The sequence below is a fragment of the Nocardia sp. NPDC056952 genome (assembly GCF_042674185.1).
Classification (GTDB): Bacteria; Actinomycetota; Actinomycetes; order Mycobacteriales; family Mycobacteriaceae; genus Nocardia.
Window position 1 is genome coordinate 1 of sequence record NZ_JBHURA010000021.1, and the last position, 42,160, is coordinate 42,160.

Here is a 42,160-nt window from a genome sequence, read left to right on the forward strand (position 1 = left end):
GGCGTTGCGGCGTTGCGCTAGGGGCTCCCGGGGGGGGGGGGGGCCCGGGGGGGGGGGGCGCGGGCCCCCCCCGCGGCGCGGGGAACAGACCTCGCACTTTCACGCATTTGCGACATCAGCGAAGTTCGTCAAGACCACGCGATTTAGGTGTTCCCTGAATAGTTGCTGCGCTACGGTTTTCCGCATGGACGACATCGAGTTGGATTTGCCGAGCGTCGCTACTTCCCACAACGCCGGACGAATTCTGGAAATCGGCGCGGTCGGTCTGCGCAACCCCCTGCCCGTCGACGGAGAACAGACCCACGCCTATGTGTGCTGCGTCGACGGCACCACCCTGCAGCTCCCGGATTCGCTGCAGAACTGGGCCATGCAAACCCTCGCCGCGAACTTCGACCTACGCGCGACCGGCCTACCCTCACTGTTCCCCTGCCGCTTCGAATTCGGCATCCGCGACGGCGCGGCCTACGCCGTACCGGTCACCCAGCGGTCGCTGCGCGAGAAGGCGAACGCGTGACGACCTGAGCAACGCCTATCGTCACACCATGGACCAGGGACTCACCTACACCCCAGCCGGCGCGACCAGCCCCGCCGACGATCTGTGGACCGGCGAATTTCCCGGCTTCCGCCGGTTCGACACCACCGTGGTGATCGGGCACGGTGAGCCTCGATGGACGGCCGCGTCCGAATCCGTGCTGCGGTGGGGTATCAAGCGCCGCAGCGGTTTCAGAGTTGCCCCCGATGCCGCGGTGTCGACGGACGCGGAGTACCGGATCAGCGCGGGATGCGGACCTGTCTCCGTCCACGAACCGGTTCGCGTAGTCGCCGTGATCGACACCGAGAACCGGTGCGGCTTCGCCTACGGCACCCTGCCCGGTCATCCGGTCAGCGGCGAGGAAGCCTTCGTCGTGCACCGGGATTCGACCGGCACCGTCTCGCTGACTCTGCGTTCCCTGACGAGACCGGCACCGGCCGGACCATGGCGCTCCCTCTTCCCGGCACTTCTCGTCGCACAGCGCCTCTACCGTCGGCGATACCTGCGCGCGCTGGTGGACTAGGCGATCGGCGGCAGGTGAACGACCTGGCCCGCGTAGGCCAGACCGGCGCCGAAGCCGAGTAGCAGCGCGGTGTCGCCGGCATCGGCGGCGCCGGAGCGCAGGAGCTGTTCCATGGCCATCGGGATGGAGGCGGCGCTGGTGTTGCCGGTTTCGATGATGTCGCGCGCGACGGCGACGGTGTCGGGCAGGCCGAGGGTGCGGACCAGCGCGTCGGTGATGCGGATATTGGCCTGGTGCGGAACGAACGCGTCGAGGTCGTCGGCCGTGAGACCCGCGTGGTCGAGCGCGTCACGACAGGCCTTCTCCAAGAACGTGACGGCCCAGCGGAAGACCTCGGTGCCGTTCATCCGGATGTAGGGACGTTGCGAAGTGCCGCCGCTGGCCTCTGCCGCGGCCACTTCGGCGAAGTACTCCAGGAAGTCCTTGTCCTGCTTGATCGCCGAGGTGCGCGCACCATCCGACCCCCACGCGACCGGGCCGATGCCCTCCTGCTCGGCCGGCCCGACGACGACCGCACCGGCACCGTCGGCGAAGATGAACGCGCACCCGCGATCGGTGGTGTCGAGCAGATCCGACAAGCGCTCCACGCCGATCACCAGCACCTGCCGCGCCTGACCCGAGCGCACCAGATTCGCCGCATCGGCCAACGCGTAGCAGAAGCCCGCGCAGCCCGCGGAGATATCGAACGCGGCGGTGTCGTGCATACCGAGTTCGGTCGCCACCACCGCGCCCGCCGACGGACCGAGCACCATCTGCGACGACGTCGCCAGCACCACCGCGTCGATCTGCTCGGCGCTCACCCCGGACGCCGTCAGCGCGTCCCGAGCAGCCGCGACACTCATCGAGACGATCGTCTCGTCGGGCTCGGCCCAGTGCCGGGCGGCGATCCCGGAACGTGTCTTGATCCACTCGTCCGAGGACTCGATCGCGTCGACGATCTCGGAGTTGGGCACAACACGGCGCGGGCGGTACACGCCGAGGCCGAGAATTCCCGCGTGGGTGACCGGAACCGCGGTGGCAATGGGGGTGGGCATGACATCCTCTCCATATGAACCGATCGGTTCACGTAGGAATAGGTCTAACATGAACCGATCGGTTCAATCAAGGGGTAGGAGAAGATCGGATGGCCGCCGGACCACGCGCCCGACTCATCGAGCACACGATCAGCACCGTCCAGGAACACGGCGTGCACGCGTCCTCCCTCAGCGAACTACTCGAGCGCAGCAGAACCTCACGCAACTCGCTGTACCAGCACTTCCCTTCCGGGAAGGGCGAATTGGTGCAGACAGCGGCACGGATCGTGGCGCGCCTGGTGTACTCGCATGTGAGCGCCATGGCGGACGCCCTGCAGACCGCGCCGTCGACCCAGCAGTGGCTCACCGATCTGCTCGCCTTCTGGCGCGCCCCGCTGGAGAAGTCCGACTACACCGCGGGCTCGTTCATGATGGCGGCCGCTCTCGACGAACTCGACCCCGCCGTCCAGTCCATCGCGGGCCAGGCGTTCGCCGAATGGACCGCCCGGCTCGCCGACGGGATCGTCGCCACCGGGATCGAGCGGTCGACCGCGGTGTCGCTGGCCGGGTTCCTGCTCACCACCATCGAGGGCACGATCGTGCACAGCCGCGCGCTCAAGTCGGCGCATCCGTTCGACCAGGCGGTCACTCAGCTGACGATCCTGTTCAAAGTGCACCTGACCGAGCGGTGAGCCGTCTCACGAGATGCTGTGTGCCGCATCGAGTTCGGCGCGCAGCGTGGCGATGATCCGGCGGCGGGCGGCCGCCCCTTCGGGACTGGGCGTCAGCGGGTAGACGTGCACGAGTCCGGGTTCTTCCTGATAGTCGAGGTCGACGCCCGCCGCGCGTGCCTTCGCCGCCAGCAGGCGGGCGTCGGGGTTCAGGATGTCGTCGGTGCCGGTGAACACGGTGATCGGGCCCAGCCCGCCGAAGTCGCCGAACAGGGGGCTGACCAGGGGGTCCTTCATCGAGAGTTCGCCGCTCCACATCCGGCCGAACACCAGCCCACCGTCGCGACCCAGCCACGGGTCACGCAGCAGAACCGCGTCGATCTCGGGATTCTCGAGAGTGAGGTCGAGCGCGGGCGAGATCAGCAGCGTGCGGGGCACGATATGGCCCGCGTCGCGCAGGTGCAGCGCGGTGGACAGCGCGATCTGACCGCCCGCGGAGTCGCCGGCGAGGAAGGTCGGACCGTAGCGCTCGGCGGCCGCGGTGACCAGTTCGGCGAAGCGGGGAATCACCTCCGCCGCGGTGCCGAACGGAATCAGCGGATAGATCGGGACCGTCACGACGAGATGCGTCTGGGCGGCGATCCTGGCCGCGAGTTGCCAATGTTGCGAAGCGATCTCGCCCACCCACCCGCCACCGTGCGCGTACACGAGGCCGCCGCGAGAGATCCCGTCCGACGGAGTCAGCGTGTAGATCGGCCAGCCGCGGTCGTGCTCCACCGAGACCTCGACACCACGGAGTTTGCGTGGCGGACCGTAGGCGAGGGGCCGCAGACCGCGCTCGCGCACGTGCGCAGCGGCCAGCTCGGCATCGACGTAATTCCGGTTGCGCCGGGTGACCCGCAGGAATCCCGGAATCACGAACCGACTCATCACACCGGGCACCGCGACCTCCACTCGACGACGAGACCGGTGCGGTCCAAGCGCTCGGGCCGAGCGTCACCGGTGCCAGCCAAGCTACTCCGTGCCGGCCTCAGCCGAGGGGCTGCTCGGTGACATCGGTGCGCAAGCTGGTGCCGTTGAGGTCCAGATAGAGCACGCCCTCGGTGACCGAGAGGGTGGCGGTATTGCGACGGTCCACCAGCCCCGCGGCCTCATCGATGAACGCCCGATCGAAACTGACCAGCGGAATCTGCGCCGCGTTGTGAATCTTCTTGCCCGCGTACTGCGCGAGCACCTTCGCCGGGTCGCGGTGGGTATAGACCACAGCCCGACCAGCGAGTTTGCTCCCGCGGTGAATACGGTCCGCGTCGGGCGCGCCGACCTCGATCCACGCGGTCGTCCGGCCGGTCATGTCCCGAACCTGTACCGCGGGCTCATCGGTGGCCGAGATCCCGCCGTCGCTGAACACGATCCCCTCCTCGTACTGCAAGCAGTAGGCGAGGATCCGGGTGATCATGTACTCGGCTGTCTCCGACGGGTGCCGGGCAACCCGCAACTCGAGATCCTCGTACACCCCCCGATCCACATCGGCGAGCTGAACGGCGAAGTTGTGCAGTGTTGCGCTGAGTGCCATAGGAGCTCCGACCCTACCGGGCCGCGACGTCGCCTAGTCGCGAGCACCCGGTTGCACTGACCGGTCCGGACCGCCAGCATCTCTACATGAGAATCACTCACGTTTCGGCTCTGGCCGCCGTTTTCCTCGCACTCGGCACGGCAACCGTTGCGGCAGAACCGAATGCGGCCGACTCGCCCCGCCAGGCCATCGCCCGCGCCTACCTCGACGCCCTGGTCTCCCACGACGCGAGCGCGGTCCCCTTCGCCCCCGACGCCACCCGCGTCGAGGCCGGCCTCCAAACCGGCTACTCGGGCCCGCAACTGAGCGCCGACTTGGAGAACGGCCTCCAGTACCGCGTGATCCAAGGCATTCGCGACCTCACCATGTCCGAGTCCGGCGACACGGTCACGACCCACTACCTCCTCGACGCCGGGGTGGCCGATATCCGCCTGACCACCGTGGAGATCACCGAGAGCTTCGTCATCCCGGTGGACGCCATCCAGACGATCGAGGCCACGATCACGCCGGTGCTGTAAGAACCTCGCGGCCGACGAGCTGTCTCGCGCTCACTGGTCCGCGTCCAGCAAGGCCCGCGGGGCTGCCTGACGCCACGAGTCGGTGACTATGGCTTCCAGTTCCTCGCGATCGTCGAGTGCCGCCAGTCGGACGCGGACCCAGGGGTTACCGGACTCGTGCGAGGCGATCCAGAATTTGCCGGGTTCGGCGAGGACCAGTTCGTCGCGGTCGAGAATCGGGCAGCGGACCGCCATCGAGGTCTCGTCCTCGGGCAGGGTGAGGAACAGCTTGCCAGCGACCTTGAAAATCGGCATGCCCCAAGCGAAGTGCTCGGCCGTCTGCGGCAATGACAGCACGAAGGCGCGGACGTCCTCCCCGGTGACATTCATGCCCACATCCTGACACCACACACCGACACGATCGGATCCATCGCCGCGGACCGCTAGTCCACAGCACCGAGGGTGGCGACGGTCTTCCGGGCGCGGGAGGCGGAGATCCGGCGGCCGATCACGCCGTGGCGGGGGGCGAAGAGGTAGACGAAGGTGAAGGCGATGCCCTGGGTCACCACGACCATGCCGCCGGCGGCGGTGTCGAGGTGGTAGCTGATGTAGAGGCCGGTGACCGCGCACAGCACCGAGATGGTGGGGGCGATGACGAGCATGCGGGAGAAGCGGTCGGTCAGGAGATAGGCGGTGGCGCCGGGGATGATCAGCATGGCCACCACCAGCACCACGCCGACCGCTTGCAGCGCGACCACCGAGGTCAGGGCCAGCAGGGCCAGCAGGGCGGTGCCGAGGACGCGAGGGTTGAGGCCGATGGCGTGGGCGTGGGTGGCGTCGAAGGCGTAGAGGGTGAAGTCACGGCGTTTGAGGACCAGGGCGACCAGGACGATGGCGGCCAGGATCATGATCTGGATCATCTCGCCGCGGCTCACGCCGAGCAGGTTGCCGAAGACGATGTGGTTCAGGTCGGTCTGGCTCGGCGTCACCGACACCAGCACCAAACCGAACGCGAACAGGGTGGTGAACACGATGCCGATGGCGGCGTCTTCCTTCACCCGGCTCGTATCGCGGACCACGCCGATCAACGCCACCGCGAGGAACCCGAAGATCACCGCGCCGACAGCGAACGGCCAGCCGACGATGTAGGCCAGCACCACACCGGGCAGCACGGCGTGCGACACCGCGTCACCCATCAGCGACCAGCCGATCAGCACCAGCCAGCACGACAGCACCGCACAGACCACGGCGGCGGTGACCGTGGTGGCCAGCGCGCGCACCATGAATTCGTAGCGCAGCGGATCGATGAAGAATTCCTCGAGGCTCATCGGTCTCCGTCCACATCCAGGCCGAAGGCCTTGGCCAGGTTCTCCGGGCGCAACACCACATCGGGGTCGCCGTGCTCGAGCACCCGGCGGTTCAACAGCACTGCCTCGTCAGCCAATTGGGGCAACGCGTGCAGATCATGGGTGGACACCAGGATGGTGGCCCCGTCGGCGGCGAGCTCACGCAACAGCGCGGTGATGGTCGCCTCGGAGCGCTTGTCGACACCGGCGAACGGCTCGTCGAGCAGCAGGATCGTGGCCTCCTGGGCGATGCCCCGCGCCACGAACGTGCGCTTCTTCTGACCACCCGACAGCTGCCCGATCTGCCGGTCGGCCAGGTCGGTGAGCTCGACGCGGGCCAGCGCCGCGTCGACGGCGGCGCGGTCGGCCTTGCTCGCCCGGCGGGTGAACCCCATTTTCCCGTAGCGCCCGGTCATCACCACATCGCGCACCGACAGCGGAAAACTCCAGTCCACATCCTCGGACTGCGGCACGTAACCGAGACTGCCCGCCTTGCGCGCGGCGGCCGGGGGGCGGCCGTTGATCAGCACCCGGCCTCGATCGGGCGTGACCAGTCCCATCACGGTCTTGAACAGCGTCGATTTGCCCGAGCCGTTCATACCGATCAGCCCGCACACCCGGCCCGATTTCAGGGTCAGTTCGACAGTGTCGAGAGCGAGCACATCACCGTAGTGGACTGTCACGTCCTGGATTTCGACAACCGGTGCGGTCATTTCGAGACTCCGGCGAGTGCGGTCGCGATGGTCTTCGCGTCGTGGCGGATCAGGTCCAGGTAGGTCGGGACGGGTCCGTCGGCCTCGGAGAGCGAGTCGACATAGAGCACGCCGCCGAACCGTGAACCGGACGCCTCGACCACGCGTTGCATCGGCGCGTCCGACACCGTCGATTCACAGAACACGGCGGGCACGCCGCGCTGGCGAACGAAGTCGATGGTCGAGCCGATCTGCTGCGGGGTGGCCTGCTGTTCGGCGTTGACCGGCCAGATGTACTTCTCGGTCAGCCCCGCGTCGCGAGCCAGGTAGGAGAACGCGCCCTCGCAGGTGACCAGGGCGCGCTGGCCGGCGGGCAGGGTGTTCACCGCGGCGACGAGATCGTCGCGCACGGCGCCGAGCTGCGTCTTGTAGGCATCACCGTTGGCACGGTAGGCGTCGGCGTGTTCGGGGTCGAGATCGGTGAACGCGCGGACCATGTTGTCGACGTAGATCTGCGCGTTCACCGGCGACATCCAGGCGTGCGGATTGGGCTTGCCCTGGTAGGCGTCCTCGCTGATGTCCATCGGCGCCACCCCTTCGCTGACCACGGCGTGCGGCACATCGAGGTCGGCGACGAACTGGGTGAACCAGGCCTCGAGGTTCAGCCCGTTGTCCAGGATCAGATCAGCCTTGGCGGCCTTCTTGATATCGCCCGGCGTCGGCTCGTACCCATGGATCTCAGCCCCCACCTTGGTAATCGATTCGACCCGCAGATGCTCGCCTGCCACATTCCGCGCCATGTCGGCCAGGACCGTGAAGGTGGTGAGAACCACCTTCTTCCCGTCGTCATCGGAGGTGATCCCACCGCAGGCGGTCAGCGCGAACGCCATGACACTCAGAACACATGCCGCAAGTACCCGGCGGCGCGCCGGCGAACGGTAGAACCCAACCCTCATTCCGGAATTATATTGTTCGGGTACCCGAACTTTCAAGTTCTGGGCTTGAAACAGTCGCGAGGACGGCTCAGGATGCCCAGGGCGGGGTGAAGGTAGAGCCGTCGGGGAGCTCGGCCGCGAAGCCGACCCGCACAGTCACCAGCAGCCTGGCGATCTCGTCGGCCGAGTTCGCGAGGGCGATCATCGAACCGGCGGGCGCGACCGCCGCGTCACCGGGTTTCATCGGCGTGGATTCGCCGTCGATCGTCATCGTCACCTCGCCCGACAGCACAACGAACGCCTCCTCACCCAGGATGCGATGGGGCACGCCGACCGAATCTGCCCGAACCTCGGTCTGCCAGACGCACAGCTCGGCACTGCCGGTGCCGGGTCGGACGAGGGACGTGAAGCGGGCGTTGTGCACCTCGTGCACCTGCGCGTCCGCGGAACGGATCACCGGCATTCGAAACCTCCATAAGGTCAAGCAACTTGTCTATATAGTCAAGTATGTTGACTATTGTGTCAAGTGCCAGAATGACTGCCGTGCCCGCGAACGCAGACCTCCCCCTCCTGTTGCTCGCGGCAGCGGCCGAGGTAACCCAGGCGGTGCACGCCAGGGTCGCCGCGGCGGGATTCACCGACATCCGGCCGACGCACGGCTTCGCGTTCGTCCGCATGGCGCCCGACGGCGCCACGGTCGGGGAGATCGCCGACCACCTCGGCGTCAGCAAACAGGCAGCCAGCCAGCTGGTCGACGAGCTGGTCACCAAGGGCTACGCCGATCGCAATCCACACCCGCGCGATGCGCGCGCCCGCCTGATCACCCTCACCGAGCGCGGCTGGGCGTGCACGCGAGCCGCCGACGCCGCCCTCGCCGAGTTCACTCAGAACTGGTCGGACACCCTCGGCGCGACCACTCTCACCCAGGTCAGCAGGGCGCTGGGTCGTGTCGTCACCCCGGGGCGGGTCCGCCCGAGCTGGTGAACCGCCACCACCGCCGTAACCAAATCTTGCAAACCGACGATGTGCATAACGGGTACCCAACAATCCGAAGAACTGGATTTTCAAAACCTGCGCGGTGTCACGGCGAGCGGCATACTCTCGGATCGAGCGGTGACGCGCCACCGCAGCACCCGGGCCGACGGTCCGGGTAGCGCACTCGTCACGTCACCGTTCGTCTCGATCCCGGAGGGTCAATGTCAGCCCTGGTCACCGTTCCCACAATCGACACCGTCACTCGGCACAAGTACGAGCGGCTGCAGTACACCGGTTCGGCCGGCGTGGTCGCCTCGCTCGAGGACGCCCGCCTCGTGGATCGCTGGCGCGCCGCCTACCCCGACTGGGACGGCGAGCACTGGGCGTTCGACGCGGGCACCGACAGCCCGGGACGGCTGCGCCCGATCAATGTCGCGGCGCGCAACAACTGATCAACGCGGTGACGAGCGCCTGATCAGCGCGGTGCACACCACCCTGATCAGGCAGCACCCGCGGCAGCGGCCCGATCGACGATCCGCGGGAACGGGCTCGCCGCTTCCAGCTGGTAGGCCAGGTCGAGCAGCGTCCGCTCGTCACCACGGCGCGCGGCCAGCTGGACCGATCCGGGCAGGCCGCTGGGCACCAGGCCGTGCGGCAGCGAAATGCCAGGTCCCCCACCGACATTGTTGAGCGGGGTGAAGCCGACGTAGTCGGCGAGCTTGGCGAACAGCGCGTCGAACGGCTGGCCGGGCGCGAGCTCGCCGATGCGCGGCGCGGGATGCGAGAGCACCGGGGTGAGTAGCACGTCGACCTCGGCGAAATGCCGGTCGTAGGCCGCGACTCCCCCGCGCAACCGCCACGTCGACGCGGCCACCGCGAGCGGATTGCGCTTGGCCAGCCCGATCAGACCGGTGGTGAACGGGTCGAGCTTGCGCGCATCGAAGTACCCGCGGTGCCCCAGCCGGAACGACAGCGCCATCGCCGCGGCCATCACCGCCCAGTACTGCTTGAAGTCCTCGACGAAGCGCGGATCCACATCCAGCCGCATCTCGACGATCTCGTGGCCGAGGCCTTCGAGTACCTTCGCCGCCGAGGCCAGGACCGCGCCGTTGTCGGCGTGCACCGGCCGGCCGAGGACATCGGCGGCGATCAGGCCGATCCGCAACCGTCGCGCACTCGGCCCCTCGACCAGACCCACCGGGGGCAGCGCCGGATTCGCACCGAATCGTTCCACGGCGGCCAGGTAGTGCGCGGTGTCGCGGACCGAGCGGGTGACCACACCCTCGGCGACCAGATGCACCGGCAGTTTGCGGGCACCGGGCTGGTCGAGCAGGCGGTTTCGGGTGGTTTTCAGGCCGACGAGACCGTTGGCCGCGGCGGGAATGCGGATCGAGCCGCCACCGTCGTTGGCATGCGCGATCGGCACCACCCCGGCCGCCACGAGCGCCGCCGAACCGCCCGAGGAGGCGCCCGCCGAGTACTCCGGATTCCACGGATTGCGGGTCGGCGCGCGATCGGTGAATTCGGTACTCGCGGTGAGCCCGAATTCCGGCAGCGTCGATTTACCGAGCACGATCACGCCCGAGTGCAGGAACTGCGCGCCGGGACCGCTGGTGACCGTGGCCGGACGCGGCGTGAACGCGGCCGAGCCGTGGCAGCTGGGCAGCCCCGCGATGTCGGTGTTGTCCTTCACGAACGCGGGCACCCCGGCGAACACCCCCGCGGTCTCGGGCGTCGACGCCGCGCGATCGAAACACGTCATCTGCACCGCGTCCAGCCTCGGGTCGACCCGCCGCGTCCTGGCGACAGCGGCCTCGAGAACCTCCGACCGGCTCACCTCCCCCGCGCGCAACGCCGCGGCGACACCGACCGCGTCCAGCGTTCCCAGGGCATCGTCGGTGAATCCGTGCACGGCAGAGCTCATATCCGCAGCGTAATGCGAGGAGTCGGCCCTTTGCAGCGGTAACGAGATTCCGCGGGGGCCGCGATCTACTTGGCGGGAGCCACGAAAGGCTGGTTGATCGTGGCGAGGTACTGGACTACCGCGCCGACCGCCACCGGCGCGGTCACCAGAATCTGCCCGGCCACCGTACCGAGGGCACCGATCGCGAGGACACCACCGAGACAGCCCACCGCGGCGGCCGGGATGAACGGGCCGAACATCCCGACGATCGTGGCCGCGGCGACCGTTGCCCCGGCGATGCCGCCGAGCACACAACCCACCGCGGCGCCCCCGAGGCCGCCGACGAGGGTACCGATGCTGGCGCCCATCCCGATGGTGCTGGTCATCCGCGACCAGGCGGCCTGCTCCCGGTCGTATTCGGACTTCCACGGCGCCTTGTCCTCGAACGGCAGGGCGATCGGGCGGTAGACGGCCTCGGCCATCGTCAGCTCGGGGGTGAGAGTGGCCGCGCGGCCGTCGATGCGGGCCGTGATGGGGAACAGGAAGTCATCGACGGCGAACGTGAGTGGCGTCGCGGCGACCAGCGTGCCCGCGGTATCGCGTATCTCGAACACACCGTTGTTCACCGTCAGCGACCCACGGTCGATCTCGATGATCGACGCGTGGTCGGTGGCGTGCGCGGTGAAGGAGACCGGCTGGTCGACAGCGCCGGGCTGCGCCTGCGCAGTCCCCGCCGAGACAGTCAGCGCGGCGATCGACAGCGCAAGGGGCACAACGAATTTACTCGAGAACACAGGTGTTTCCTCATCGGATTCCAGTCGAGCGAAGTGCTCGACTATCGCAATCCTAACGAAAATGGTTATCATTAGCATCTTGCTCGAGGGTTGGAGGACATGTGGGACACCTGTTGATGGTGGAGAGCTGGGTCGGTTCGATGAGCACCCTGCTCCCGGCGGGAATCAAGGACAGTGGCCACGAATTCAGCTTTCTGACCCGGGATCTCGGGCATTACCTGCGGGCGGGAACACCTCTGCCGCACCCCCTGCTCGGGGCGGCCAACGTGTTCACCGCCGAGACCAACGACGAGTCGGCACTGCTGCCCCACGTGCGAAAACTGCAGGCGGCATTCGGTTTCGACGGTGTGCTCACCTCGTGCGACTACTACCTGCCGACCGTCGCCGCGATCGCCGCCGACCTCGGCTTGCCCGGGCCCGGCCGGACCGCGGTGGCCGACGCCTGCGACAAGCACCGGACCCGGCTGATCTGCCGTGCCGCCGGTGTCGCCGGTCCCGCCTTCGCGGTCGCGCGGGAGTGGGATGGGATCGTGCGCGCCGCAGCCGAACTCGGCTATCCACTGGTGGTCAAGCCGGTCGACCTCTGCGGCGGGATGTTCGTGCGCCGGGTCTGCGACGAGGCCGAGTTGCGCGTCGCGGTGGACGCCATCGCCGGATTCCCGATCAACGCCCGAGGACAGCACCGCTCACCGAGCATCCTGCTCGAAGAGTGTGTGGACGGGCCGGAATTCAGCGTGGAAACCGTCACCGTCGCCGGGCAGACGACGGTGATCGGAGTGACCGACAAACGGATCACCGGCTCCCCCGCCTTCATCGAGTCGGGCCACATGTTCCCCGCGGCCCTCGAGCCCGGCGATACCACCGCGGTGGCCGAGCTGGCAGTCGCGGCGATCACCGCCCTCGGGCTCGACGCGACCGTCGCCCACACCGAGGTCAAACTCGGCGCGCAAGGCCCCCGCCTGATCGAGGTGAACCCCCGCCCCGCCGGGAATCGCATCACCGAACTGGTGCGACGGGTCACCGGAATCGACCTCACCGCCGTGCACGCCGACGCTGTCGCGGGTGGCAAGCCCGACGTCACACCCCGGGAGACCGGTATCGCCAGCGCGGCCGTCGCATTCGCGGTTCCGACGGATACCGGCCTGCTGACCACGGTGGACGGAGCACAGAACTGGGCGGCGGACCCCAGAATCGTGGAGCGGAAACTGGCGGACCCCGGCACCGAGGTGCGTCCCGCGACCGACAACAACACCTATCTCGGTCACGTCATGGTGGTGGACGACACGCACCGCACCACCGGCGATCTCGCACAGCGGTTGATCGCCGATCTCCGTTTCGACCTCGACGGTGCGCGATGATCGAGTCCGCCGTGCGCCCCGACTCCGTCGCCGAGCTCATCACGTGGGCGCGCCGGGGCACGCTCGGACCCGAACCGGCAACCCTGCACGCGTCCACGGCGTTTCGCACCGCCTACGGCACCCGGCACGCGGGCCGCTCTCGCGGATACCGCAACGAGGTGCTGAGCCTGCGGGTCGGCGCGGCGGTGGGCTCGTGCGGTCTCGAACCCGGCACTGCCACCGACGATCTGGTCGACAGCTGTGTCGCGGCGACGATCGACGAGCTGCTCGAGCATCCCGTACCCGCGGTCCGCATCGCCGCGCTCGATGCCTATCTGATGCACGTGCGTCCGCATCCACACGCGGGCGGCGTGCGGGGCGAGCAGGTGGTGATCGAGGGGCCGACCTCGCTCACGAAGTCACGCCGCCGGGCGAGCACCGTCGTCGACCTGCTGCCCGCCGGGGTGTCGCGGGTGCTGGTGGTGGGCGTTGTCGGTTCGCTGCTCGCCGAATTGCGGGCGCGTGCCATCTCGTATCTACCGTGCGACCTCGCCGGTGGCGTCACCGAATGGGGTGAGCCGGTCTTCGAATCGGTCGCCGACGCTCCGTCGGACTACGACGCGCTGCTGGTCACCGGAATGTCGCTGGGCAACGAGACATTCGACGAATTCCGGGCCGTGGCGAACCGGCGCGGCCTGCCGCTGGTCCTGTTCGCCCAGACCGGCAGCGCGGTGCTGCCCTGGTTCCTCGGCGCGGGCGTGCACGCGGTCTCGGCCGAGCCCTACCCGTTCTTCTCCCTCGACGGCGGGCCGAGCGCCGTCGTCACCTATCGAGAGCTGTCATGACGTCCCCACAACCCGCGCTTCTGCAATTGATCGGCGGCACGCCCGCCGTGCCCATTCCGTCCGGAAACAGCTGGTACACAGCGAAGCTCGAGGCAGCGAGCGTGGCGGGCATGAAAGCCCGTGCGGCAGTGTCGATGTTGCGCGCCGCTGCGGCGAGAGGCGAGCTCGCGCCGGGCGCGACGATCATCGAATCCACCAGCGGCACTCTGGGACTCGGCCTGGCGCTGGCCTGCAAGGCACTGGGCCATCCGGTGCTGCTGGTGGTCGACGACGAGCTGGAACCCGATCTCCGCGCGTTGTTCTCGGCGTTTCAGATCCCGCTCGACGTGGTCACCGCACCGCACCCCACCGGTGGCTGGCAGCAGGCCCGGCTGGATCGGCTGGCCGCGTTGCTCGCCGCCACACCGGGCGCGTACTGGCCCGACCAGTACGACAACCCCGACAACGCGGGCGGCTATCAGGCGATGGGCGAGGAAATCCTCGCCCAGGTCGACGGCGTCGATGTGCTGGTCGCCTCGATCGGTTCCGGCGGGCACTGCGCCGGGCTCGCCCGGGTCCTGCGCACACGGTGGCCCCGGCTGCGGGTGATCGGGGTCGACGCCGTCGGCTCCCGGATCTTCGGCCAACCAGATCGCCGCCGGCTCATGCGCGGTCTAGGCAGCAGCATCCTGCCCCGCAATGTCGCCTACGCCGACTTCGACGAGGTGCACTGGGTCGACGCCGCCGAGGCGGTCGCGTCGTGTCGCCGGGTCGCGGCGGCCACCGGCATCGCGGGCGGCTGGAGCACCGGCGCCGCCGCCCTGGTCGCGGGCTGGTTCGCCGAGCGCGAACCCGGCGCCCGCGTGCTGACCGTGTTCCCCGACGGGCCACACCGCTACCTGGGCACCATCTACAACGACGACTGGTGCCGGACCAACGGCCTTTTCCGCGCGCCCGCCCTCGAACCCACCACGATCGCCACCCCGGACAGCGCCGAGGTGCTCGGCTGGGGCCGATGTTCGATCGTCCGCGACCCTGCCGCCGAGGTGAGCGCGTGAGCACCGCAACGGCTTTCCGGCCCGGAACCGGCAGATGAACGGCATCGACACCTTCCGCGCGCTACCGGGGGCCGTACGGCTACTGCTCGTGAATCATCTTGTGGGCCATATCGGTTTCTATCTCCTCGTACCGTTTCTGGCCGACTACCTCCTCGACGACCTCGCGCTGTCGGCGGCCGTGGTCGGAATCGTGCTCGGGGTGCGCAATCTCAGCCAGCAGGGTCTGTTCCTCGTCGGCGGCTCGGCGGCCGACCGGCTCGGCGCCCGCGGCGTGATCATGGTCGGCCTGGCGATCAGGGCACTCGGCTTCGCGCTGTTCGCCGTCGGTGGTTCGCTGCCGGTGGTGCTGGCGGCCTCGGTGCTCACCGGTTTCGCGGGGGCACTGTTCAATCCGGCGGTCCGCGCGTTCATCGCCAGGGACAGCGGTGCGCATTCGGCGCAGGCCTTCGCGCTGTTCAACGTCTTCGGCAATGCGGGCTCCGCGATCGGACCGGTACTCGGCACCGTGTTGATAGCGGCGGGATTCCGGATATCGGCCCTGGTCGCGGCCGCGATCTTCGCGGTGCTGGCCGTGGTGCAATGGCTACTGCTGCCCGCGCGACCGGTGCCCGCGCACGAGGGTGGGGTCGGTGCCGACTTCGCGACGGTGTTCACCGATCGCCGATTCTGGGCGTTCACCATCGCGCTGATGCCGATGTTCGCTTTGCAGAGCCAGATCTACTTCCTGTTCACCCTCCAAGCGCAGGACAGTGCCGGGCCCGGTCACGGTCCGGCGGCGGTGGCGGCGCTGTTCGTGGTCGAGACGATCGCCGTGGTGGCGCTCCAGGTTCGGGTCACCACGGTGCTGGCGCGCAGACCACAGCGCGGGCCCGCGATGGCGCTCGGGATGGCTGTCATGGGCACCGCGTTCCTGCTGCCTCCCGCCATCGCGGGGGTTGTGCCGGTCGAGGGAAACAGCGTGGCGGGCACAGCGATCCGGATTGCCCCGGTGGTCGCGGCCGCGGTGCTGCTCGCGATCGGCGTGACCGCGGTGCAACCCTTCGTCAACGAGGCGATCGGCCGATTCGCCGGAACTCGGCTGACCGGAACCTATTTCGGCGCGTTCTATCTGGCGTCCGGCCTCTTCACGGTCGTCGCCACCTCGATCACCGGCGCGGTCCTCGACCACACCGGCGGCCCCCTGAGCTGGCCGCCCTCGCTGCTGTGCGCCGCGGCCGGATTGCTGTCGGCCCTCGCGCTGCTGCGGCTACACCGCCGGAACCTGCTGCCCGGCCCCGCAGCGCTCCAGCCCGAACCCGCACCGGTCACCGACGACCACACCCCCAGCGAAAGGCGATGACTCCGATGACCATTGACCTCGCCACGCCGGGAATCGGTGTCGGCCGCGCCTACGGAAGCTGCGGCGAATTGCTGCAGGGCGTCACCGAACAGAATCGGCATTTCCTGGTCACGCTCCCCATTCGGCGCGGCACGGTGGCCGTCTTCGAGCCGGGCGGCGACCGCATAGACGTGGTGCCCGAGGGCAAGTCGAAGGCGGCGCGACTCGCGAGCGGGATGGTCGGCAGATCGAGTGTGCTGCGCGGCGGGCGACTCACCCTGCACAGCGAACTTCCCGAAGGCAAGGGGCTGGCCAGCTCCACCGCCGACCTCGTCGCCACCGCCCGCGCGGTCGCCGACGCCGAGGGCCGCTCGGTGCCCGTCGCGGAACTCGAAGCCGACCTGCGCGCCATCGAACCGTCCGACGGCGTCATGTACCCGGGCACCGTCGCCTATTTCCATCGCGAGGTGCGGTTACTCGCCCGCCTCGGCACCCTCCCGGCACTGACGATCGTCACCGGCGACGAGGGCGGGTCGGTCGACACCGTCGAATTCAACCGGGGCGAACCCGGTTTCAGCGCCGCCGACAAGCGCGAATTCGACAGGCTGCTCGGCGAACTCGGCCCGGCGATCACCCACGGTGACATCGCCGCGATCGGCGCGGTGTCCACCCGCAGCGCCGTACTGAGCGCCGTATCGCGTGACCGTCCGCATCTGGACGCGACCATCCGGGCAGCGCGCGCCATCGGCGCGGCCGGAGTCGTCGTCGCCCACAGCGGCACGACCACCGGAATCCTGCTCGCCGACAACGATCCACGTCTGCGCGAGCAAGTCCTCGCCGCGCACGAGATCTGCGCCGCCTTCGCCTGCTCGGTGGCGGTGCATCACTCGTGGCGACCCGGCGTACAGCGCGCTCCCACCGTCGATCACCCACACCTGACGACGATTCCCCGAACAGAGAGCTCTCCGCGATGATCACCGTCGACCAGATCCGCTTCACCTACGACGGCCGAATCACCCTCGACGACATCAGCTTCCGGGTCGAACCCGGCAGCACGCTCGGACTGATCGGCCCCAACGGTTCGGGCAAGTCCACGCTGCTGCGGCTGATGTATCGGGCGCTGCGCCCGGCCGGCGGATCCGTTGTCATCGATACGGTGCCGGTGGAGCGGCTGCGCGGGCGCGAGCTCGCGAGTCGCCTCGCCGTCGTCGCACAGGAAGCGCCGCCGGATACGCCGGTCACCGTGGCCGAGACCGTGCTGCTCGGCAGGTCGCCGTGGGTCGGTGCGTTCCAGGGGTATTCGCGCGCCGACCGGATCGCCGCCGCGGCCGCGCTCGAACACGTGGGGGCGCGGGCGCTGGCCGACCGCCGTTTCGCGACGCTCTCCGGCGGCGAACGCCAGCGCGTCCTGATCGCCAGAGCACTCGCCCAGCAGGCCGACCACCTGCTCCTCGACGAACCGACCAACCACCTCGACGTCCGCTACCAGCACGAATTGCTCACCCTGGTCCGCGATCTCACCACGACCACCACGATCGTGGTGCTGCACGAGCTGAACCTGGCCGCCCGCTACTGCGACCGCCTCGTCCTGCTCGACCAGGGGCGCGTCGCCGCCGCAGGCACTGTCGCCGAGGTCCTGACCCCGCGGATCCTCGAACCCGTCTACAAGATCCCCGTCCGCCGAACGTCGGCCTTCGGCGCTGTCCAGCTCCTCTTCGGCCCGGCTACCGAACCGCCCGCCACAACATCTCCGTCCGAGACCCGAGAGGCGGCCACGACATGACCGCGACCCTGGTGGCCGATCCGGCCATCGACGACCTCGACCACGCCCGCCACCGCGGCCGCGCACTGCTGCTGACGACCGCGCTGACCATCGCGCTCGCCTGCACGCTGGTGGTCGCGGCCGGGCTCGGGCCGGTCGCCGTCCCGCCGGGCACCGTGGCGCGGATCATCGGCCACCATGTCTTCGGTCACCCGGTATCCGTCGATTGGAGCGCCGCCCAGGACTCCATCGTCTGGCTGGTGCGGGTACCGCGCGTGCTGCTCGGCGCACTAGTGGGCGCCGCCCTGGCGATCACCGGCGCCGTCTTGCAGACCATCGTGCGCAACGTGCTCGCCGACCCCCACATCCTCGGCGTCACCTCGGGCGCGTCGACCGGCGCCGCGGTGTATCTGTTGTTCGGGGTCGCCGCGGCGACCACTGCCACCGCCCTCGCGGCGAGCGCGTTCATCGGCGCGCTGGTCGCCACCGCGCTGCTGTTCGTGATCTCGCGGATCAACGGCCGGCTCACCTCGCTGCGGCTGCTGCTCGGCGGGGTCACCATCGGCTACATCTTCTCGGCCGCGACCAGCTTCCTGATCTTCGCCTCCGACCGGCCCGAAGGCGCGCGCACCGTGCTGTTCTGGCTGCTCGGCTCGCTCGCGCCTGCCGCCTGGTCCTCGGTGGCGACCACCGTCGCCGTGGTCGCGGTGGCACTGGTCGCGGTGCTGTTGATGGCACCCCGGCTGGACGCACTGGCCGCCGGTGACGACACCGCGCGCACGCTCGGCATCGCACCGAACCGAATTCGGCTGTGGGCGTTGCTGATCGTCGCACTCGCGGTCGGCGCGGTGGTCGCCGTCGCCGGGGCGATCGGCTTCGTCGGGCTGATCGTGCCGCACGTGGCCCGGCTGTGTACCGGTGGCACACACCGGAACCTACTGGTGGTCAGTGCGCTGATCGGCGCGCTCTTCCTGGTGATCGCGGATGTGGCCGCGCGCACCGTCTTCGCACCACGCGAACTGCCGATCGGCATCGTCACCGCCGCGGTCGGCGCCCCGCTGCTACTCGTCCTGATCCGCCGCTTCCGTGCGACCGGCGAGTCCTGAATCCCGCACTCCACCCCTGTGCCCCGGTCACAACGACCGGTCGATCCCCGCCACCGATTGATGAGGACCCACACCGTGTTCACCCGTGTCATCTCCGCCCGCCGCTCCGCCGTTCCCGTACTCGCCCTACTCACCAGTGCGATCGTTACCGGTTGCGGCACAACAGCTCCCGCCACCGCACCCTCGGCAAGCGGTTTCCCGCTGACGATCTCGAGCTGCGGTCGCGACGTCACCTTTTCCTCGCCCCCACAGCGCGTCGTCACGGTCGGTTCCATCGCCGCACCGCTGATCGCCGCCGCGGGCGCCGCGGACCGCATCGTCACCCGCACCTTCGAAGCCGCTGCCTTCCCCGGCCAGTACGGCGAGGCATTGCAGGGCATCGAAATCACCGCGCCCACCGCCGAACTCGCCCGCGAGGAGATCATCAGCCGGTCCCCCGACCTGGTCGTGAGCGTCGAAGGGCTCTCGGTGACCCCCGACGACCTCGCCCAGGTGAACATCCCGCTGATCGTGACCCGCGGCTACTGCCGCGACGCGGCGGGCACCTTCGACGACGTCTTCGCCGACATCACCCTCTACGGAAAGCTCTTCGGCACCGAGAACGCGGCCGACGCCGAAGTCACCACACTGAAGCGGCGAGTACAGGCGGTGACCGAACGGCACAGTGGCACACCGACTCCCCGTCCCGCCGCCGCGCTGATCCTGTCGCGCGACGGCGCCCAGCTCAAGGCCTACGGTGCCAAGAGCACCGTCCACGAACAGCTGAAGATCCTCGGTCTCGGCAATATCTACGGCCAGATCGACAAGCGCAACTTCGAAGCCAACACCGAAACACTCATCGCCGCCGACCCCGACGTGATCATCCTGCTCACCCAGGGCGACCAGACACCCGACTCGGTGCGCGCCGCCCTGCGCCAACGTCCCGAACTGGCCGGGCTGCGCGCGATCCGCGAGAACCGGATCATCGTGGCGCCCTTCGGTTACACCGGCCCGGGGCCGGTAGCCGTCGAGGGTCTGGAAGTACTCGACCGCGAATTGGCGCAGCTGCGATGACCGCCACCACCACCGGCTACCTCGTCCGTGAGGCAGGCACCGCTGATCTCGCGGGTGCGCGCAGCGTCATGCTCGACACCTTCTACCAGGTGTTCGGCATCGGCTATCTGCCCGAATACCACCAGGATGTGATCGACCCGGACACCGCGTATCTGCGGCATCCGCGCCACCGGCTGTGGGTCGCCGAGCACGAGGGCGTCATCGTCGGTACCACCGCGATCCGGGCACAGGGGCCCGCGCATCCCCCACATCCGGCCGAGCTCACGCGCCGATACCCCGACGAGACCACCGCGCAGCTGTTCCGGGTCTATGTGCGGCCCGAGCACCATCGACGCGGACTGGCCACCCGGCTGGTCGCCGCGGCGGTCGCGCACGTACGCGCCACCCCGGCTTTCGAGCGGCTGTACCTGCACACCGACGCCCGGACACCCGGTGCGCTCGAATTCTGGCTGACCTTCGGCCACATCGTGTACGACGCCCGAGGACCACACGACGGCTTCCAGACGGTGCACCTGGAAATTCCGCTGGATCGCGGCGGTGAACAGCCGGGCTGACGGGTCGTCGCTGGCGCGGTGACGGCATACACGGCACTATCGAACGCGTGGAACACTTGCGAATCGCGCGACGTTCGGGTGCTGTGTCGTGACCGCGCTGGCTCCCGGCGAGAACCGGCCCGCGCCCGGTGATCAACTGACCGTCACGGTCGCGAGTTCGGCGTCGGTCGACGTGTCGGCCCTGCTGGTGAACGCGGCGGGCAAGGTGCGCTCCGACGCCGACTTCGTCTTCTTCAATCAGCCGACCGGGCCGGGCGTGGTGTACCGGCACGGCAACGGCGGACCCGACGTGGTGGGCGTGCAGACCTCGGCATTGCCCGCCGATGTGGACAAGGTGGTGGTCACCGCGAGCCTCGACGGCCGTGGACCCGCGACGTTCGCCGCCGTCGGCACCTTGACCACCACCATCGAATCCGGCTCCACCGCACTGACTTTCCCGATCCCCGGACTCACCACCGAAAGCGGTGTGGTGTGCGTGGAGATCTATCGCCGCAACGACGCGTGGAAGGTCCGCGCGATCGGCCAGGGGTACGACGACGGGCTCGCGGGTATCGCATCGGCCTACGGAGTGAACCTCGACGACGACCCCGCACCCGCTGCGGCACAGGGCAATTCCGGTGCCGTGGCGGGCACTGCCGGCGACTCCCGAGGTGCACCCGGCCCAGGTCACCCGCCGCCGCCTCCCGGTTCCCACGCCCCGATGCCACCCGGCCGATTCGCGCCGCCCCCTGGGGCACCCCCTGTTCCCGGTCAGCCGGGGACGCCATCCGGCTACCCGGCCGCACCCCCGCCGGGCGCACCTGCCTACCCAGCAGCGCCCCCACCGCCCTACCCGCCACCCGCCTACGGACAACCCGGCGGACCCGCTCAACAGCCGACGTATGCATCTCAGCAAGGAGCCCAGCCCGTGCACAGCGACCTGTTCGACCCCTCGCATGCCGAGGTCAACGGCCTCGGTATCCAGAAGCAGGGCGGCAAGATGGTGAAGGTCGGCATGAACGGGGAGGTGATGGCGCGGTCCGGGTCCATGGTGGCCTACCAGGGTGACCTGAAGTTCGAGGCGCTCGGTTCCGGCGGCATCGGCCGCGCCATCCGCCAGCACCTCACCGGCGAAGGCGTGCCGCTGATGAAGGTGACCGGCCGCGGCGACCTGTTCCTGGCCAACAGCGCCGCCGACGTGCACATCATCGACCTCGACGGCACCGACGGACTCACCATCAACGGCGCCAACGTGCTCGCCTTCGACTCCACGCTGCGCTACGACATCGGCCGCGTCCAGGGCGCCGCGGGCTACGCCTCCAACGCGGGCCTGTTCAACTGCGTCTTCACCGGCCGCGGCCGCATCGCCATCACCACCCACGGCACCCCGGTCGTCCTCACCGTCGACCAGGCCACCTACGCCGACCCCAACGCCGCCGTAGCGTGGTCGTCGAGCCTGCAGACCGGCATCAAGCGCAACGACTCCTTCGGCCTCGGTCGCCTGATGGGCCGCAGCACCGGCGAAGCGAGCACCCTCGCCTTCTCCGGCCGCGGCTTCGTCATCGTCCAGCCCTCCGAACTTCCCCCGGGCGGCCTCATCGGCGGCACCGGCGGCGGCCAGCAAGCGGGCACCGGCGGCAGCATCTTCGGCTGACCCGAACACGGAAAAGGCCGATACCCGCGCAGTCGCGGGTATCGGCCTTTGTCCTTCCTGCTAGTTCGCGCGCTCCTTGCGGGCCTGGCGGCGGGCCTCACGCATGTCGTTGAGTTCCTGTTCCAGGCTCTCCGCGATGCGGAACTGGCCGGTGTCGTAGATGCTGGTCGGCTCGATCGCCTCGTAGCCGAAATTGGCTTCGGCGAACGCCTTTTCGACCCGGGCCTCGATATCGGAGATGGCGCTCTTGCGGGCGGCGGGAACCGAATCGGTGGCCGGCTCCGGCTTGACCGGCTCCTTGGCGGGCTCCGGTGCCACCACGGGCGCGGGAGCGGACTTCTTCGCGGTGGCCTTGTCCGCGGAAGACGGCTTGCCGATGCCGAAGCGCTTGCGCTTCTCCGGCGAGCGGCCGTTGCCGTTGGTGACCGGCTCGGGGGGAGTCCAGGCGGGTTCACGGGTGATCGGCGTGGTCGCGGCCGTTTCGGTGGCAGCGATCGCCTCGGCGCGCGCCGCGCCCGTCATCGGCGGGGTGTAGGTGAGGCGGATACCCTCGGAGGCCTGGCGGCCGAGGATGTTGTCGGCGGGATCGGGCAGGTCCCTGACCTGGCTGGTCGCGCGAGTGATGGCCAAGCCGTACCGGGCGCTGACCGCGTCGTGGATCAGTAGCGCGACACCGATCATCACCGGCGCGACCGCGTGCACGGCAACGTCGTACCAGCGCCCTTCCCGCACGTAGGGATAGGTGTTGAGGGTGACGGTGAGCCCCAGCAGCGCGAGCTCGGCGAGCGCGACCTGGCGGCGGTTGTCGATCACGCCCCACTCGGCGACCTTGTTCGTGCCGACCATGATGATGATCAGACATACGCTGATCATCGCTTCGAGCAGGTAGCTGAACCAGAACAGCGGATCGCTCGGCCCACCGGGCGCGATGTTCTGCTGCACGTTCACCGCGGACCACAGCATGCCCGCGCCGACCACGCCGGCCAGTGCCTTCAGCGACCACGACCGGTGCCGGTACAGCGAAGCGAGCTTCGCGTGCGGGCTCGATTCGCGACGCTGGGACGCCATCGCCTTCCTGGCGAGCAGCAGATCTCGCATGTCGGCCTTCTCGATCGCTTCGGTGGTCTGTCGGCTGCGGTCCGATGCGGACGCCATCGCCTGGGTGTGCTTCCAGCGCTGTTCGCGATCCTGTTCACGGATGCGTTCGGCGAGTTCGCGTTCGGCGCGCAGCTCGTCTTCGGAGAGCGCGTCGGTGAGGGCCGGATCGAATTGGTAAGCGAGACGCCCGCGGGCACGTTCGACTCGCTGGGCGAGCTGGCTGACGTCGTCCTCGAGACCGGATTCGATCGTCATGCCAGACCACCGCCCCGGGCGCGCGAAGGCAGGCAGGTGACCACAGGTGTGAACGGCACAGGCCATTCTTAGTCGATATACCCTCGAGCGCGAAACCGATGCTCCTACACGGCTCCCCGAACACGGCGCGCCGCGCGCGACACGCCCAACAATTTCGGTCGGACACTCGATCAGCGAAGATAATCCCCCGCCGCCGCCCGGGCCCGAGTTTCCGGCAGTTCGGTGCCCGACCGTTGCCGAACACCGCTCGCGGACAACCCGACCGGGCCGCTGTGGCGCACTGTTCGCACGCCGCCCTACCGCGTAGCCGAGCGGTGCGAGTGAAACTCCGTTTCGCCCGGCGGCGCTTGCCGTGGACACCTAGGGTTGGTTCGGGGGTGCCGGGGGGTCGCACACGCCCGTGAGATCTACTTCGGAGTGACGAATTGACCGAGCACACAAGCGAACTCGACCAGGCGATCGCCGAACGACTCGAACCGTGGACCGCCCGGCTCGGCGCCGACCGCAAGGCCTATTTCCATCATGTGCTGCGGGTATTGCGCTCAGCCGATCTCCTGTTCGCCCGCAGCGGCGAGCCGGGGCCGCCGCCGAGTTCGCGCGAGGAGTTCCGCACCGCGGCGACCTTCCACGATCTCGGCATCTGGGCAGCGTGCACCTTCGACTATCTCGAACCGTCGTGCGCGCTGGCGGGCGACTGGCTGATCACGCACGACCGGGAGGACATCGCTGAGCTCGTCACCGAGATGATCCGCGACCACCACCGTGTGCGCCCGGCCGGGGGCGCGACCGATCCGGTGGAGCTGTTCCGGCGAGCCGATCTGATCGATGTGACGTTCGGCGCGCGGCGCTACGGACTGCCCTACGCGGCCTACTCCGCGCTGATGCGCCGGTACCCCGACAGCGGCTTCCACCTCAAGCTGGTGGAGCTGACGGTCCGGCGCGCGCTCATCCATCCATTCTCACCGTTACCCATGATGCGCTGGTGAGAGGCCATTTCGGCAGCACTATTGTCACGACGCCAATACTGCGGCACACTGGTGTCCGTAACCACCGGTCACGCCTGGGCCGGTGCTGTGCCGAGCCGAACAAGGAGACTCGATGGCCGCCAATCGGTCCAGCTGGATGAACGAGGACCTGGACGCCCTGCGTGACATGACCCGTGCGTTCATGGCCAAGGAACTTGTCCCCAACATCGACAAGTACCGCGAGCAGCACCACGTCGACCGCGACCTGTGGAACAAGGCGGGCGAAGTCGGCCTGCTGTGCATCTCGATCCCCGAGGAGTACGGCGGCGGTGGCGGCACCTTCGCGCACGAGGCCGTGCTCATGGAGGAGCAGGCCCGCGCGGTAGACACCTCGTGGGGCGTCAGCCTGCACAACGGCATCGTGGCCCACTACGTGCTCGCCTACGGCACCGAGGAGCAGAAGAAGCACTGGCTGCCCAAGATGGCCAGCGGCGAGGTCGTCGGCGCCATCGCGATGACCGAACCCGGTACCGGCTCCGACCTGCAGGCCGTCAAGGCCAAGGCGATCCGTGACGGTGACGAGTACGTCATCAACGGCTCCAAGACCTTCATCACCAACGGCGCACAGGCCGACCTGATCATCCTGGTCGCCAAGACCGACCCCACCCAGGGCGCCTCCGGCGTCTCGCTGGTCCTGGTCGAGGCCGATCGCGAAGGGTTCCGTCGCGGTCGCGTGCTCGACAAGATCGGCCAGAAGGGCCAGGACACCTCCGAGCTGTTCTTCGAGGACGTGCGCGTCCCGGTGACCAACCTGCTCGGCACCCAGGAGGGTCAGGGCTTCATCCAGCTGATGCAGCAGCTGCCCCAGGAGCGCCTGATCGTATCGATGGGCGCGGTCGCGGGCATGGAGGTCGCCCTCGACCACACGCTGCGCTACACCAAGGAGCGCGAGGCGTTCGGCCGTCCGGTGTTCGGTTTCCAGAACACCAAGTTCAAGCTGGCCGAGGTCGCCACGGAGGCCCGCATCGCGCGCGTGTTCATCGACGACTGCGTCGAGAAGCACATCCGCGGCGAACTCGACATCCCCACCGTCGCCATGGCGAAGTGGTGGACCACCGACAAGGCGATGCAGATCGCCGACACCTGTCTGCAGCTGTTCGGCGGCTACGGGTACATGAACGAGTACCCGATCGCCCGCATGTGGGTCGACAACCGCGTCCAGCTGATCTACGCGGGCACCAACGAGATCATGAAGGAGATCATCGCCCGGAGCCTGTGATACTCCAGCTCGATCGGTGATCCCGACCGGCCGTGAACACCTGTTCACGGCCGGTTTTCGCTGTTGGGGGGTCATTTCGTGACCTATCCGTCGTCCCCGCCGAGACGAATGTCCTTCGACAAGCGGTACAAAACCGACGACGGGGACGGTGCGGCAACAGTGGACACGGACGGCAGCGGTTCGACGGGACGACCCGGACCGGAACCGGTACTGCCGGACCGAGCACAGATGATGCAGGCGGTCTGCGGGGTCGCCGGTGCCAGTGACCCCGTCCTCTCCGCCGCGCACGAGCTGGCCACGCTGCACGAACGCCGCGAACAGCAGATTCCCGGCGATACCAGCGAGATCGATTGGGCGCGTGCGCGTCTGGTCTGCGAGATCGACCGCTGGGTCGTGATCCGCTCACCCACTCCGGCGACCTCGGCGCCGATGCACACCGAGAGCATCGGCGCCGTCGTGGACCGCATGGCCCATTTCGCCGCGCTCACCTACCGCGCGCTGGCCTGCGGCGCCGAGGCCCAACTGCGCGCCGCGCAATTACGCCTGCACGAATTGGCTTGTGGTTACGACGATCTCATCGCCGAGGTAGCCAGTGGGGCGCGGCGGCTACCCGACGGACTCGACAGCGACCCACCGCACTGCGATGGGACACAGCAGCTCCGGAAGAAGCCACGCAACGACTAGCGGCGGCGTCCTCGCTTTCCGGTCGCTACCTGGGCGATCAATGTCCACATCACCGCCCACGGGTGTTCAGGCGGGCGCCGTACCGTCAGCCGGAGACGGCGAACGGAGCCCGGCATGCTCGATCCGCGACTGCACACCGCGTGGCTGGTCAACGCCGCCTCGGGGGCGGCGGCGGCAACCGTGCGCGCGCCGATGGCACGGCCGTACTCGTGGAACGGCGTGCGTGATCGGCTCGTCGTCACCGATCTCGAGGTCGTCACGGTCACTCACGACACCGCGATCCTCACGTGGTCGACCCATCGACGTGATCGCGCGGGACAGCTGCACCCGGCCGCGGCCGACACCGAAGTGCTGCTCGCGCCCGCCGACAGCTCGGCCGCACCGGTGACCCGCTACCTCGACGGCCGTCGCACCGCGCACCACTACGCGCAAGTACGTGGCCTCGAGCCGGGCCGCCGATATCGCTTCCGGGCCTGCTCCGACGGCGAAACCGCTGTTCCCGGCCGCACCTGGGTGACTCGGCGCCCTGGAACTCCGGAGGTCACGGGCGTTTTCCTGACCGCGCCGCCACCGCCGGGCCGACTGCTGCGCACGATCGCCCTCGCCAACGACCTGCACTGGGGCGAGGACCGCAGCGGCTTGATCGTCGCCGGGCTGCCGCCGGGGCTGCGCCACGACGACGGCCACTACCCGCAGGTGATGACCGAGGCACTGCTGCACGACATCCGCCGACCCGATCGCGCGGTAGATCATCTGGTGGTCGCGGGCGATCTCACCGATTGTGGCACCGCCGAACAGTCCGCGGGCATCGCGACGCGTCTGGACGCCTGGGGCAAGGCGGGCAGCGATCACTTCGTCTGCCGTGGCAATCACGACGTTGCGCGCGGCGCGAATGATCACTGGGGCACGGTGTTTCAGCCGTTCGGTCAACTCACCTGCCATGAGCTCGGCGGCTTGCGCCTGATCGGTCTCGACACCACGCGCAGGCGAGGTTCCGGCGGCACGATCGACCCCGACCAACTGGCCGAGCTCCGCGCGACACTCGCCGCCGACCCCGACCGCCCGACGCTGATCTTCGGACACCACCCCGCGACCCGCTACGCGGCACTGAGCAACCCCGGCGGCCCCGGTTTCGTTCTCGATCGTGCGAGCGTGGCCGCACTGCAGGCCTGCTATCGAACGACCCCTGGAGTATTCCTGCACCACAGCGGCCACACCCACCGGAATCGCCGCAGCCGCCCCGATTCCGGCCACGTCGAATATCTGGAGGTGGCTGCCGTGAAGGAGTACCCCGGGGGCTACGCCCTGCTGCGCATCTACGAACACGGCTACACCGTCCACTTCCACCGCATCGCCGCCGCGGCCGCGCTGGCCTGGACCAGCCGGACCCGCAGGCAATACTTCGGCCTTCATCCCGACCACTCTCTCGGCAGCCTTTCCGATCGCAATCACCGCGCACCCCACGACTTCTCGGGCGTCACCGCGCTGCGTTGAGGCAGTCGACAGACCTCGCTGAGGAGCTCGTCGATATCGACTTCGACATCCACGCTTCGACCGTCCCGGCGATCAGAACATCCGCACCGCGACCAAGCGCCAACTGTCCTTGGTCGCCTCGATGCGGCCCGCGATAGCGAGGGTCCGCGGCCCACGCTGATACGAGGCGAAGACTTCGGCGGCACCGTCTTGTGTCGCGGTCAGTTTCACGCGGGTCAGGGTGGCGCCGCCCAAGCCCCGGCCGGGGACCAGGTCCTGCGCGAGCATGGTGTTGATGGCGGCGAGTACTCGCGCGTCTGTGTGAGCGCGCAGGTGAGTCGACGATCTGCGCCGATCGACCACCTCCAGGAGCAGCCGGAGCACCTGCTCGGCGAATCGCTTTGCGGTCACGACAGATTCGCCGGTAGGCGCTGCCTGCGTGCAGGACGCGCGCACTGCCCTGCGGATACTCGCCGGCGTCCCGCCCGCGGCCCTCGGGCGACCGGAACCAGTAACCCATTGGGGCACAGCGGTATTCACGGCCACAGACCGCGGCACCTCTTCCCCACCCTCCAACCGCGGCTCGCAATGCGGCGCGGGCGACAACACCGTTCCCTCCGTAGACATGCTCGTCCCCTTCGAGTCAGCCCACCCACTCCCCAGTGGTGGCGCACAGCATGACACGGAGCTCCGACAAGTGTTCGCGAAATCAACGCAGTTTGCCGCGGATGTCCGCTCAGAACAGCGTCATCGGCTCGTCGGACTCAGGCGTCGGCTGGGCGGGCAGGTCGGGGACGATCGCACGGACCTCGTCGTGGAAGCGGCGAGCCAGGCCACGGGCCGCGGCATTGTCGGGCGTGTGCACGAAGACCGTCGGCGAGCGACCTTCGCGCAGCCACCCCGCGACCGTCTCCACCCACGGCTGCCAGCCCGCCACGGTGCGGTCGGTGTCGGCGCGCCCGTGGTAGCGCACGATCGGGTACTCGGTGAGCGCCCGCATCCGGCGCGGAACGCGAGGCTTCTTGGCCCGTGCCTCGAATTCGGAGGGGTCACCCGGTGGCCCGTCGAACAGGACCGTCGTGTCGAACGGCACCCATTCGGCCCCGATCCGCCCGAGCACCCGTTCCAGCTGCACCGCGGCCCGCTCGTCTTCGAAGAACGCTGGATGACGCACTTCCACGGCGCTGCGCAGTCCACCGGGCAGCTCGCGCTGGAAGCGCGCGAGGGCGCCGAGATCGGTCGGGCCGAACGACGCGGGCAACTGGATCCACAACGCGTGCACCCGGGGCCCGAGCGGCGCCATCACGTCGAGGAACGCACCGAGTTCGGCGCCCGCGTCGACGAGCCGGCGCTCGTGCGTCACCGCCCTCGGCGGCTTGAGCACGAACCGGAAATCGGGCGCGGTCTGTCGCGCCCACGACTCGACGGTGGACGCGGACGGCGTCGCGTAGAACGTGGTGTTGCCCTCGACCGCACCGCAGTGCCCGGCGTAGGCACGCAAGCGCTCCCCCGGCGCGGGCAACCGCTGCTGCCACTGCGGATGCGTCCACATCGCACACCCCATCCGCAGCTCACGCACAGGCCGACGGTAATACAGCGACCGGCCGCCCCTAAAATGAGACCGGTTGCCACCAGTTCGCCCTGTGCGCGGGCGGCGGGAGTAGCGGTGTCCGGCCGAGCAGGTCGGCGACCGTACGACCGCCACATCCATGAATTCCGGTGCGCGCACAACGGAAAGGGCCTGTGATGGCGATTCTCACCACCGAGCGGCCCAGCGCCGTCTCCGTCACCCGCGCGTGGCTGGGCGTGTCCGCCGCCATGGTGGCGATCGCGTGGGGCGGCAACGAGTTCACACCACTGCTGGTGATGTACAAAGCCCACGGCCTTGCGCTGACCGCGGTCGACCTGCTGCTGTTCTACTACGTCCTCGGCATCGTGCCCGCCCTGCTCATCGGCGGCCCACTGTCCGACCGGTTCGGCCGCCGCCCGTTGATGCTGCCCGCACCGCTGATCGCCGCGGCCGGTTCGCTGCTGCTCGCGGTGGGCGCGGCCTCGGTGCCGATGCTGGCGGCCGGGCGGATGCTGTGCGGTGTCGCGCTCGGACTGGCGATGGCGGTCGGCGGCAGCTGGCTCAAGGAATTGTCGCAACCTCCGTTCGCCGCGGCTGCCACGGGCAAGGGTGCCCGGCGATCCGCGATGAGCCTGACCGCCGGGTTCGCTCTCGGCGCGGGTGTGGCGGGAACCCTCGCGCAGTGGGGTCCGCTGCCCGATTCGACCGCCTATCTCGTCAATGCGGCGCTCTGCGTCGCGACCGCGTTCTGGGTGGCCCGAACCCCGGAAACCGTGACCCGCCGAGCGAATCCGGGCAGGCTGCGCGACGACTTGAAGATCCCCGCCGCCGGGCACCGGCGGTTCCTGCGGGTGGCGGTGCCGATCGCCCTGTGGCTGTTCACCGCCAACGCCACCGCCTACGCGGTCCTGCCGACGCTGATGCTGCCCCGCGTGCAGCAGGCCCCGATCGCCTTCTCCGCCCTGGTCACCATGGTGACGCTCGGCTGCGGATTCACCATCCAATCGGTGGCGCGACGCATCGACCGTCCCGGCACCGCGCGCGCGGCGGTGGTCGCGCTCGTGCTGCTCACCACCGGCATGGTCTTGGCGGCGTGGACGGCGGCCACTTTGAGCATCTGGGTGACGCTGCTGACCGCCGTGGTGCTCGGCAGCGGCTACGGCATCGGCCTCGTCGCCGGGCTGCAGCAGATCGAACGTCTCGCGGGCCCCGGCGACCTCGCGGGCTTGAACGCGGTCTTCTACTCGGTGAGCTACCTCGGCTTCGGCGTGCCCGCGGTCCTGTCGTCCCTGCATAGCGGCCTCGGTTTCGGCTACCCCGCGATGTATCTGGTCACCGCCGCGATCGCCGCAGGTTGCCTCGCGCTCGTAGCCGCGAACTACCGCGAACGGATCTGAGCGGAACCCTGCTCGCTGAAGCCGTCGCCCGCGCATCGGCCGACCCCGGCGATCCGCGACCGCGCGTTACGGTGGATCGGGTGAGCACCGACCCCGTCGAAACCCTTCTCCGCTGGCAGCATTCCGGGGCGGTCTGGCGGGTTGTCAGCCGCAGGCCCGACTCCGTGACCGTCGCCCTCTACGAATGCACCGGCGGACAGGAAGTAGACCGCATCACCTCCACCGATCCCGCCCTCCTGCGGTTTCTCGGCGAACGCGCCACCAGCGAGGACTGACCCGCCCGCCGTGAACAGGGTTACGCTGGTTGGCGTTATCGCTTCACGCCAGTCGGCCCGCACACGGCCGGATCGCCAAGTGAGGAGAGACCATGTCGGCCCCTACCGGACTACCCGCTGGAACCTGGGTCATCGACCCCGCGCATTCGACGCTCCAGTTCTCCGTGCGTCATCTGATGGTGAGCAAAGTGCGCGGCCGCTTCACCGATTTCGCGGGCACGCTCGTGGTTCATCCCGACGGCACCGCCGACGCCGATGTCGAGATGAAGGTGGCCTCCGTCACCACCGACAACGCGCAGCGAGACGGGCACTTGGCCAGCGCCGACTTCTTCGACGTCGCCAACCACCCGATCGCCACCTTCAAGGCCACCGGTTTCAAGGCGCTGAGCACCGAATTCTCCGTCACCGGCGACTTCACCATCCGCGGCAACACCCACCCGGTGACCCTCGAGGTCGAATTCCTCGGCACCGGCCCCGGGATGGCCGACGCCCCGGTCGCCGGCTTCTCCGCGACCGCCACCATCAACCGCCGCGATTTCGGCCTCACCACCGACATACCGATGGCCGACGGCGGCGCCGTGATCGGCGACAAGATCAACCTCTCGCTCGACGTCGAGGTCGGCCTGCAGAGCTGAGCGGCACCGAGCACAGGAGGGGCGCATGTCAGGACGACGTTTTCGAGCCGGCCTAGCCGCCGGGCTCCTGGTGCTGGTCGCGGCCTGCGGCGGCTCGCCCACCGAATCCGGGACAGAATCCGCCGCCCCACCGGCGCCGGCGATCTCGGTCGCGCCGCAAGACGGCGCGACCGAGATCGATCCGCTGGGCCCGGTCCGCGTGAGCACCAGCGACGGACAGCTCACCGCGGTCACGATGACCAACGAGCAGGGCGGCACGGTCGACGGCATCCTCACCCCCGATCAGTCGGCATGGAAACCGTCGGAACCGCTGGGCTACGGCCACACCTACACGGTCACGGCCGAGGCGGTCACCGTCACCGGCCGGGTCGGGCCGATCACCTCGTCGTTCACCACCCTGGCGCCGAACAACCAGACCAAGGTCTATTTCCGCACCACGGGCGGCACGGAACTCTCCTCGTCGGGCACTTTCGGCGTGGGCACCGTCGTCGTCGCGCACTTCGACGAGGACGTGCCCGATCGCGCGACGACCGAGAAGTACCTGTCGGTCACCACCGATCCGCCCGTCACCGGCGCCTGGTACTGGCTCGACAACCGCAACGCCCACTGGCGCCCCGCGAACTACTACGCGCCCGGCACGAAGGTGACACTTACCGCCGACATCTACGGCAAGGATCTCGGCGGCGGCCTCTACGGGCAGGAAGACACCAAGACCAGCTTCACCATCGGCCCCTCGCACGTCTCGATCGTCGACGACAACGACAAGCAGGTGCAGGTGTACGAGAACGGCACGTTGATCAAGACCATGCCCACCTCGCTGGGCATGGGCGGCAGCCAGACCGTCGCGGGCAAGACCATCACCTTCTGGACCCAGCCCGGGGTGTACACCGTGATGGACAAGGCCAACCCGGTGATCATGGACTCCTCCACCTACGGCCTGCCGGTGAACTCCCGGCTCGGCTACAAGGAATCCATCGGCTGGGCGACCAGGATCAGTACCGACGGCATCTATCTGCACCAACTCGACGACACGATCTGGGCGCAGGGCAACACCAACGTCTCACATGGCTGCCTCAATCTCAGCGGCGAGAACGCCCGCTGGTTCTACGATTTCTCCCAACCCGGCGACGTGGTCGAGATCAGGAATACCGGCGGCGCCCCGCTCGAGGTGTGGCAGAACGGCGACTGGAGTGTGCCGTGGGAACAGTGGCAGGCAGGTAGCGCGCTGCGGTGAACGGGGACAACACCTTTCCGGCGCCGCCGCGCCGGGAGAAAACACGGCGGGGACCACAGCGCGTCGGCAGGCACGCCCCCACCGACCATCGCGCCCCACGGCACGGACGCGCTCGCCGAGCCGGGCTGATCATGACCAGGATGCTCGTGGCGACCACCGCGCTGGCCGTCCTCGCGGGCACCGGCCTGGCCTGGTCGGCCAAGCAGGACTTCGATTCCGGCTTCACCCATTCCACCGCACTCGGTGAGGACGCCCCGCGTTCCGGCGGCGGCGCTGTCAACATCCTGTTGATCGGCCTGGACACCCGCAAGGACCTCAACGGCAACGACCTGCCGAAAGAGGTGCTCGACCAGTTGCACGCCGGTGACGGCACCGAGGGCGGCTACAACGCGAACTCGCTGATCCTGCTGCACATCCCGGCCGACAAGAGCAAGGTCGTCGCCTTCTCCATCCCCCGCGACGACTATGTGCCGGTGACGGGTATCCCCGGCTACCAGCAGATCAAGATCAAAGAGGCGTACGGGCTGAAAAAGGCCGCGGTGCAGGCGAAGCTGATCGACCAGGGCGAAAAGGATCCGGTCGTGCTGGAGCGGCGCGGCCGGGAAGCCGGACGCGCGTCCATCGTCACCACCGTCCGCAATCTCGTCGGGGTTCCGATCGACCGGTTCGCCGAGATCTCCCTCGCGGGCTTCTACGACCTGGCCACCGCGGTCGGTGGGGTCGACGTGTGTCTCAACCACGCCGTCGACGACAGCGAGTTCTCCGGCGCGAGCTTCCCCGCGGGCAGGCAGCATCTCGATGGTGCACAAGCCCTGGCGTTCGTCCGTCAACGTCACGGACTGCTCAACGGCGACCTCGACCGCACCCACCGTCAACAGGCGTTCCTCACCTCGGTTGCCAAGTCGCTCAAGGACTCCGGAACGCTGACCAACCTGAGCCAGCTCACGGAACTGATGGACGTGGCGCACCGTGACGTGGTGCTCTCCGACGGCTGGAATCTGTTCGACTTCGCCCGCGACATGGGCTCCGCCGGCTCGGTACCGGTCGAATTCCGCACGCTGCCGGTGGTGCGCTACGACGTGATCGACGGTCAGGACGTGAACATCGTCGACCCGGCCGCGATCAAACGGGAGGTGCGGGCGGCCTTCGGCCAGGAGGTGCCGGCGACCACGACCACGGCGCCGACCCCGGCGAGCGTGGTCGATGTACACAATGTGGGCACCGCGAAAGGTCAGGCGGCGGCGCTCTCGGCCGCGCTGACGAGCAGGGGCTACGGTGCGGGGCTGATCGGCAACGGTGATTCGAGCGACGGCCCGTACTCGGCCATCACCTACGGCCTCGGTGCCGCCGACGATGCGCGTGCGCTGGCGGAACTTCTCGGCGGACTGCCGGTTTCCGCGTCGCCGTCGATCGAAGACGGGCGGATCAAGGTCGCGCTCGGCGCCGACTTCACCATGCCCACCGACTTCACCATGCCCACCGAGCTGAGCCCGACCACATCGACGACCACTCCCCCCACGACCCCGACGTCGGGCTCGATGCCACTGCCCGACCGGGGAAAACCGTTGTCCACCAACATCGGCGACACCATTCCCTGCGTCAACTGAGCGACCTGCGCCGCATCAGCCGGGCGCAGGTGCCGGAGCCCTCGGCGGATATCGGTCGGCCACCGGAATGCCCAGTGGCCGACCGACTCTCACTCCTCCGGTGCGTCCGGATAGGCCTGCTGCCGGTATCCACCGCGCAGCGTCCCGTCCAGATACGCGGCCTTGCAGGCCCGTCGGGCGATCTTCCCGCTCGACGTCCGCGGAATCGACCCCGCGGGCACCAGCAACAGATCACGCACCATCACCCCGTGCCTGCGGGCGATCGCCGCGCGCACCGCGTCCGTGATCGGGCCCGGCTCGAGTTTCGCCGCGCCCGTCCCTCTTTCGGCGACGATCACCAATCGCTCCGCCGCCGGATCGGACACCGCCCCGGCCTCGAGCACCGGCGCGGGCAGCTGCCCCGCCTGCACCGAGAAGGCCGCGATGAAGCCGGGCCGCAGCGCCGTACTGGCCTCCTGCGCCGAGTATTCGAGATCCTGCGGATAGTGGTTGCGCCCGTCGACGATCACCAGGTCCTTCACCCGGCCGGTGATGAACAGCTCGCCGTCGTGATAGGCGCCGTAGTCGCCGGTACGCATCCACTTCGCGTCATCGGGCGCACCCTCGGCGCGACTACCGACCGGCATGCGCGCGACCACCCGGTTGTGGAAGGTCTCCGCGGTCTCCTCCGCCCGGCCCCAGTACCCGATGCCCATATTGTCACCGTGCAGCCAGATCTCGCCGACCTCGCCGTCGCGACGCTCGATCCCGGTACCGGGATCGACGATCACCGCCCACTGTGACCGCGCCACGTATCCGCACGACACCTGCGCCACCGCGTTCTCGGCGTGCTCGTCGCACTCCACCATCCGGCCGTCGTTCAGCTGCCCGCGATCGACATAGACCACCCGCGCCTCGTCGTCGCGCTTGGTCGCCGACACGAACAGCGTCGCCTCGGCCATCCCGTAGCACGGCTTGATCGCGGTCTTGGACAGCCCATAGGGCGCGAACGCCTCGTTGAACTTGCGCATCGAGGCCACCGACACCGGCTCACTGCCGTTGATCAGACCGATCACGTTCGACAGGTCGAGCGATTCGTCTCCCTTGGGCAACCCGCGCATCGCCGCATGTTCGAAGGCGAAATTAGGTGCCGCCGAATAGATCTCGGCACCATCCGCTTGCGCGGCCAGCTCCTTGATCCAGCGCGAGGGCCTGCGCACGAACGCGCTGGGCGACATGATGGTGATGAACTTGCCACCGATGGTCGGCAGGATCACCGTGAGCAGCCCCATGTCGTGGAACAGCGGCAGCCAGGTGACCCCGCGGGCGTTCTCGGTGATCCCGATGGCGTCGATCATCTGCAGCAGGTTGGTCCCCACCGAGCGGTGGGTGATCTCGACACCGGCGGGCACCCTCGTGGACCCGGAGGTGTACTGCAGATACGCCACGCTGTCGATATTGATGTCGGGCCTGCGCCACCGCGTGCCGACAGTGTCGGGAATCGCCTCGACCGCGATGATTCTGGGCCGTTGCGCCGCGGGCTGTTCGCGGAAGAAGTTGCGCACGCCGGCCGCCGCGCTACCGACGGTGAGCACCGCGGCCGGTTCGCAGTCGCCGAGAACGGCGTGCAGCCGGTCGCTGTGGCCCTGCTCCTCCGGATCGAACAGGGGCACAGCCACATTCCCCGCGTACACCGCCGCGAACAGCGCGACGACATAGTCGAGGCCCTGCGGCGCCAGCACCGCCACCCGGTCGCCGGGCTGGGTCACCTGCTGCAGTCGCGCGGCCACCGCGCGCAGCCGCACGCCGAACTCACGCCAGGTCAGCTCCTGGTATTCCCCCTCACGTTCTGTCGAATAGTCGATGAAGCGATAGGCCAGGTCGTCCCCGTTGGCCTCGCTGTGTTTGTCGACGAAGTCGATCAGGGTCTGATCACCGGGAATCCGGATAGTCCCCAGTTCGTCTACATAGTCGTCGAAAGTCTCGCCGATCATTCCCAATCCTTTTCAACGCACATTGACTCCGAATCCGCCACGACAAGGCGAATCGTCAATACCGTCCGAACGAGATCGCCACGTTGTGACCGCCGAAACCGAAGGAGTTGTTCACCGCGTAATCGATGCGACCACGCCGCGCCTGACCCGACACCACGTCCAAATCGATTTCAGGGTCCTGATTGTCCAGATTCAGCGTGGGCGGCACGATGCCGTCGCGCACACTGAGCACCGTCAGCACCGATTCGAGCGCACCGACCGCGCCGATCGAATGCCCGAGAGCCGATTTCGGCGCGTACACCGAAGCGTGCGAGCCGATCGCCTTCGCGATCGCGTTGGCCTCGGCGGTGTCACCGATCGGGGTCGCGGTGGCGTGTGCGTTGATGTGGGTGACGTCGGTGCGGCTGATCCCGCCGGTCTGCATCGCCCGGGTCATCGCCCGCGCGGCGCCGGTGCCCTCGGGATCCGGTGCGACGAGATGGAATCCGTCGGAGGTGACGCCCGCGCCGAGCAGCCTGGCGTGAATCGTCGCGCCACGCGCCTTCGCGTGCTCCTCGGTTTCGATCACCATCATCGCGCCCGCCTCGCCGAAGACGAACCCGTCGCGGTCGGCGTCGAAGGGACGCGAGGCCGCCTTGGGATCGTCGTTGCGGGTACTCATGGCTCGCATCTGCGTGAACGCCGCGATCGGCACCGCCTGGATGGAGCCCTCGACACCGCCGGTCACCACCATGTCGGCATCGCCCATCATGATCATCCGCCACGCGTTGGCGATCGCCTCCGAGCCCGACGAGCAGGCCGACACCGGCGTGGAAACCCCGGCCCGCGCACCCAATTCGATGCCGACACAGGCCGCGGGACCGTTGGGCATGATGGCCTGCACGGTCAACGGTGAGACCTTGCGGTAGCCGCCGTTGCGGAGCCGGTCGCGGGCGTAGATCAGTGATTCGGCGCCGCCGAGGCCGGTACCGATCGAGACGCCGAGCCGGTCGCGGTCCACGGCGGGACTGCCCGCGTTGCGCCACACCTCGCGGCCGAGAACCACGGCCATCTGTTCGACGTAGGACAGTTTGCGCGCCTCTTCGCGGGTGAGCGAGAGGGTGGGCGACACCTTCAGGTGGCCGCCGATCCGCACCGGCAGTTCGAAATCGTCGATGAAGGAGTCTTCCAAGACGTCGATTCCGCTCTCGCCGTTGAGCAGACCTTTCCAGGTCGAGTCGACGTCGCCCGCGATCGACGTGGTCGCCGCCAGGCTCGTGACCACGATGTCCGTCATAATTTTTCGCTCACTCTCTCTAGCTATGCCACGACTGAACGGGAACCGCTGATGGAGCTGAACTGGTGGAGCGTATATGCACACGGCGCGACGCGCCCAAATTCCGAAACAGTGCGCAGGAACACCGTGTCGTTTCCAGGCGCGATGCGCCGGGTCTATTGTGACGACGGGCAACACTACCGGACCGACGCAACTCTCGCTTTTCACTAACCGGAAAGGGCAACGAGCGTGGCCAGGAACCTGACCCAACTGGAACTACTGATCGAGCTGGAACCCATCGCCGCGAGCAATGTCGACCGCCATCTATCGATGGCCAAGGACTGGCACCCGCACGATTATGTGCCGTGGGACCGTGGCCGCAACTTCGCGTCCATGGGCGGAATCGATTGGGACCCAGAACAATCCGCCCTCAGCGAACTCGCCAAGGCGGCCATGGTCACCAACCTGCTCACCGAGGACAACCTGCCCTCCTACCACCGTGAGATCGCCGAGAACTTCTCCAAGGACGGCGCCTGGGGCACCTGGGTGGGTCGCTGGACCGCCGAGGAGAACCGGCACGGGATCGTGCTGCGCGACTACCTCGTGGTGACCCGCGGGGTCGACCCGGTCGCGCTCGAACAGGCCCGAATGATCCACATGACCAACGGATATTCGGCGATGGCCGTGGTGGACGACAAGGCGCCGGGCTTCGACATCCACGCCTCGACCGGCGCCGGATTCCTGTTCTCCGTGGCCTATGTGACCTTCCAGGAACTGGCCACCAGGGTGAGCCACCGCAACACCGGTCGTGTCTGCGACGATCCGATCGCCGATCGCATGCTCGCCCGCATCGCCGCCGACGAGAACCTGCACATGATCTTCTACCGCAACCTCTGCGCCGCCTCGCTCGACCTGGCCCCCGACCAGACCATCGAGGCGATCAACACCATCGTGCAGAACTTCCAGATGCCCGGTGCGGGCATGCCCGGCTGGCGGCGCAACGGCGTGCTGATGGCCAAGCACGGCATCTACGATCTGCGCCAGCATCTCGAAGAGGTACTGATGCCGGTGCTGCGCAAATGGAACATCTTCGAGCGCAATGACTTCGGACCTCGAGGCGAGCGTGCTCGCGAGGATCTGGCAGCCTTCCTCGATCGACTGGGCGGAGACGTTCTTCGCTTCGAGGAACAACGCGACCGCTCATTGGCGCGGGCGGCCGAGCGCGACCGGCAATCGGTCTGATCGACTCCGGCCCGGCCGCTACCGGGCCGGATCCCGGCGCGCGTCGTTCTTGTTGCGGTACATCGCCGCGTCGGCGGCGTGCACCAATTCGTCTACGGCGCCGGGTAATTGCTCGAAGAACGCGGTGCCGATGCTGGCGCCGACGGCGAGCATGTGTCCGTCCACCTCGAGCGGCTCGGTGAGCGCGGACAGCAGCTCGTCGGCCAGTCGCGCCAATTGCGCTTCACCGGAACATCTTTCGACCAGCACCAGGAACTCGTCACCGCCGATGCGGGCGGCGAGCGCCTTGTCCGGGCGCACCGCTTCGCGCATCCGGTCAGCCACGACCTCGAGCACACGGTCTCCGATCGTGTGCCCCCACAGATCGTTGATCTCTTTGAACCCGTCGAGGTCCAGATAGCAGACCCCGATCGGCGGTTGCGCTTCTGCCAGCCGGTTGAACAGGTGCGGGCGGTTCGGGAGACCGGTGAGCGCGTCGTGATTGGCGTCGTGCCACAGGCGGTCGGCGAGCTGCTTGCGCTCGGTGACGTCGACCGCGACGCCGATCAGGAACTCGATACCCCCATCGGTGCCGCGCACCGCCGACATCGACAGGTCGATCGCGGTGACCCGACCGTCGGTATGCAGATGCTCGGTCTCGGTGCGGAAGCTCTCGGATTCGCCGGCGACCATCAACTGGAGTTGTTCGAACGCGAAGTTCAGGTTCTGCGGGCCCAGGATGTCGGCGACGGTCCGGCCCGGCATCGTCTCCGGGGTCTGGCCGAGCATCTGGGCCATGATGGCGTTGCAATTCACCACCTGCCCGGTCATGTCGACGGTGCCGATGCCGACGAGCGCGCCGTCGAAGACCGCCTCGAAACGGGCTTCCGACAGCGCACGGCGGTTCTCGGCCTCCTGCGCCGCAGCGAGCACCGCGGCCAGCGTGGCCTCTTGTTCGGCCAGCGCGGCGGCCCGCAGCGCCGCGGTGAAGCCTGCCGCGAAGTCAGCTGCCAGGACGATCGCCCGGTCGCGGATCTGCGGCAGCGCGGGGTCGGTCGGCCCGTCGGCGACGATCTCGACCAGATCGGCACAGATCACCGGCACCGAACGGCTCACCGCCGACGGGTCACGGTAGTTGGCGGCGACCAGCATCCGCGCCGCCCGCCGCGCGATGTCGGGATCCTCCCCACCGCGCGCCGCGTCGATCAGACCGGTGCACAGGGCAGCCAGCATCTCTTCGATCTGCGAGCGGTTGAGGGTAGGAGCTACGACGCCATCGAGGGCATCCGCCCACCGCTGCGCCAGCTCCCACGACCCCACTGCTTCATCCACCTGTCATCGTCTATCGCCCCGCCATGTCAGCGGTCTACTTCTTGATCGCGACACCGCCCATGCCGAGCGAACGGCCCGGCTTCTCGTGCTGATCACGCTCGGACTCGGGTCGCCACAACGGCAACTCGACAACGCCTGGCTCGACCGAATCCCATCCCTCGAACAACGCGACGATCTCATCCTTGGAACGGAAATGAATACCGACCTTGGACTGGTTCACCGAGTGCGTGCCCAGTTTACCGGCGTCGTCGGGCCGAAGCTCGGAGGTGAGATGTGAAATGGCTATGAAACTACCCGCTGCCACCACTTCGCGCAGCGCTGCCACCTTGCCGACCGGATCGTCGGCATCGGGCACCAGATGCAGCACCGCGATCAGCAGCAACCCCACAGGGGCGTCGAAGTCGATCAATCCTGTCTCGCGTACCGCGGCGACCAGGTCGAGGGGTTTGCGCAGATCAGCCTCGATCGCACCCGCGCGCTCGTTGCCCTGCAGGATGGTTCGCGAATGAGCGACCGCCACCGGGTCGATGTCGACGTAGAGCACCGTGGCCTCCGGGTCGAGCTCGTGCACGATCTCGTGCACGTTGCCCGCGGTGGGGATGCCCGACCCGACGTCGAGGAACTGCCGGATACCGGCGTCGAGCATGAAGCGGACCGCCCGGCGCAGAAACGCGCGATTACTCAGCGCCAACCGCGGCAGGTCGGGAACCAGCCCGGTAGCCATCTCGGCGGCATCCCGGTCGACCGCGAAGTTGTGCGAGCCGCCGAGCAAAGCGTCGTACATCCGAGCCGGACTCGGATGCTGCATATCGACACCTTCGGGCGCCCATACCGGCCGTTCCATCGAATTCCCCTGTCTGCCATTACCGCACCGCACCCTCGCAACCCGCGATGACGCCTCCCGCATCGTAATCGGCGCCACCGACATCGGCGCGGCTATCCATTAGCGAGGGTCATGTCCTCGACCGATGGTGCTGCCGGGTCTATTTTTCGGAGCCGTACGGCTGGGCCCACAGGGGGGCCACATCCGGGGTCATAGTGGCGACGACCGGGATACCGGCCGCCATAAAATTGTCCAGCGCCCGGCGCATATGGTCGGCGGAGGTGATCAGGACAGCTTCGGTCACGCCGAGCGCTTCCATCATGCGCGCCGAGAACTCGGCATTCTGCACGGTGGAACCGGCTTCGGTTTCCGCGTGCAACCGGTGCCTGGCGACACCACGAACATTGAGCCAGTCGGCCATCACCTGCGCCTCGGTGACACCGTTGCGTGGGTTACCGCCGGTCACGATCACCGGCGAAGCGGGCGACATAAAGGCCTGAATCAGCGCCGCGTGCAAGCGATTACCCAATTCGGGCCGCATCGTGCCATCGGGCAGCAGACCGTATCCGAGCACCACGATCGCCGTCTCGGGGCCGTAGGTGGCAGGCAGCACGATCCCGGCGAGGCCGGCGACCGAACCGGCCGCGCCGATCAGCGGATCGGCGGAAGGCGCGGCGGCACCGAGTGGCGCGGTCGCGACCGCTCCGACCAGTGCGGCAGGCAGCACCAGGACGGCCGCACAACGACGCAGTGCCTGGTGGGTGAAGAGCCAGTTCATGGTGACCTCCCGAAGCGACGTCGCATCATCGTCGCCTACCGGAACCTCCGACATGCCCATTTCTGAAATGTTGACGGTTCGGACTGTTCGCCCCGGTCCAGGAGGTATCCTCGAACGCAAAAAGGCCCTCCAACCGAAGTTGGAGGGCCTTTCGCAATGATGTTCCGGCAGTGTCCTACTCTCCCACACCCTGTCGAGTGCAGTACC

44 protein-coding genes are annotated in these 42,160 nt (G+C 68.3%); 26 read left to right on the top strand and 18 right to left on the bottom strand.

What is annotated here, in order from left to right:
* Positions 1-184: 184 nt before the first annotated feature.
* Together ACFTS5_RS33630 and ACFTS5_RS33635 are read left to right on the top strand one after the other, a co-directional pair.
* Positions 185-514 carry a hypothetical protein gene (locus tag ACFTS5_RS33630; protein ID WP_378639262.1) on the top strand — a complete coding sequence of 110 codons (330 nt, stop codon included), beginning with the start codon at positions 185-187 and terminating at the stop codon, positions 512-514.
* 28 nt (positions 515-542) lie between these two features.
* A complete protein-coding gene (locus tag ACFTS5_RS33635) occupies positions 543-1,055 on the top strand; it encodes a DUF1990 family protein (RefSeq protein WP_378639264.1) in 513 nt (170 codons plus the stop codon).
* Here the strand turns inward: ACFTS5_RS33635 and ACFTS5_RS33640 are convergent.
* On the bottom strand, positions 1,052-2,089 hold the full coding sequence (locus ACFTS5_RS33640) for a beta-ketoacyl-ACP synthase III (RefSeq protein ID WP_378639267.1): 1,038 nt from the start codon (positions 2,087-2,089) through the stop codon (positions 1,052-1,054). The two genes, ACFTS5_RS33635 and ACFTS5_RS33640, sit on opposite strands and share 4 nt — an antisense overlap.
* 89 nt (positions 2,090-2,178) lie before the next feature.
* Here ACFTS5_RS33640 and ACFTS5_RS33645 point away from each other — a divergent pair, with 89 nt between their 5' ends.
* Positions 2,179-2,760, top strand: coding sequence for a TetR/AcrR family transcriptional regulator (locus tag ACFTS5_RS33645; protein WP_378639270.1), 582 nt, complete (start codon positions 2,179-2,181; stop codon positions 2,758-2,760).
* Positions 2,761-2,766: 6 nt separating this feature from the next.
* Here the strand turns inward: ACFTS5_RS33645 and ACFTS5_RS33650 are convergent, their stop codons facing one another.
* Together ACFTS5_RS33650 and ACFTS5_RS33655 are read right to left on the bottom strand one after the other, a co-directional pair.
* Positions 2,767-3,669 (bottom strand): alpha/beta hydrolase fold domain-containing protein, encoded by a 903-nt coding sequence (locus ACFTS5_RS33650; RefSeq protein WP_378639272.1) that lies wholly within the window; start codon positions 3,667-3,669, stop codon positions 2,767-2,769.
* Positions 3,670-3,769: 100 nt separating this feature from the next.
* Positions 3,770-4,312: a YaeQ family protein gene (locus ACFTS5_RS33655; RefSeq protein WP_378639275.1), complete on the bottom strand. Its 543-nt coding sequence runs from the start codon at positions 4,310-4,312 to the stop codon at positions 3,770-3,772.
* An 86-nt stretch (positions 4,313-4,398) separates the two neighbouring features.
* Here ACFTS5_RS33655 and ACFTS5_RS33660 point away from each other — a divergent pair, with 86 nt between their 5' ends.
* Positions 4,399-4,830 carry a hypothetical protein gene (locus ACFTS5_RS33660; protein ID WP_378639278.1) on the top strand — a complete coding sequence of 144 codons (432 nt, stop codon included), beginning with the start codon at positions 4,399-4,401 and terminating at the stop codon, positions 4,828-4,830.
* Between the two features lie 30 nt (positions 4,831-4,860).
* Here ACFTS5_RS33660 and ACFTS5_RS33665 read toward each other — a convergent pair whose 3' ends face one another.
* From ACFTS5_RS33665 to ACFTS5_RS33685, 5 genes are all read right to left on the bottom strand, one after another.
* Complete coding sequence (locus tag ACFTS5_RS33665; RefSeq protein WP_378639280.1) at positions 4,861-5,199, bottom strand: MmcQ/YjbR family DNA-binding protein; 339 nt, start codon at positions 5,197-5,199, stop codon at positions 4,861-4,863.
* A gap of 53 nt (positions 5,200-5,252) precedes the next feature.
* The gene (locus ACFTS5_RS33670; protein WP_378639283.1) at positions 5,253-6,137 is read right to left on the bottom strand and encodes a metal ABC transporter permease; all 885 of its coding nucleotides are present in this window, start codon (positions 6,135-6,137) and stop codon (positions 5,253-5,255) included.
* On the bottom strand, positions 6,134-6,868 hold the full coding sequence (locus tag ACFTS5_RS33675; RefSeq protein ID WP_358116468.1) for a metal ABC transporter ATP-binding protein: 735 nt from the start codon (positions 6,866-6,868) through the stop codon (positions 6,134-6,136). The genes ACFTS5_RS33670 and ACFTS5_RS33675 overlap by 4 nt, the downstream gene beginning before the upstream one ends.
* Positions 6,865-7,737: a metal ABC transporter substrate-binding protein gene (locus ACFTS5_RS33680; protein ID WP_378639285.1), complete on the bottom strand. Its 873-nt coding sequence runs from the start codon at positions 7,735-7,737 to the stop codon at positions 6,865-6,867. The genes ACFTS5_RS33675 and ACFTS5_RS33680 overlap by 4 nt, the downstream gene beginning before the upstream one ends.
* 133 nt (positions 7,738-7,870) lie before the next feature.
* Positions 7,871-8,245, bottom strand: coding sequence for a cupin domain-containing protein (locus ACFTS5_RS33685; protein ID WP_378639288.1), 375 nt, complete (start codon positions 8,243-8,245; stop codon positions 7,871-7,873).
* 80 nt (positions 8,246-8,325) lie between these two features.
* Between ACFTS5_RS33685 and ACFTS5_RS33690 the strand changes: the two genes are divergently transcribed.
* Together ACFTS5_RS33690 and ACFTS5_RS33695 are read left to right on the top strand one after the other, a co-directional pair.
* Positions 8,326-8,766 (top strand): MarR family winged helix-turn-helix transcriptional regulator, encoded by a 441-nt coding sequence (locus ACFTS5_RS33690; RefSeq protein ID WP_378639291.1) that lies wholly within the window; start codon positions 8,326-8,328, stop codon positions 8,764-8,766.
* 212 nt (positions 8,767-8,978) lie between these two features.
* Positions 8,979-9,209 carry a hypothetical protein gene (locus ACFTS5_RS33695; RefSeq protein WP_378639293.1) on the top strand — a complete coding sequence of 77 codons (231 nt, stop codon included), beginning with the start codon at positions 8,979-8,981 and terminating at the stop codon, positions 9,207-9,209.
* 47 nt (positions 9,210-9,256) lie between these two features.
* Here the strand turns inward: ACFTS5_RS33695 and ACFTS5_RS33700 are convergent, their stop codons facing one another.
* Positions 9,257-10,681, bottom strand: coding sequence for an amidase (locus ACFTS5_RS33700; RefSeq protein WP_378639296.1), 1,425 nt, complete (start codon positions 10,679-10,681; stop codon positions 9,257-9,259).
* A 65-nt stretch (positions 10,682-10,746) separates the two neighbouring features.
* Positions 10,747-11,454 (bottom strand): hypothetical protein, encoded by a 708-nt coding sequence (locus ACFTS5_RS33705; RefSeq protein ID WP_378639298.1) that lies wholly within the window; start codon positions 11,452-11,454, stop codon positions 10,747-10,749.
* A gap of 101 nt (positions 11,455-11,555) precedes the next feature.
* On the opposite strand from ACFTS5_RS33705, the gene ACFTS5_RS33710 reads away from it, so the two are divergent.
* From ACFTS5_RS33710 to ACFTS5_RS33755, 10 genes are all read left to right on the top strand, one after another.
* Positions 11,556-12,812 carry an ATP-grasp domain-containing protein gene (locus tag ACFTS5_RS33710; RefSeq protein ID WP_378639300.1) on the top strand — a complete coding sequence of 419 codons (1,257 nt, stop codon included), beginning with the start codon at positions 11,556-11,558 and terminating at the stop codon, positions 12,810-12,812.
* Complete coding sequence (locus tag ACFTS5_RS33715; protein WP_378639302.1) at positions 12,809-13,636, top strand: hypothetical protein; 828 nt, start codon at positions 12,809-12,811, stop codon at positions 13,634-13,636. Before ACFTS5_RS33710 ends, ACFTS5_RS33715 begins: the two co-directional genes overlap by 4 nt.
* Entirely contained in the window at positions 13,633-14,673 is a 1,041-nt protein-coding gene (locus ACFTS5_RS33720) for a PLP-dependent cysteine synthase family protein (RefSeq protein WP_378639304.1), read from the top strand. Before ACFTS5_RS33715 ends, ACFTS5_RS33720 begins: the two co-directional genes overlap by 4 nt.
* 34 nt (positions 14,674-14,707) lie before the next feature.
* On the top strand, positions 14,708-16,012 hold the full coding sequence (locus ACFTS5_RS33725) for an MFS transporter (protein ID WP_378639307.1): 1,305 nt from the start codon (positions 14,708-14,710) through the stop codon (positions 16,010-16,012).
* 5 nt (positions 16,013-16,017) lie between these two features.
* The gene (locus ACFTS5_RS33730) at positions 16,018-16,965 is read left to right on the top strand and encodes a hypothetical protein (protein ID WP_378639309.1); all 948 of its coding nucleotides are present in this window, start codon (positions 16,018-16,020) and stop codon (positions 16,963-16,965) included.
* On the top strand, positions 16,962-17,774 hold the full coding sequence (locus ACFTS5_RS33735; protein ID WP_378639312.1) for an ABC transporter ATP-binding protein: 813 nt from the start codon (positions 16,962-16,964) through the stop codon (positions 17,772-17,774). Before ACFTS5_RS33730 ends, ACFTS5_RS33735 begins: the two co-directional genes overlap by 4 nt.
* On the top strand, positions 17,771-18,859 hold the full coding sequence (locus ACFTS5_RS33740; RefSeq protein WP_378639314.1) for a FecCD family ABC transporter permease: 1,089 nt from the start codon (positions 17,771-17,773) through the stop codon (positions 18,857-18,859). The genes ACFTS5_RS33735 and ACFTS5_RS33740 overlap by 4 nt, the downstream gene beginning before the upstream one ends.
* Positions 18,860-18,934: 75 nt before the next feature.
* Positions 18,935-19,912 carry an ABC transporter substrate-binding protein gene (locus tag ACFTS5_RS33745; RefSeq protein WP_378639316.1) on the top strand — a complete coding sequence of 326 codons (978 nt, stop codon included), beginning with the start codon at positions 18,935-18,937 and terminating at the stop codon, positions 19,910-19,912.
* The gene (locus ACFTS5_RS33750; protein ID WP_378639318.1) at positions 19,909-20,466 is read left to right on the top strand and encodes a GNAT family N-acetyltransferase; all 558 of its coding nucleotides are present in this window, start codon (positions 19,909-19,911) and stop codon (positions 20,464-20,466) included. Before ACFTS5_RS33745 ends, ACFTS5_RS33750 begins: the two co-directional genes overlap by 4 nt.
* Positions 20,467-20,554: 88 nt before the next feature.
* Positions 20,555-22,099, top strand: a complete 1,545-nt coding sequence (locus ACFTS5_RS33755; RefSeq protein WP_378639321.1) for an AIM24 family protein — start codon at positions 20,555-20,557, stop codon at positions 22,097-22,099.
* Positions 22,100-22,159: 60 nt separating this feature from the next.
* Here ACFTS5_RS33755 and ACFTS5_RS33760 read toward each other — a convergent pair whose 3' ends face one another.
* Positions 22,160-23,452 carry a hypothetical protein gene (locus ACFTS5_RS33760; protein WP_378639323.1) on the bottom strand — a complete coding sequence of 431 codons (1,293 nt, stop codon included), beginning with the start codon at positions 23,450-23,452 and terminating at the stop codon, positions 22,160-22,162.
* A gap of 425 nt (positions 23,453-23,877) precedes the next feature.
* Between ACFTS5_RS33760 and ACFTS5_RS33765 the strand changes: the two genes are divergently transcribed.
* The 4 genes from ACFTS5_RS33765 to ACFTS5_RS33780 all read left to right on the top strand — a co-directional run bounded on the left by ACFTS5_RS33765 (position 23,878) and on the right by ACFTS5_RS33780 (position 27,874).
* Positions 23,878-24,438 (top strand): hypothetical protein, encoded by a 561-nt coding sequence (locus ACFTS5_RS33765; RefSeq protein ID WP_378639326.1) that lies wholly within the window; start codon positions 23,878-23,880, stop codon positions 24,436-24,438.
* A gap of 112 nt (positions 24,439-24,550) precedes the next feature.
* Positions 24,551-25,696 (top strand): acyl-CoA dehydrogenase family protein, encoded by a 1,146-nt coding sequence (locus ACFTS5_RS33770; protein ID WP_378639328.1) that lies wholly within the window; start codon positions 24,551-24,553, stop codon positions 25,694-25,696.
* Positions 25,697-25,804: 108 nt separating this feature from the next.
* The gene (locus ACFTS5_RS33775; protein WP_378639331.1) at positions 25,805-26,380 is read left to right on the top strand and encodes a DUF4254 domain-containing protein; all 576 of its coding nucleotides are present in this window, start codon (positions 25,805-25,807) and stop codon (positions 26,378-26,380) included.
* Positions 26,381-26,494: 114 nt separating this feature from the next.
* Positions 26,495-27,874: a metallophosphoesterase gene (locus tag ACFTS5_RS33780; RefSeq protein ID WP_378639333.1), complete on the top strand. Its 1,380-nt coding sequence runs from the start codon at positions 26,495-26,497 to the stop codon at positions 27,872-27,874.
* Positions 27,875-27,946: 72 nt separating this feature from the next.
* Here the strand turns inward: ACFTS5_RS33780 and ACFTS5_RS33785 are convergent, their stop codons facing one another.
* Positions 27,947-28,264: an Rv3235 family protein gene (locus ACFTS5_RS33785; RefSeq protein WP_378639335.1), complete on the bottom strand. Its 318-nt coding sequence runs from the start codon at positions 28,262-28,264 to the stop codon at positions 27,947-27,949.
* A gap of 325 nt (positions 28,265-28,589) precedes the next feature.
* Positions 28,590-29,432, bottom strand: a complete 843-nt coding sequence (locus ACFTS5_RS33790) for a DUF72 domain-containing protein (protein WP_378639338.1) — start codon at positions 29,430-29,432, stop codon at positions 28,590-28,592.
* Between the two features lie 167 nt (positions 29,433-29,599).
* On the opposite strand from ACFTS5_RS33790, the gene ACFTS5_RS33795 reads away from it, so the two are divergent.
* The 5 genes from ACFTS5_RS33795 to ACFTS5_RS33815 all read left to right on the top strand — a co-directional run bounded on the left by ACFTS5_RS33795 (position 29,600) and on the right by ACFTS5_RS33815 (position 34,571).
* Positions 29,600-30,820: an MFS transporter gene (locus tag ACFTS5_RS33795; RefSeq protein ID WP_378639341.1), complete on the top strand. Its 1,221-nt coding sequence runs from the start codon at positions 29,600-29,602 to the stop codon at positions 30,818-30,820.
* A gap of 80 nt (positions 30,821-30,900) precedes the next feature.
* Positions 30,901-31,095: a hypothetical protein gene (locus ACFTS5_RS33800; protein ID WP_378639344.1), complete on the top strand. Its 195-nt coding sequence runs from the start codon at positions 30,901-30,903 to the stop codon at positions 31,093-31,095.
* A gap of 92 nt (positions 31,096-31,187) precedes the next feature.
* Positions 31,188-31,730, top strand: a complete 543-nt coding sequence (locus tag ACFTS5_RS33805) for a YceI family protein (protein WP_378639347.1) — start codon at positions 31,188-31,190, stop codon at positions 31,728-31,730.
* A 25-nt stretch (positions 31,731-31,755) separates the two neighbouring features.
* Positions 31,756-32,964 carry an Ig-like domain-containing protein gene (locus ACFTS5_RS33810; RefSeq protein WP_378639350.1) on the top strand — a complete coding sequence of 403 codons (1,209 nt, stop codon included), beginning with the start codon at positions 31,756-31,758 and terminating at the stop codon, positions 32,962-32,964.
* A complete protein-coding gene (locus ACFTS5_RS33815) occupies positions 32,961-34,571 on the top strand; it encodes an LCP family protein (protein WP_378639353.1) in 1,611 nt (536 codons plus the stop codon). Before ACFTS5_RS33810 ends, ACFTS5_RS33815 begins: the two co-directional genes overlap by 4 nt.
* Positions 34,572-34,660: 89 nt before the next feature.
* Here the strand turns inward: ACFTS5_RS33815 and fadD32 are convergent, their stop codons facing one another.
* Entirely contained in the window at positions 34,661-36,544 is a 1,884-nt protein-coding gene (fadD32, locus tag ACFTS5_RS33820) for a long-chain-fatty-acid--AMP ligase FadD32 (RefSeq protein WP_378639356.1), read from the bottom strand.
* A gap of 55 nt (positions 36,545-36,599) precedes the next feature.
* Positions 36,600-37,847 carry a KasA/KasB family beta-ketoacyl-ACP synthase gene (locus tag ACFTS5_RS33825; protein WP_378639369.1) on the bottom strand — a complete coding sequence of 416 codons (1,248 nt, stop codon included), beginning with the start codon at positions 37,845-37,847 and terminating at the stop codon, positions 36,600-36,602.
* Between the two features lie 201 nt (positions 37,848-38,048).
* On the opposite strand from ACFTS5_RS33825, the gene ACFTS5_RS33830 reads away from it, so the two are divergent.
* The gene (locus ACFTS5_RS33830; RefSeq protein ID WP_378639359.1) at positions 38,049-39,041 is read left to right on the top strand and encodes an acyl-ACP desaturase; all 993 of its coding nucleotides are present in this window, start codon (positions 38,049-38,051) and stop codon (positions 39,039-39,041) included.
* Between the two features lie 18 nt (positions 39,042-39,059).
* Here the strand turns inward: ACFTS5_RS33830 and ACFTS5_RS33835 are convergent, their stop codons facing one another.
* The 3 genes from ACFTS5_RS33835 to ACFTS5_RS33845 form a co-directional block, all read right to left on the bottom strand.
* On the bottom strand, positions 39,060-40,352 hold the full coding sequence (locus ACFTS5_RS33835; protein ID WP_378639361.1) for a diguanylate cyclase domain-containing protein: 1,293 nt from the start codon (positions 40,350-40,352) through the stop codon (positions 39,060-39,062).
* Between the two features lie 34 nt (positions 40,353-40,386).
* Positions 40,387-41,196, bottom strand: coding sequence for an SAM-dependent methyltransferase (locus ACFTS5_RS33840; RefSeq protein WP_378639364.1), 810 nt, complete (start codon positions 41,194-41,196; stop codon positions 40,387-40,389).
* Between the two features lie 139 nt (positions 41,197-41,335).
* Positions 41,336-41,953 (bottom strand): YdcF family protein, encoded by a 618-nt coding sequence (locus tag ACFTS5_RS33845; RefSeq protein WP_378639367.1) that lies wholly within the window; start codon positions 41,951-41,953, stop codon positions 41,336-41,338.
* Between the last annotated feature and the right edge of the window lie 207 nt (positions 41,954-42,160).

Coding starts and splice junctions, on each gene's coding strand:
- fadD32 (WP_378639356.1), bottom strand. CDS start 36,544: ATGATCGGCGAGACTTTCGACGACTATGTAGACGAACTGGGGACTATC.
- ACFTS5_RS33720 (WP_378639304.1), top strand. CDS start 13,633: ATGACGTCCCCACAACCCGCGCTTCTGCAATTGATCGGCGGCACGCCC.
- ACFTS5_RS33635 (WP_378639264.1), top strand. CDS start 543: ATGGACCAGGGACTCACCTACACCCCAGCCGGCGCGACCAGCCCCGCC.
- ACFTS5_RS33840 (WP_378639364.1), bottom strand. CDS start 41,196: ATGGAACGGCCGGTATGGGCGCCCGAAGGTGTCGATATGCAGCATCCG.
- ACFTS5_RS33810 (WP_378639350.1), top strand. CDS start 31,756: ATGTCAGGACGACGTTTTCGAGCCGGCCTAGCCGCCGGGCTCCTGGTG.
- ACFTS5_RS33640 (WP_378639267.1), bottom strand. CDS start 2,089: ATGCCCACCCCCATTGCCACCGCGGTTCCGGTCACCCACGCGGGAATT.
- ACFTS5_RS33730 (WP_378639309.1), top strand. CDS start 16,018: ATGACCATTGACCTCGCCACGCCGGGAATCGGTGTCGGCCGCGCCTAC.
- ACFTS5_RS33715 (WP_378639302.1), top strand. CDS start 12,809: ATGATCGAGTCCGCCGTGCGCCCCGACTCCGTCGCCGAGCTCATCACG.
- ACFTS5_RS33660 (WP_378639278.1), top strand. CDS start 4,399: ATGAGAATCACTCACGTTTCGGCTCTGGCCGCCGTTTTCCTCGCACTC.
- ACFTS5_RS33845 (WP_378639367.1), bottom strand. CDS start 41,953: ATGAACTGGCTCTTCACCCACCAGGCACTGCGTCGTTGTGCGGCCGTC.
- ACFTS5_RS33685 (WP_378639288.1), bottom strand. CDS start 8,245: ATGCCGGTGATCCGTTCCGCGGACGCGCAGGTGCACGAGGTGCACAAC.
- ACFTS5_RS33680 (WP_378639285.1), bottom strand. CDS start 7,737: ATGGCGTTCGCGCTGACCGCCTGCGGTGGGATCACCTCCGATGACGAC.
- ACFTS5_RS33630 (WP_378639262.1), top strand. CDS start 185: ATGGACGACATCGAGTTGGATTTGCCGAGCGTCGCTACTTCCCACAAC.
- ACFTS5_RS33665 (WP_378639280.1), bottom strand. CDS start 5,199: ATGAATGTCACCGGGGAGGACGTCCGCGCCTTCGTGCTGTCATTGCCG.
- ACFTS5_RS33795 (WP_378639341.1), top strand. CDS start 29,600: ATGGCGATTCTCACCACCGAGCGGCCCAGCGCCGTCTCCGTCACCCGC.
- ACFTS5_RS33780 (WP_378639333.1), top strand. CDS start 26,495: ATGCTCGATCCGCGACTGCACACCGCGTGGCTGGTCAACGCCGCCTCG.
- ACFTS5_RS33695 (WP_378639293.1), top strand. CDS start 8,979: ATGTCAGCCCTGGTCACCGTTCCCACAATCGACACCGTCACTCGGCAC.
- ACFTS5_RS33655 (WP_378639275.1), bottom strand. CDS start 4,312: ATGGCACTCAGCGCAACACTGCACAACTTCGCCGTTCAGCTCGCCGAT.
- ACFTS5_RS33675 (WP_358116468.1), bottom strand. CDS start 6,868: ATGACCGCACCGGTTGTCGAAATCCAGGACGTGACAGTCCACTACGGT.
- ACFTS5_RS33770 (WP_378639328.1), top strand. CDS start 24,551: ATGGCCGCCAATCGGTCCAGCTGGATGAACGAGGACCTGGACGCCCTG.
- ACFTS5_RS33750 (WP_378639318.1), top strand. CDS start 19,909: ATGACCGCCACCACCACCGGCTACCTCGTCCGTGAGGCAGGCACCGCT.
- ACFTS5_RS33760 (WP_378639323.1), bottom strand. CDS start 23,452: ATGACGATCGAATCCGGTCTCGAGGACGACGTCAGCCAGCTCGCCCAG.
- ACFTS5_RS33775 (WP_378639331.1), top strand. CDS start 25,805: ATGTCCTTCGACAAGCGGTACAAAACCGACGACGGGGACGGTGCGGCA.
- ACFTS5_RS33725 (WP_378639307.1), top strand. CDS start 14,708: ATGAACGGCATCGACACCTTCCGCGCGCTACCGGGGGCCGTACGGCTA.
- ACFTS5_RS33645 (WP_378639270.1), top strand. CDS start 2,179: ATGGCCGCCGGACCACGCGCCCGACTCATCGAGCACACGATCAGCACC.
- ACFTS5_RS33740 (WP_378639314.1), top strand. CDS start 17,771: ATGACCGCGACCCTGGTGGCCGATCCGGCCATCGACGACCTCGACCAC.
- ACFTS5_RS33650 (WP_378639272.1), bottom strand. CDS start 3,669: ATGAGTCGGTTCGTGATTCCGGGATTCCTGCGGGTCACCCGGCGCAAC.
- ACFTS5_RS33700 (WP_378639296.1), bottom strand. CDS start 10,681: ATGAGCTCTGCCGTGCACGGATTCACCGACGATGCCCTGGGAACGCTG.
- ACFTS5_RS33805 (WP_378639347.1), top strand. CDS start 31,188: ATGTCGGCCCCTACCGGACTACCCGCTGGAACCTGGGTCATCGACCCC.
- ACFTS5_RS33735 (WP_378639312.1), top strand. CDS start 16,962: ATGATCACCGTCGACCAGATCCGCTTCACCTACGACGGCCGAATCACC.
- ACFTS5_RS33670 (WP_378639283.1), bottom strand. CDS start 6,137: ATGAGCCTCGAGGAATTCTTCATCGATCCGCTGCGCTACGAATTCATG.